The organism is Enhygromyxa salina (genome assembly GCF_002994615.1).
Lineage (GTDB): Bacteria > Myxococcota_A > Polyangia > Nannocystales > Nannocystaceae > Plesiocystis > Plesiocystis salina_A.
This window is the reverse complement of the sequence record NZ_PVNK01000119.1, coordinates 1-57,671: the sequence shown is the minus strand read 5'-3', so window position 1 is coordinate 57,671 and position 57,671 is coordinate 1. Positions and strand designations below refer to the sequence as shown.

General features: G+C 70.8%; 47 protein-coding genes (1 of these 47 running past the window's edge). 30 read left to right on the top strand and 17 right to left on the bottom strand.

The annotated features are described in order from the left end of the window. From ENSA5_RS11900 to ENSA5_RS11870, 8 genes are all read left to right on the top strand, one after another. Window positions 1–976 carry the 3' portion of an ABC transporter ATP-binding protein gene (locus tag ENSA5_RS11900; protein WP_106391767.1) on the top strand. It extends 98 nt beyond the left edge of the window, so 976 of the gene's 1,074 nt are visible here — the last part of the coding sequence; its start codon lies beyond the left edge, outside the window; it ends in the stop codon at window positions 974–976. A gap of 274 nt (window positions 977–1,250) precedes the next feature. Continuing rightward, window positions 1,251–3,452, top strand: a complete 2,202-nt coding sequence (locus ENSA5_RS11895) for an extracellular solute-binding protein (protein ID WP_258182825.1) — start codon at window positions 1,251–1,253, stop codon at window positions 3,450–3,452. After that, a complete protein-coding gene (locus ENSA5_RS11890) occupies window positions 3,449–4,312 on the top strand; it encodes a sugar ABC transporter permease (protein ID WP_106391765.1) in 864 nt (287 codons plus the stop codon). Before ENSA5_RS11895 ends, ENSA5_RS11890 begins: the two co-directional genes overlap by 4 nt. Window positions 4,313–4,935: 623 nt before the next feature. Then, a complete protein-coding gene (locus ENSA5_RS11885; RefSeq protein ID WP_181197666.1) occupies window positions 4,936–5,769 on the top strand; it encodes a poly-gamma-glutamate hydrolase family protein in 834 nt (277 codons plus the stop codon). A gap of 101 nt (window positions 5,770–5,870) precedes the next feature. After that, entirely contained in the window at window positions 5,871–6,428 is a 558-nt protein-coding gene (locus tag ENSA5_RS11880; RefSeq protein WP_106391763.1) for a lipocalin family protein, read from the top strand. A gap of 57 nt (window positions 6,429–6,485) precedes the next feature. Beyond that, the gene (locus ENSA5_RS11875) at window positions 6,486–8,801 is read left to right on the top strand and encodes an aminotransferase class III-fold pyridoxal phosphate-dependent enzyme (RefSeq protein WP_106391762.1); all 2,316 of its coding nucleotides are present in this window, start codon (window positions 6,486–6,488) and stop codon (window positions 8,799–8,801) included. 123 nt (window positions 8,802–8,924) lie between these two features. Further along, a complete protein-coding gene (locus ENSA5_RS37515) occupies window positions 8,925–9,080 on the top strand; it encodes a hypothetical protein (RefSeq protein WP_181197665.1) in 156 nt (51 codons plus the stop codon). Between the two features lie 42 nt (window positions 9,081–9,122). After that, on the top strand, window positions 9,123–10,142 hold the full coding sequence (locus ENSA5_RS11870) for a glycosyltransferase (protein ID WP_181197664.1): 1,020 nt from the start codon (window positions 9,123–9,125) through the stop codon (window positions 10,140–10,142). On the opposite strand, the gene ENSA5_RS11865 is transcribed toward ENSA5_RS11870, so the two are convergent. Next, the gene (locus tag ENSA5_RS11865; protein WP_181197663.1) at window positions 10,106–11,059 is read right to left on the bottom strand and encodes a phosphotransferase; all 954 of its coding nucleotides are present in this window, start codon (window positions 11,057–11,059) and stop codon (window positions 10,106–10,108) included. The genes ENSA5_RS11870 and ENSA5_RS11865 overlap by 37 nt on opposite strands. On the opposite strand from ENSA5_RS11865, the gene ENSA5_RS35845 reads away from it, so the two are divergent. The 4 genes from ENSA5_RS35845 to ENSA5_RS11850 are packed head-to-tail and all read left to right on the top strand — an operon-like array spanning window position 11,021 to window position 15,414. Next, window positions 11,021–11,683 (top strand): PIG-L deacetylase family protein, encoded by a 663-nt coding sequence (locus tag ENSA5_RS35845; protein WP_181197662.1) that lies wholly within the window; start codon window positions 11,021–11,023, stop codon window positions 11,681–11,683. The genes ENSA5_RS11865 and ENSA5_RS35845 overlap by 39 nt on opposite strands. A 4-nt stretch (window positions 11,684–11,687) precedes the next feature. Further along, window positions 11,688–12,671 carry a UDP-glucose 4-epimerase GalE gene (galE, locus tag ENSA5_RS11860; RefSeq protein WP_106391759.1) on the top strand — a complete coding sequence of 328 codons (984 nt, stop codon included), beginning with the start codon at window positions 11,688–11,690 and terminating at the stop codon, window positions 12,669–12,671. After that, a complete protein-coding gene (locus ENSA5_RS11855) occupies window positions 12,668–14,464 on the top strand; it encodes an ABC transporter ATP-binding protein (RefSeq protein WP_146155598.1) in 1,797 nt (598 codons plus the stop codon). Before galE ends, ENSA5_RS11855 begins: the two co-directional genes overlap by 4 nt. Then, window positions 14,464–15,414 carry a hypothetical protein gene (locus tag ENSA5_RS11850; RefSeq protein ID WP_146155597.1) on the top strand — a complete coding sequence of 317 codons (951 nt, stop codon included), beginning with the start codon at window positions 14,464–14,466 and terminating at the stop codon, window positions 15,412–15,414. The genes ENSA5_RS11855 and ENSA5_RS11850 overlap by 1 nt, the downstream gene beginning before the upstream one ends. Before the next feature lie 10 nt (window positions 15,415–15,424). Here ENSA5_RS11850 and ENSA5_RS11845 read toward each other — a convergent pair whose 3' ends face one another. The 5 genes from ENSA5_RS11845 to ENSA5_RS11825 are packed head-to-tail and all read right to left on the bottom strand — an operon-like array spanning window position 15,425 to window position 19,948. Beyond that, window positions 15,425–16,456: a hypothetical protein gene (locus tag ENSA5_RS11845; RefSeq protein WP_106391756.1), complete on the bottom strand. Its 1,032-nt coding sequence runs from the start codon at window positions 16,454–16,456 to the stop codon at window positions 15,425–15,427. Then, window positions 16,456–17,214, bottom strand: a complete 759-nt coding sequence (locus tag ENSA5_RS11840) for a glycosyltransferase family protein (protein ID WP_106391755.1) — start codon at window positions 17,212–17,214, stop codon at window positions 16,456–16,458. The genes ENSA5_RS11845 and ENSA5_RS11840 overlap by 1 nt, the downstream gene beginning before the upstream one ends. Before the next feature lie 12 nt (window positions 17,215–17,226). After that, complete coding sequence (locus tag ENSA5_RS11835; RefSeq protein ID WP_146155596.1) at window positions 17,227–18,264, bottom strand: GNAT family protein; 1,038 nt, start codon at window positions 18,262–18,264, stop codon at window positions 17,227–17,229. 11 nt (window positions 18,265–18,275) lie between these two features. Beyond that, window positions 18,276–18,938: a glycosyltransferase family protein gene (locus tag ENSA5_RS11830; RefSeq protein ID WP_106391753.1), complete on the bottom strand. Its 663-nt coding sequence runs from the start codon at window positions 18,936–18,938 to the stop codon at window positions 18,276–18,278. Then, window positions 18,938–19,948 carry a glycosyltransferase family protein gene (locus tag ENSA5_RS11825; protein WP_181197661.1) on the bottom strand — a complete coding sequence of 337 codons (1,011 nt, stop codon included), beginning with the start codon at window positions 19,946–19,948 and terminating at the stop codon, window positions 18,938–18,940. Before ENSA5_RS11825 ends, ENSA5_RS11830 begins: the two co-directional genes overlap by 1 nt. A 183-nt stretch (window positions 19,949–20,131) precedes the next feature. On the opposite strand from ENSA5_RS11825, the gene ENSA5_RS11820 reads away from it, so the two are divergent. The 4 genes from ENSA5_RS11820 to ENSA5_RS11805 all read left to right on the top strand — a co-directional run bounded on the left by ENSA5_RS11820 (window position 20,132) and on the right by ENSA5_RS11805 (window position 24,195). After that, window positions 20,132–20,452 carry a hypothetical protein gene (locus tag ENSA5_RS11820; protein ID WP_106391751.1) on the top strand — a complete coding sequence of 107 codons (321 nt, stop codon included), beginning with the start codon at window positions 20,132–20,134 and terminating at the stop codon, window positions 20,450–20,452. An 84-nt stretch (window positions 20,453–20,536) separates the two neighbouring features. Continuing rightward, window positions 20,537–21,478: an NAD-dependent epimerase/dehydratase family protein gene (locus tag ENSA5_RS11815; RefSeq protein ID WP_106391750.1), complete on the top strand. Its 942-nt coding sequence runs from the start codon at window positions 20,537–20,539 to the stop codon at window positions 21,476–21,478. Then, window positions 21,475–22,236, top strand: coding sequence for a sulfotransferase family protein (locus ENSA5_RS37510; RefSeq protein WP_106391749.1), 762 nt, complete (start codon window positions 21,475–21,477; stop codon window positions 22,234–22,236). Before ENSA5_RS11815 ends, ENSA5_RS37510 begins: the two co-directional genes overlap by 4 nt. 9 nt (window positions 22,237–22,245) lie before the next feature. Continuing rightward, complete coding sequence (locus ENSA5_RS11805) at window positions 22,246–24,195, top strand: carbamoyltransferase family protein (protein WP_106391748.1); 1,950 nt, start codon at window positions 22,246–22,248, stop codon at window positions 24,193–24,195. A 188-nt stretch (window positions 24,196–24,383) separates the two neighbouring features. Here ENSA5_RS11805 and ENSA5_RS11800 read toward each other — a convergent pair whose 3' ends face one another. Beyond that, window positions 24,384–25,379, bottom strand: coding sequence for a radical SAM/SPASM domain-containing protein (locus ENSA5_RS11800; protein ID WP_106391747.1), 996 nt, complete (start codon window positions 25,377–25,379; stop codon window positions 24,384–24,386). A gap of 108 nt (window positions 25,380–25,487) precedes the next feature. On the opposite strand from ENSA5_RS11800, the gene ENSA5_RS11795 reads away from it, so the two are divergent. From ENSA5_RS11795 to ENSA5_RS11765, 7 genes are all read left to right on the top strand, one after another. Further along, window positions 25,488–26,258, top strand: a complete 771-nt coding sequence (locus tag ENSA5_RS11795; RefSeq protein ID WP_308726544.1) for a Stf0 family sulfotransferase — start codon at window positions 25,488–25,490, stop codon at window positions 26,256–26,258. Between the two features lie 94 nt (window positions 26,259–26,352). Next, window positions 26,353–26,919, top strand: a complete 567-nt coding sequence (locus ENSA5_RS11790) for a YdeI/OmpD-associated family protein (RefSeq protein ID WP_219906774.1) — start codon at window positions 26,353–26,355, stop codon at window positions 26,917–26,919. A gap of 333 nt (window positions 26,920–27,252) precedes the next feature. Beyond that, on the top strand, window positions 27,253–27,867 hold the full coding sequence (locus ENSA5_RS11785) for a DUF4331 family protein (RefSeq protein ID WP_106391744.1): 615 nt from the start codon (window positions 27,253–27,255) through the stop codon (window positions 27,865–27,867). Window positions 27,868–27,869: 2 nt separating this feature from the next. Continuing rightward, window positions 27,870–28,442, top strand: a complete 573-nt coding sequence (locus ENSA5_RS11780) for a DUF4331 family protein (RefSeq protein WP_106391784.1) — start codon at window positions 27,870–27,872, stop codon at window positions 28,440–28,442. Then, window positions 28,442–29,476 (top strand): tetratricopeptide repeat protein, encoded by a 1,035-nt coding sequence (locus ENSA5_RS11775; RefSeq protein ID WP_106391743.1) that lies wholly within the window; start codon window positions 28,442–28,444, stop codon window positions 29,474–29,476. Before ENSA5_RS11780 ends, ENSA5_RS11775 begins: the two co-directional genes overlap by 1 nt. A gap of 16 nt (window positions 29,477–29,492) precedes the next feature. Further along, window positions 29,493–30,338, top strand: coding sequence for a tetratricopeptide repeat protein (locus tag ENSA5_RS11770; RefSeq protein ID WP_181197660.1), 846 nt, complete (start codon window positions 29,493–29,495; stop codon window positions 30,336–30,338). Next, the gene (locus ENSA5_RS11765; protein ID WP_146155594.1) at window positions 30,338–31,234 is read left to right on the top strand and encodes a hypothetical protein; all 897 of its coding nucleotides are present in this window, start codon (window positions 30,338–30,340) and stop codon (window positions 31,232–31,234) included. The genes ENSA5_RS11770 and ENSA5_RS11765 overlap by 1 nt, the downstream gene beginning before the upstream one ends. 61 nt (window positions 31,235–31,295) lie before the next feature. Here the strand turns inward: ENSA5_RS11765 and ENSA5_RS11760 are convergent, their stop codons facing one another. The 4 genes from ENSA5_RS11760 to ENSA5_RS11745 form a co-directional block, all read right to left on the bottom strand. Then, window positions 31,296–36,305 (bottom strand): translocation/assembly module TamB domain-containing protein, encoded by a 5,010-nt coding sequence (locus tag ENSA5_RS11760; RefSeq protein ID WP_181197659.1) that lies wholly within the window; start codon window positions 36,303–36,305, stop codon window positions 31,296–31,298. A 77-nt stretch (window positions 36,306–36,382) separates the two neighbouring features. Beyond that, a complete protein-coding gene (locus ENSA5_RS11755; RefSeq protein ID WP_146155593.1) occupies window positions 36,383–38,431 on the bottom strand; it encodes a BamA/OMP85 family outer membrane protein in 2,049 nt (682 codons plus the stop codon). A gap of 7 nt (window positions 38,432–38,438) precedes the next feature. Next, window positions 38,439–39,113: a redoxin family protein gene (locus ENSA5_RS11750; protein WP_146155592.1), complete on the bottom strand. Its 675-nt coding sequence runs from the start codon at window positions 39,111–39,113 to the stop codon at window positions 38,439–38,441. Window positions 39,114–39,292: 179 nt separating this feature from the next. Beyond that, window positions 39,293–41,353 (bottom strand): alpha-amylase family glycosyl hydrolase, encoded by a 2,061-nt coding sequence (locus tag ENSA5_RS11745; protein ID WP_146155591.1) that lies wholly within the window; start codon window positions 41,351–41,353, stop codon window positions 39,293–39,295. 249 nt (window positions 41,354–41,602) lie between these two features. On the opposite strand from ENSA5_RS11745, the gene ENSA5_RS11740 reads away from it, so the two are divergent. After that, window positions 41,603–42,505, top strand: a complete 903-nt coding sequence (locus tag ENSA5_RS11740) for a cation diffusion facilitator family transporter (RefSeq protein WP_181197658.1) — start codon at window positions 41,603–41,605, stop codon at window positions 42,503–42,505. Window positions 42,506–42,536: 31 nt separating this feature from the next. Further along, entirely contained in the window at window positions 42,537–42,986 is a 450-nt protein-coding gene (locus ENSA5_RS11735) for a CBS domain-containing protein (RefSeq protein WP_106391735.1), read from the top strand. On the opposite strand, the gene glgP is transcribed toward ENSA5_RS11735, so the two are convergent. Together glgP and ENSA5_RS11725 are read right to left on the bottom strand one after the other, a co-directional pair. Next, window positions 42,976–44,370, bottom strand: a complete 1,395-nt coding sequence (gene glgP, locus ENSA5_RS11730) for an alpha-glucan family phosphorylase (RefSeq protein WP_181197657.1) — start codon at window positions 44,368–44,370, stop codon at window positions 42,976–42,978. The genes ENSA5_RS11735 and glgP overlap by 11 nt on opposite strands. A gap of 40 nt (window positions 44,371–44,410) precedes the next feature. Next, complete coding sequence (locus ENSA5_RS11725) at window positions 44,411–45,268, bottom strand: fibro-slime domain-containing protein (protein ID WP_106391733.1); 858 nt, start codon at window positions 45,266–45,268, stop codon at window positions 44,411–44,413. Window positions 45,269–45,341: 73 nt separating this feature from the next. Between ENSA5_RS11725 and ENSA5_RS11720 the strand changes: the two genes are divergently transcribed. Together ENSA5_RS11720 and ENSA5_RS11715 are read left to right on the top strand one after the other, a co-directional pair. Next, window positions 45,342–46,955, top strand: coding sequence for a phytoene desaturase family protein (locus ENSA5_RS11720; protein WP_106391732.1), 1,614 nt, complete (start codon window positions 45,342–45,344; stop codon window positions 46,953–46,955). Window positions 46,956–47,004: 49 nt separating this feature from the next. Then, the gene (locus tag ENSA5_RS11715; RefSeq protein WP_106391731.1) at window positions 47,005–47,229 is read left to right on the top strand and encodes a hypothetical protein; all 225 of its coding nucleotides are present in this window, start codon (window positions 47,005–47,007) and stop codon (window positions 47,227–47,229) included. 23 nt (window positions 47,230–47,252) lie between these two features. Here the strand turns inward: ENSA5_RS11715 and ENSA5_RS11710 are convergent, their stop codons facing one another. The 3 genes from ENSA5_RS11710 to ENSA5_RS11700 all read right to left on the bottom strand — a co-directional run bounded on the left by ENSA5_RS11710 (window position 47,253) and on the right by ENSA5_RS11700 (window position 51,594). Continuing rightward, window positions 47,253–48,503, bottom strand: coding sequence for a cation:proton antiporter (locus tag ENSA5_RS11710; protein WP_106391730.1), 1,251 nt, complete (start codon window positions 48,501–48,503; stop codon window positions 47,253–47,255). A 271-nt stretch (window positions 48,504–48,774) separates the two neighbouring features. Beyond that, window positions 48,775–50,337 carry a right-handed parallel beta-helix repeat-containing protein gene (locus ENSA5_RS11705; RefSeq protein ID WP_106391729.1) on the bottom strand — a complete coding sequence of 521 codons (1,563 nt, stop codon included), beginning with the start codon at window positions 50,335–50,337 and terminating at the stop codon, window positions 48,775–48,777. Window positions 50,338–50,379: 42 nt separating this feature from the next. Then, the gene (locus ENSA5_RS11700) at window positions 50,380–51,594 is read right to left on the bottom strand and encodes a molybdopterin-dependent oxidoreductase (RefSeq protein WP_146155590.1); all 1,215 of its coding nucleotides are present in this window, start codon (window positions 51,592–51,594) and stop codon (window positions 50,380–50,382) included. Window positions 51,595–52,004: 410 nt separating this feature from the next. On the opposite strand from ENSA5_RS11700, the gene ENSA5_RS11695 reads away from it, so the two are divergent. Genes ENSA5_RS11695 through ENSA5_RS11680 form a run of 3 tightly spaced genes read left to right on the top strand, consistent with a single transcriptional unit; the run spans window position 52,005 to window position 56,220 of the window. After that, window positions 52,005–53,126, top strand: coding sequence for an AAA family ATPase (locus tag ENSA5_RS11695; protein WP_106391727.1), 1,122 nt, complete (start codon window positions 52,005–52,007; stop codon window positions 53,124–53,126). A gap of 23 nt (window positions 53,127–53,149) precedes the next feature. Next, a complete protein-coding gene (locus ENSA5_RS11685) occupies window positions 53,150–54,085 on the top strand; it encodes a hypothetical protein (protein ID WP_181197656.1) in 936 nt (311 codons plus the stop codon). 20 nt (window positions 54,086–54,105) lie between these two features. Continuing rightward, window positions 54,106–56,220 (top strand): GmrSD restriction endonuclease domain-containing protein, encoded by a 2,115-nt coding sequence (locus ENSA5_RS11680; RefSeq protein WP_181197655.1) that lies wholly within the window; start codon window positions 54,106–54,108, stop codon window positions 56,218–56,220. A 1,315-nt stretch (window positions 56,221–57,535) separates the two neighbouring features. On the opposite strand, the gene ENSA5_RS39740 is transcribed toward ENSA5_RS11680, so the two are convergent. After that, window positions 57,536–57,671, bottom strand: a 136-nt coding sequence (locus ENSA5_RS39740; RefSeq protein ID WP_373422437.1) for an MYXO-CTERM sorting domain-containing protein, incomplete at its 5' end; no start/stop codon positions are given.

The window sequence follows — 57,671 nt, the reverse complement described above, 5'->3', positions numbered from 1 at the left end:
CCTGGTCGGGCCCAGCGGCTGCGGGAAGTCGACGCTCCTGCGTCTGCTCGCCGGGCTCGAGCGCGTGAGCTCCGGCTCGATCTGGTTCGGCGAGCGCGAGGTCACGACCCTCGAGCCGCGCGAACGCGACATCGCGATGGTGTTCCAGTCCTACGCCCTGTACCCGCACATGACGGTGCGCAAGAACCTCGAGTTCGGCCTCCGGCTGCGCAAGACCGACGCGGCGACGATGACCGCCCGGGTCGAGGAGGTCGCCGGGATGCTGGATATCGCGCATCTGCTCGATCGCCTGCCGCGGGCGCTCTCGGGCGGCCAGCGCCAGCGGGTCGCCATGGGTCGGGCGATCGTCCGGCGCCCTGCCCTGTTTTTGTTCGACGAGCCCCTGTCCAACCTCGATCCCGCTTTGCGCGCGCAGGTCCGGGTCGAGATCCGCAAGCTCCACGATGAGCTCGGCGTGACCAGCGTGTACGTGACCCACGACCAGGTCGAGGCCATGACCCTCGCCGACGTGCTCTACGTGCTCGAGGGCGGCGAGGTCCAGCAGCGCGGCCGACCGATCGACATCTACCGCGAGCCGGACAACGTCTTCGTCGCTCAATTCCTCGGTAGCCCGGCGATGAATGTCAGGTCCGTCGAGCTCGCGCGCGGCCCCGCGGGCGAGTGGCGCGCGGGGTCTGTTCCGATCGCGCAGCCGAGCGCCTTCGCCGGCCTCGAGGTCGGACGCGGCGTGATCGTCGGTGTCCGACCTCACGACCTCGCCCTGGTCGGCGAGGCCGAGGCCGATCTGCGCCTGCGCGCCGAGGTCGTCGAGACCCTCGGACCCGAGCTCACGGTTCACGGCACCCTCGAGTCCGACGAGCCCTTCGTCGCGGTGCTCCCGGCCGAGCACGCGGTCGAGCGCGGCGACACGCTGGCGCTGCGGATCGAGCGGCTCCACCTGTTCGACGCCCAGACAAGGCAGAGCCTGCGGTGCTGAGAAGGCGGTTTTCCATGACCCCCGCAGCCGTCCTGCACTCTGCCACGCACGGCCGCAAGCGGCCGGTCGCTCGTTCCTCGCTCGGTGGGCTCTCAGGTGCTTCGCAGCGGCCTCCGTGGCCCCCTAAAAGGGGGCTGGCTGGTTCCATGACCCCCGCAGCCGTCCTGCACTCTGCCACGCACGGCCGCAAGCGGCCGGTCGCTCGTTCCTCGCTCGGTGGGCTCTCAGGTGCTTCGCAACGCCCTCCGTGGCCCCCTAAAAGGGGGCTGGTTCCGTGACCCCCGCAGACGTCCTGCGCTCTGCCACGGTGAGATTCTGGCCGGCGCTGGTCGCGTTGGCGCTGTGGCTGGCGGCCTCGGTCGCCCACGCCGGGGAGCCGATCCGGCTGTGGCACGCCTACCGCGGGGCCGAGGAGCAGGCCCTCGACGAGATCCTCGCCAGCTTCGAGGGCGAGGTCGATCTGCTCGCGGTGCCCTACGACGCCTTCGCCTCGAAGCTCGAGTCCACGGTCCCCCTCGGCGAGGGGCCCGACGTGTACATCGACGCCCACGAGCGGCTCGGTGACTTCGTCGAGCGAGGCATCGTCGCGCCCCTGCCCTTCGCGCTCTCGCCCGAGGCCTACCCCGACAAGGTCATCGCAGCGGTCACGATCGACGGTCGCCCCTACGCGGCCCCGACCTCGCAAAAGTGCCTCGCGCTCTACGTCAACACCGCGCTGGTCGCCGAGCCCCCGGCGAGCGTCGAGCGGATCGCGGCGCTGGCCGACGCGCTCCCCGACGGGACCTTCGCGCTGGCCTACGAGGCCCGGGGCGCCTACGCCCACGCCGCCGTGCTCGCGGCCTTCGGCGGCGCGCTGCTCGACACCGCGGCCGACGACTACGCCTTCGAGGGCCCCGAGGCCGCGCGCTCGCTCGAGTTCGTCGCCGCGCTGATCGAGGCCGGGGTCGTCCCCGAGGACGCCGACGGAGCCCTGGTCACCAACTTGTTCGGCGCCGGGCAGGCGGCCACGGCGATCAGCGGCCCGTGGCTCGCGGCCGACCTCGACCGCGATCAGATCGCCTACGTCGTCGTCCCGCTGCCGACGATCGAAGCGACCGGCGAGCGCATGCGGCCGCTGCTGACCGTCGAGGCCGTGATGCTCTCGCCGCGCGGGGCCCAAAACCCCGCGGCCGTGGACCTCGTCGAGCACCTCAGCGGGGCCGAGGCCGCGGCGATCCGGGCCCGGGTCGCCCGCAGCGTGCCCGCGCGCGCCGACCTCGAGCTCCCGCCCGACCCGCTGCGCGAGGCCTTCGCGGCCCAGGCCGAGCTGGCCGAGCCGACGCCCTCGACCGCGGCCATGCGCGCGGTCTGGGAGCCCGCCAACCGGGCGATCCGCAAGTACCTGCGCGGCGAGGTCGAGGCCGAGGTCGCCCTCGCCGAGGCCCGCCGCCGCTACGACGACCTCCGGCGACCGCCGCCCCCACCGGCATCCCCAACCCCCGCGCTGGTCGTCCTCGGGCTCCTGTGCCTGTTCGGCGCCGGGCTCCTGGTCCACCGCGCCCGCAAGCTCGGGCCCGGCGCCGGGCTCGCGGCCCTGAGGCAGTCCTTGCCCGCCTACCGCTACGTCGCGCTCGGGGTCGTCGCCGTCGGCGTGCTCGTGGTCCTGCCGATCTTGTTCGGCGCCGGGGCGGCGCTCTTCGCTGGCAAGCCCCACGCGATGTACTACGTCGGGCTCGCCAACTTCACGCAGATCCTGACCGCGCGCGGCGGCTCGCTGCTCGCGACCGGCTCGTTTTACGTCGTGCTGGCCGTGACCGTGCTGTGGACGGTCGTCAACGTCGCCTTTCACCTCGGCATCGGCGTGGCCCTGGGCCTGGTCCTCTCGCGCCCGGCCATGCGCCTGCGCGGGCTCTACCGGGTCCTGCTGATCGTCCCCTGGGCGGTCCCGAGCTACGTGACCGCGCTGGCCTGGCGGGGCATGTTTCACCGTCAATTCGGCGCCGTCACCGGCCTGATCCACGCGATCAACGACCTGCTCGGGACCTCGCTCGAGCCGATCGCGTGGTTCTCGAACTTCTCGACCGCGTTCGCGGCCAACGTCGCAACCAACGTGTGGCTGGGCTTCCCCTTCATGATGGTCGTGACCCTCGGCGCGCTCGCGGCCGTGCCCAGCGACGTGCTCGAGGCCGCCGAGGTCGACGGCGCCTCGCGCTGGCAGCGGCTAACCCGGATCACCTTGCCGATCGTCGCCCCAACCATGATCCCGGCCGTGACCCTGGGCGCGATCTGGACCTTCAACATGTTCAACGTGGTGTTCTTGGTCTCTGGCGGCGATCCCGACGGGACCACCGACATCCTCGTGTCCGAGGCCTATCGCTGGGCCTTCACCCGCGAGGCCCAATACGGCTACGCGGCCGCCTACGCCGTGCTGATCTTCCTGCTCTTGCTGATCACCAGCCGCGTCGCCGACCGGCTCCTGAATCGAGGCCCGAAGTGACCCGACGCGCCGACCTGCTCGAGTCCCTCGCAGCCCACACCGTGATCCTGCTCGCGGTCTGCTTCTCGCTCTACCCGATCTTGTGGGTCGTGAGCCTGGCCTTCTCGGGCGCGACCAGCCTCGAGCCCCAGGTCCTCCCGATCCCGGTCGAGCCCACCCTCGAGCCCATGCGCGAGGTCGTCGGCGCGACCCGGGTCGAGCCCGACGGCGGCGAGATCTGGCTGTTCGGCCGGCAGCTGGCCAATTCGCTCGTCGTGTCGACCGCGACCGCGCTGATCGGGGTCTCAATCGCGATCCCCACCGCCTACGCGTTCGCGCGCTTCGAGTTCGTCGGCCGCCGCGAGGGCATGCGCCTGCTCCTCGCGACCCAGATGTTCCCCGCGGTCGCCAGCGCCGTGCCGCTGTTCATGATCCTCGAGGCCCTCGAGCTGCTCAACACCCGCACTGGCCTGGTCCTGTGCTACGCGAGCACCTCGGTGCCCTTCGCCGTGTTTCAGCTGCGCAGCGCCTTCGAGGCGATCCCCGAGGATCTGGAGGAGGCCGCGATGGTCGACGGCGCGACCCGCTTCGAGGCCTTCGTGCGCGTGGTCCTGCCGATCGCGCGGCCGGCGATCGCCGTGACCTTCCTGTTCGCGTTCATGACCGCCTACAACGAGTTCATCCTCGCGGCCACGCTGCTCGACGACGAGAGGGCCTTCACCCTGCCCGTGGTCTTGCAGCGCTTCATCGGCGAGTACGACGCTCGCTGGGACCTGTTCGCGGCCGGGGCGATCGTGGTCTCGCTGCCCGTCATGTTGCTCTTTTATCAGGTCCAGCGTCACATGGTCGCCGGCCTCGGGGCGGGCGGCGTCAAGGGCTGAGCCCCGCGCGGGGGTTTCGCGGAGCTCGCCGCGATGACCCAACGCTGAAGTCTGCGCCCCGGCCCCCGATGCCACAAAGCACGAGCGGCGCCCGCCGCCGGGTGACATCTGCACCCGGCGCCACCCTCATCTGCCGCGTTGTCACTGATGCGAATTGACACACCGCGAACATTGGCAGCACATCGCATTGATGACACTCGCTGCATTCGCCTGAATGCCCAGCTCAGACCTAAGGCGCTGAAATCACGGCGATCTCCATTGCCTCTAACCCGTTGAAAGTAATCGATTGCGCCTCGGCAATTGCGCATATTTAAAAGCGCGTTTTTGAGCTTGCCATCAATGCTCCAATGCATGACTATGTACACCCCAACCACGATTCCCCTCGTTCGATTGTAGCAACCTGCCACCCATTGCGCAGATTGCGGGGAACCGTTGCATTCTGGAGCGCAGCTATGAAAAACAAGCACCACATCACTCGTCGCAGTTTTGGAACCGGATTGGCCGGCCTCGCGGGTGTCGCAACATTCGCGGGCGTCAACGCCGTGTCCAACATGGCATTGGCTGGCAATGAGCTGCAAATACTCGCCCCGTCCCTGATGGTCCCGATTGAGGTAACATCGACATTGAAGTCGCAGGGACTGAACAGCGACAAGTGGATGTGCTCCGTATCGGGCGAATTCGCCAAAAAATTCAAGCTCGGGACCCAGATCCGCGTGCGTCGCAACGGCAGTGAATATGCGGTCTACACCGTCGGCGACGTCCGCGAAGACGATCCGGCCAACCTGATCCGGATGGGCAAGATCGCCCGCGAACGCCTCGGCACCAGCGACAGCTTCGAGGGCAGGCTGATGCCGACCCTGGCGCTCAAGCCCATGACCGACGACGAGGCCGAGACCTACGGTGAGTTCGTCGAGCGGGTCTACGACACCAAGGAGCATCAGGGCCTCGTGATCCTCGCGCCCCACGGCGGCGGCATCGAGTTCAACACGGACCTGCAGGCGCGCTGGGTCGCAGACGCCCTGCCCGACGCCGACCTCAGCACCTGGTGCTGCTCGGGCTGGCACAACAACGGCAGCGACTACACCCGCTGGCACGTGACCTCGACCAAGATCCACCCGGCGAGCTTCCCGGGCCTCGCGAGCATCGCCGAGCGCGGCTTCGCCTACGCCGTCTCCTTTCACGGCCAAAAGGCCGACGGCGTGCTGATCGGCGGCGGCGGCCCGATCGAGCTCAAGGAGACGCTCCGCGACGAGATCAAGGCCGTCGTCGGCAACCACCCGGTGACGATCGCCGAGCCGGGTGACCACAACTCGGGCATGTCGGCCGAGAACGTGGTCAATTGGATGACCGCGGGGGGCTCGGGCGGCATCCAGCTCGAGCAGAGCCCCGAGATCCGCGACGGATACTGGATCGACGTGGCCGAAGCGGTCGCCAAGGTGTACGAGTCGCTGATTTAATCGGCTCGGGAGGGCGTTTGCGCCCGGTTTGGCAACAAATGCCGACGAAATCGCCGCGCGGCGGTTGAAAGGCCAACGAACCCGGTACATGCCCTACGGGCATGGTTCGGATCATCACTTTGCTCGTTGGCCTCTCGACCGCCGCGTGCGCCGGAAACAACAACGGCGGCCAGGAGCCTGCCCCGCCCCTCGAGACCGTGGACTACGTCGACCTCGAGCGCTACGCGGGGACCTGGTACGAGATCGCCAATTTCCCCCAGAGGTTTCAGCGCGGCTGCACGGCCACGACCGCGACCTACGAGCTGCGCGCCGACGGGCAAGTCAAGGTCATCAACCGCTGCCGCAAGGACTCGCTCGACGGCCGCGAGGTCACGGCCAAGGGCCGCGCCCGGGTCGTCGACCCCTCGACCAACGCCAAGCTCGAGGTCAGCTTCTTCCGGCCCTTTTGGGGTGACTACTGGATCATCGATCTCGGGCCCGACTACGAGTACGCGGTCGTCGGCCACCCCAAGCGCGAGTACCTGTGGATCCTCGCCCGCGAGCCCACGATGGAGCCCGAGGTCTACGAGGGGATCGTCGAGCGTCTCGCGGCCCAGGGCTACGACACCGCTCGGATCGTGCGGACGCTGCAACCCGAGGTCGTCGAGCTCGGCTCGTAGCGGGGTCTTTGGCGGGGTTCTCGCGCGCGCCGAGTTCGGCCATACTCGGGCCAGCCAATGCCGCCCGCGCCCCAGCGACCCGAGATCTCCGCCGCCACCGCGGCCGCCCTCGCGCGCGAGCACTGGGGTCTGTCCGGTCAGCTGCGCGAGCTCGGCAGCTACGCAGATCGCAACTTCTTGATCGAGGGAGAGGCCGGCGAGCGCCACGTCCTCAAGATCACCGCCGAGGCCAGCGAGCCGCGCGAGGTCGTCGAGCTTCAAGCCGCCGCGCTCGGCCACCTCAGCGAGCGCGCGTCGGCGGCCCTGGTCCCGCGGGTGATCCCGAGCCGCGCGGGTCCGCTCTTGGTCGCGAGCGCCGACGCGCGCGACCAGGCCTGCGTGCTGCGCGTGCTCAGCTGGCTCCCGGGCCAGCTGTGGTCCGAGCGAAGCGCGCCCTCGGCCGCCCTGCGCCGCTCCTTGGGTCTGGCCCTCGCGCAGCTCGATCTCGATCTCCAGGACTTCGAGCACCCGGCGATGCAGCGCTCGTTTCGCTGGAACCTGACCACGCCCGAGTGGATCGCCGACGAGCTGTCCGCGCTCGAGCCCGGCCGCCAGCGCGAACGGGTCGTCGACGCGCTCGCCCAGTTCCGCGCGCGGGTGGCCCCGCGCCTGAGCGAGCTCCCGCACCAGCTGATCCACGGCGACGCCAACGAGCACAACCTGGTCGTCGAGGGTGACGCGCTGTGCGGGATCTTCGACTTTGGCGACACGCTCGCGGCCCCGGTGATCTGCGAGCTGGCGATCGCCCTGGCCTACGCCGCGATGGTCCCGGATCCCGTCCAGGCCTGCGCCGAGATCTGCGCCGCGTACCACAGCCGCCGAGCGCTCTCGACCTTCGAGCTCGACCTGCTCTTCGATCTGATCCGCGCGCGCCTGGCCGTGAGCGTGGTCAGCTCGGCCCTCGCCCACGCCCACGAGCCCGACAACCGCCACGTCGTCGCCTCCGAAGCCAAATCCTGGGCGCTGCTCGGCACCTTGACCGACTTCGGCCGCCGCGCGGTCACCAAGTACATCGCGGGCGCCTGCGGCCAGTCTGCGCCCGTGCCCGTGCCCGGGGCCCGTTCGCGCACGCGCCTGCTCGCCCAGCGCCGCGTCCGGCTCAGCGCCGCCTCGAGCCTCGCCTACGACAGCCCGCTCTACATCCGCCGCGGCGAGGGCACCTGGCTGTTCGACGAGCACGACGCCGCCTACCTCGACTGCGTCAACAACGTGGCCCACGTCGGCCACTGCCACCCGCGCGTGGTCGAGGCCGCGAGCGCCCAGCTGGCCACGCTCAACACCAACACCCGCTACCTCCACGAGGGCATCCTCGCCTACGCCGAGCGCCTGTGCGCGACCCTGCCCGAGCCGCTGAGCGTGGTGTTCTTGGTCTGCTCGGGCAGCGAGGCCAACGAGCTCGCGCTGCGCATCGCCCGGGCCCACACGGGCGGCCGCGAGGTCGTGGTCGTCGACGGGGCCTACCACGGCAACACATCGACCCTGATCGACATCAGCCCCTACAAGCTCCGCGGCCCCGGTGGCCACGCGCCCCCGCCCTGGGTCCACGTGCTCGACACCCCCGATCCCTACAGCGGCCGCCACGGTGACGACGGGCCGGCCTACGCCGCGCCGATCATCGCGGCCGCCCACGCCGCCCGCGTCCGCGGCGAGCAGCTCGCCGCGTTCATCTGTGAGCCGGTCATGGCCTGCGCGGGCCAGGTCGTGCCCGCGCCCGGGTTCCTCGAGGCCGCCTACGGCCACGCCCGCGCGGCCGGGGCCGTGTGCATCGCCGACGAGGTTCAGGTTGGCTTCGGCCGGGTCGGCGACGCGATGTGGGCCTTCGAGGCCGAGGGCGTGGTCCCCGACATCCTGACCCTCGGCAAGCCGATCGCCAACGGCCACCCGGTCGGGGCCGTGGTCACCACGCCCGCGCTCGCGGCCAGCTTCGCCAACGGGATGGAGTACTTCAACACCTTCGGCGGCAACCCGGTCTCGTGCGCGGTCGCCTCGGCCGTGCTCGAGGTCATCGCCGACGAGGGCCTGGTCGCCAACGCGCGCGAGACCGGCGCGTGGCTGCGCGCGGCCCTGCGCGAGCTCGACGATCCGGGCGTCGGCGAGGTCCGCGGGCGCGGCTTGTTTCTTGGCGTCGAGCTCGTGGCGGATCCTGAGACCAAGGCCCCCGACGCCCGGCGGGCCCGGGCGATCGTCGAGTACGCCCGCGGGCGCCACGTGCTCCTGAGCACCGACGGCCCGGCGCGCAACGTGGTCAAGATCAAGCCGCCGATGTGCTTTGGACCGGTCGAGGCCCGGATCCTCGTGACCACCCTGGCGGCGGCCCTGCGCGCGACCAGCTGAGCGGCTCGCCCCGCATCAAGGCGCCCGCATGGCGTCGCGGAGCCGGCGACATTCGCTGTCTTCATAGGGGCTGCTCGCTCGCTTGAAAGGTCTCGCGGGCCCGCGTATGTAGCTAGCGATCCGATGAACAAGCGCATCGTTCATGTCGCCAGCGAGGCCAACTCGGCGACGGTCGAGCCCATCGACGCGTGTGAGGCCAGCTGCGGGTCGGCGCCCTGCGGGGAGATCCTGTGGACGACCTGGTGCGGCTGCTGGTGGGGCGAGGGGCAGCAGCGCTGAGCCGTGGTCGCTGAGGGGCCCCAGGGGCGCGCTCGCGTCAGCTTGTTCACGAGCACGGAGGGAGGCGCCTGGCGCCACAGCTTCGAGCTCGCGCGGGCCCTCGATCCCGCCCGCTTCGAGGTCGAGCTCCTCACCCGGCCCCTGCGCGCGGGCGCGCCCGCTCGCCGTGAGCTGCGCGCGGCCGAAGTCGCCCACGTCGAGGTCGAAGACCACGAAGCCCTCGCGCGGCACCTGTTGCGTCGGCGCTCGGACATCGTCCAGCACTACGACTCGCTGCTGCCGATCTTGGCCCTCGACCTCGTCGAGCAGGAGCTCGGCGAGGATCGACCCCGCTCGATCCAGCTGCTCCACGCCAACGGTCGGCCTCGCGTGCCCCTCGATCTCGCCGACGTCGTCGTCGGCGTGAGCGCCTCGACGCTGCGCTGGCCGGGCGCCGCCGAGGCCCTCGCTGGCCGGGCCCGGGTCATCCCCAACGGGGTCCACCTCGGGCCGGCGCCGCGCCGGGTCGCGGGCGAGGGCGAGGCCCCGGTCATCCTCGCGCTCACGCGCCTCGTCGAAGGCAAGGCCGTCGACGCTGGCCTGCGCGCGCTCGGGCAGCTCGAGCGAGGGGCCTGGACCCACCGCATCGTCGGGGACGGGCCCGCTCGCGCGCAGCTCGAGGCCCTCGTCGACGAGCTCGGTCTGAGCGCCCGCGTCCGCTTCGTGGGCGCCGTCGACGACCCCCGGCCGGAGCTCGAGGCCGCCGACTTGTTGTTGTCGACCTCTCCGAGCGAGGGCTTCGGCCTCGCCCTGGCCGAGGCTGCCGAGGCCGGCCTCGCCCTCGTGACCCGCCGCGCGGGTGGGCTGAGCGAAGCCCTCGTCCACGGCGAACACGCGCTGGTCTACGACGAGCCCGAGCAGCTGCCGGCGCTCCTCGCCCGCGCCCTCGGCGACGCGCGCGAGCGCGGTCGCCTCGGCGCCGCCGCCCGCCGCCTGATCCATGCTCGCTTCGATCACGCCGGGATGGTCCGGGGCTACGAGGCCCTCTACGCCGAGCTCGCCCCGCGGACCCGCGCGAGGTAGGTGTCGACGCCGTAGCCCTCGAACAAGAACAAGAGCTCATCCTCCCAGTCCTCGCTGTAGTGCTGGCGGTGGAAGGCGCGCTTGACGAGCATGCGAAACAGCTCGACGAGCACGAGGTAGTCGAAGGCCGCGGCGTCGGCCGGCGCGAGCCGGGCGAGCACCCGGGCGCGAAAGCCCGGCAGCTCCGCGTGGCGCCCCGCGCCGGCGACGTACTCGTCGATGCACAGGTGCGCGAGGTTGAGGGCGGCGTAAGAGTGGAAGATGGGGTCGAGGTCGATGAGCACCGCCGGCCCGTCGCCGGCGCGCGGGACCATGAGGTTGTGACGGTGGAGGTCGCCGTGGACGAGGCCCCGACGCAGGCCCGCGTCGGTCGCCGGACGCAGCGGCCCGAGCGTCGGCTCGATCGCGGCGAGGACCCCGTCGAGGCTCGCGCTCGGCCCCTCGGGGTGGCCGTCGCCGCGATCGATGTCCTTGTTGATGTGTGGCCCTCGCAGGAGCGCGTCGAGCTCGACGAAGGGCGCGAGCATGCAGATGCGCTCGGCCTGCTCGTAGAGCATGAACAGCGGGTCGAGCTCGCTCGCCGTGGCCGGGCGCAGGCGTGGGTCGAGGCGAACGAGCTCGTAGAGCTGGCCCGCGTGGGCGAAGATCTGCGTGCGGAGGCGGAGGCGGAGCCCGTCGAGGGGCCGGCTGAGGACGAAGGCGCGGTCGTGGAGCTGGTCGCGATCGATGGCCTTGATCAGCGCGCGCTCGTGGCCGAGCTCGACGATCAGCCGCGGGCGCTCGGCCTCGCCTCCGCGGCGGGTCAGGTCACGGAGCGCGGCCCGCAAGGCCGCGGCGTCGATCTGGTCGGAGGTCGAGGAATCGGGCAGACTCCCCCCGTGCTCGAGGCTCCCGATCTGCTCGTCGTCACGGCTCACCCCGACGATGAGATCATATATTTCGGCGGCTTGCTGCTCACGCGGACCGAGCACGCGCGCGCGGTGGTGTGCGTGACCGACGGGGACTTCGAGGGCGAGGGCGCGCAGCGCGTTGCGGCATGTGAGCAGGCCTGCGCCGAGCTCGGGGTCAGCTCCTTTTCCTGTCTCGGCTTCCCCGACGACCCCGCTGGCTGCCTCGATCTCGACGCCCTCGTCGCGGCCCTGCGCGCGCGCTTCCCCGAGCCGCCCGAGCTGATCTTCACCCACAGCCCCCACGGCGAGTACGGGCACTTCAACCACATCGACGTCAGCCTCGCGGTCCACCGGGCCTTCCCCGGGCACCCGCGACTCTACGTCGTCGCTGCGCACATGTTCCCCGAGCTGCGCGTTCAGCTCGACGAGTCGACCTTCTCGCGCAAGCTCGAGATCGCCACGCGCCACTACACCAAGCAGCTGCGCCAGGCCTGGCGGATGATGACCAACCTCGCCGACGAGGGCTTCGTCCGCCTGCCCGCGAGCGAGGTCGAGGCGATGCACGAGCTGCTGATGGAGGGCGAGGCGGTCGCGAGCGAGCGCGCGCCTCACTACCGCCACGTGCTGCCCCTGATCCGCCCCCGTCGCTGAGCTCATGGCTGCACGCGTGCTCGTCACCGGCGGGGCCGGCTACATCGGCAGCTTCTGCGCCCGCGCGCTCACGGCCGCGGGCTACGAGGTCGTGGTCGCGGATGACCTGTCGAGCGGTCACCCCGAGGCCGTCGACTGTCGCCTCGTCGAGCTCGACCTGCGTGATCGCGCGGGGCTCGGGCGGCTGCTCGGCGAGGGCTTCGACGGGGTCGTCCACCTCGCCGGGCTGATCAGCGTCGGCGAGTCTTTCGAGGCGCCCGGGCGCTACGTCGACGTCAACGTCCGCGGCAGCCTCAGCCTGCTCGACGCGATGCGCGAGCACGGCGTCGACTGCCTCGTGTTCTCCTCGACCTGCGCCCTCTATGCTCCGAGCGACGAAGCCCTCGACGAGGACGTCGCGCTCGCGCCCCTGAGCCCCTACGCCGAGACCAAGCTGCTGATCGAGCGCGCGATCGAGCTCGTGCGCAGGCAGGGCCTGCGCGCCTACTGCCTGCGCTACTTCAACGCCGCCGGCGCAGCCGCGGACGCCAGCCTCGGCGAGGCCCACGCGCCCGAGACTCACCTGATCCCCATTGCGATCGAGCGGGCCTCGCGTGGCCAGCCCTTGGTCGTGTTCGGCGACGACTACCCGACCCCCGACGGGACCTGCGTGCGCGACTACGTCCACGTCCTCGATCTCGCCGAGGCCCACGTTCGCGCGATGGAGCGGCTGCTCGCCGGGGCCCCGGGCGAGGCCCTCAACCTCGGGACGGGCCGGGGCGCGAGCGTACGCGAGATCGCCGCGCTGGTCTCGCGCTGCCTCGGGCGCGAGCTCGCGGTCGAGCTCGGGCCGCGTCGTCTCGGTGATCAGCCGAGCCTCGTCGCGCGCGCGACGAGGGCGAGCCGGAGCCTCGACTGGACGCCGCGCTGGGGCCTCGAAGACATCGTCGCGAGCGCTTGCGCCTGGCATCGAGCCCCGCGCTACGGACCGGGACGGGGGGCCGCGTGAGCCAGGCCGCGGACCAGCGCGAGCCCTCCGTCGAGCGCGCGACCTTGCGGCGGATCTTGGCCCGCGCGCGCCCGCACTGGCTGTCCTTGAGCGTGGCCGTGGTCTTGCTGTTGACCGGTAGCGGGATCACGCTCGCGCTCCCCCAACTCGCCGGCAACTTCGGCGGCGCTCTGCTCTCGGCCGAGGAGCCCGAGCGTGCGCTCGCGTCCCTGCGCGAGGGCCTGGTCTTGTTCGGAGCGCTGCTCTTGGTTCAGGGCCTGCTGCAGGTCGTCCGCCGCCTGCTGCTCGTCCGCGTCGGCGAGCGCGTGGTCGCCGAGCTGCGCGTCGAGGTCTACGCTCACCTCCTCGACCAGGCCCAGGCCTTCCACGCCCAGCAGCGCACGGGCGAGCTGCTCTCGCGCCTCGGCGCGGACATCGTCCGGGTCCAGCAGACGGTCAGCAGCGACCTCGCCTCGTTCTTGCGCAACAGCGTGATCCTCGTCGGCGGCTTCGCCTTGTTGCTGCAGACCGACCCGTGGCTGACCCTCGTGATGCTCGGGGTCATCCCGCCCCTGGTCCTGGTCTTGTCCTTCGTCGGTCGCCGCATCCGTCGCCTCAGTCGCCGGACCCAGGCCGGCCTCGCCGAAGTCAGCGCCACGGCCCAGGAGGTCCTGGCCGCGATCGACGTGGTTCAGGCCTTCACCCGCGAGGACCACGAGGTCGAGCGCTTCACCCGGGGCGTCGAGGACGTCTACCGCGACGTCCTGCGCCGGGCGGTCCTCCAAGACGCGCTGTCGAGCGCGACCCGCCTGCTCGGGTTCACCGCCTTGGGCCTGGTCTTGGTCATCGGCGGCACGATGATCAGCGCGGGCGGGCTCGAGCCCGGCGAGCTGCTGAGCTTCATGTTCTACACGGTCCTCGTCGCCTCGTCCGTGGGCTCGTTCTCGGATCTCTACTCGCGCATGCAGGTCAGCCTCGGGGCCGGAGCCCGGGTCCTCGCGCTCCTCGATCTCCCCCTCGCCTTCGCCGGCGAGCGCGAGCGCGCGCCGGTCGAGCTCGACGGCGGCGGGCTGCGCTTCCGCGCGATCGGGTTTCGCTACGCCGAAGACGGCCCGTGGGTCCTCGACGGGGTCGACATCGAGATCCCGCCCGACAGCGTGTGCGCCCTCGTCGGGCCGAGCGGCAGCGGCAAGACGACCCTCGGACGTCTGCTGCTGCGGTTTTGGGATCCGCAGCGCGGCGCGGTCGAGATCGACGGTCACGATCTGCGCGAGCTCAGGCTCGAGGACCTCCGCCGCAAGCTCGCCGTCGTCGCGCAAGAGCCGACCCTGTTCAGCGGGACCGTGCGCGAGAACATCCGCTACGGGCGCCTCGACGCGACGGACGAGGAGGTCGAGGAGGCGGCCACGGCTGCCTACGCGCACGAGTTCATCGTCGAGCTCGAGGCCGGCTACGAGACCCGGGTCGGCGAGCGCGGCGTGCTGCTCAGCGGCGGCCAGCGCCAGCGCATCGCCATCGCCCGCGCGCTGCTACGCGATCCGCTGATCTTGCTCCTCGACGAGGCGACCTCGGCCCTCGACAGCGAGAGCGAGGCCCGCGTCCAGGCCGCGCTCGAGGTCCTCCAGCGCGGGCGCACGACCCTCGTGATCGCTCACCGCCTGAGCACGGTTCGCCGCGCCGACCAGATCATCGTGCTCGATCACGGTCGGGTGGTCGAGCGAGGCACGCACGCCGCGCTCATGGCCCGCGCGGGTGCCTACGCGGCGATGGTAGAACGACAGGCCCTGCTCGACGATCTCGGCGAGACCAGCTGATGTCCACGTCTTCACCCATGCTCACGCCCGACCACGTCGAGGACGCCATGTCCCGCGGCCTCGCCTGGCTCGCGGATGTCCAGGAAGGGGACGGAGACATCCCCGTGTTCGCCTGCCGCCGCCGCGACCTGAGCGGGCGCCGGCACCTCGACAGCAGCCCCTTCAACGCGGCGCACATCCTCGAGGGCGTGCGCGCCTGCGGCGGGCCCGAGGCCGGAGCCATCGCCGCCGGGCTCGAGGCCTACCTGTGGCGCGAGGCCAGCCCGGGCGGGACCTGGTCCTACTTCGCGCGCAAGACCGGGCGCAAGATCGACGACGACCTCGACGACACGAGCTGCTGCGCGGCGCTGCTGCGCGGCGGCGAGCGCGACCGGGACCTCGCGTCCAACCGCGAGCTGATCCTCGCCAACCGCGATGAGCACGGGCGCTTCAAGACCTGGCTGCGCCCGCCCGAGGCCCGCAACGACGTCGACTCCGTCGTCAACGCCAACGTGCTGTGGTACCTCGGCGATCACGAGGGCACGCGCGCGGCCGCGGCGTGGCTGTGTGAGCTCGTGCGCAGCGGGGCCGAGGCGCCCACGGTCCTCTACTACGAGAACCGTCTGACCTTGTACTTCGCCCTCGCCCGCGCCCTCGCTGGCGGCGCGAGCGGCCTCGCGCCCGTCCGCGCGCCGATCCTCGACCGCCTCGAGCGCGTCGAGCTCGGGGCCCTCGACGCCGTCGAGCTCGCGTTTTGCTGCCGGGCAGCCCAGGACCTCGATGGTCCGGCCGAGCTCCGCGCCCGGCTGCTCGAGGCCCTGCTCGGCCGGCAGGCCGCCGACGGTAGCTTCCCCGCCGCGCCGGTCTGGAACGGCCCCGAGCACCCCGCGCCCCGCTCCGTGTGGTGGGCCGGCGAGCCCCTGACGATCGGCCTCGCCCTCGGCTGCCTCGCGGCTGCGCGCGGCCGCTGAGCGCGGGCGCTCAGCCAGCCTGGCGCGCGACGAAGTAGGCCTTCCACTGCGGGCGATCCCCGGCGCGGAGGCTGAGCTTGAGGTGAGACAGCCGGGTCGCGACCGGGGCCCAGCCCGGCTCCTCGACTCGCTGGACGCCGGCTCCTGCGAGGCGCTCGAGCTCGGTGGCGCGCCCGTCGTCGACCCCGTGCTCGCGCACGGCGAACGCGAGCGCCCGCCCGAACCCAGGCCCCGGCGAGACCTCGATGTCGACGCGATCGAGGACCGGGCCCGAGCCGAGCAGCACGGTGCAAGCGGGCGCGGGCCCAGATCGAGCGAGGTCCGCGAGCAGCTCGAGGGGCGCGTCGAGGCCGGGCGCGCGCGGCAGCGCCGGGCTGGTCAGCAGCGCCCGCAGCTCGGGGATCGAGCCGTGAAGGTAGGGCTTGAGCGAGCCGCCGGCCTCGACCCGGGCGACGCCGAGGTGGGCGAGGCGCAGCGAGGGCCACGCCCGCGCCGCGTCCGCGAGGCGCTCGAGCAGCTCGACGCCGGGGGCCGGGCGCGGCCCGAACAAGGCGGCGACGAGGCGCGCGATCGCGGGCGACCAGATCAGCTGGCTCGGGTCTCGGAGCCGGTGGAGGTTGCGGAGGCTGAGGTACACGAGGTCGGGGCCGCGCCGGCGTCGGAGGCTCTCGCCGTCCATGCACAGGCAAAAGGCCTGGACCATGCGGGCGTCGCGGGGGCCGAGGGCCGCGACCCGCCGGGCCGGGTCGAGCGCTCGCTGTGGCCACAGCGAAGCGTCGGGCCCCGCGAGGCGCTCGCGCAGCTCGAGCAAGTTGGGCTCGATCAGCTCGCTGCGCCCGCGCGAGAGCGGCAGCGCGACGCCGGCGTCGATGCGATCGCTGTCGAGGTGATACTCGAGGCCGAAGCCGAACACGCTGAAGTCGACGGGGACGGCGTCGAGGTAGGCGTGGACGGTGGCCAGCGAGTCCTGGCCTCGGGCCCAGCTCGGGAGCTGGTCCGAGAGCACGCGCAAGGCTGCGCCCGGGCTCGCGTAGTAGCGCATCAGTTGGGCGCGCGGTCGTCGAACCAGCAGTCGACCTCGGACAGATCGATGGTCTCGTCGTCGACGACGTGGTTGGCGAGGAACCAGCGGCACTCCTCGAGGTACTTGTTGCCCCCGTAGCCCCGCTCGAGGCGCGCGCGGATCCGCGGGATGATCTGTCCGTGCCACTTGAGGTGGTGAACCGGGACCTCCCAGCGAGGTCGCGAGTAGCGCTGAGGATCCTCGATCTTGTGGAGCCCGACGCGGTGGCGGATCCCCGGCCGCGAGATCGGGACCTTGGTGATGGTCGCGCCCATGGCCTCGTAGCTGAAGTAGGAGCACAGCGGGTAGCGCTGGAACACGGGCTCGTCGTCGACCGCCGGGGTCCGGCCGGCGAGGGCGAAGCGATCGACGAGGCGGCCGACGACATAGTCGTGTCCGCCAGCGGCGAGCAGCTCGAGCACGCGGCGCGGACGGGCGATGAACTCGTCGCAGTCGGCGTTGAGCACGTAGGCCTGATCGCCGAGCTCGTCGCGGCGAAAGTCGGAGATGCGGTCGACGCGAAGCTGCATGTCCTCGACGCCGAGGTAGGTCATGACCACGTGGATGTCTGGCGCCGCGAACAGCTCCTCGAAGGCGGGCAAGCGCGCGGCCTCGTCCTCGTAGTGGTTGAAGAACACGTGAAAGGTCTCGACCCCAGCTTGGCGGTAGTAGGCCAGCCACTGGCGGATCAGCGCCAGCGAGTCGCCCTTGGTCGTCATGTTGGTGACCAGATGCACGGCTCGCCCCGCTCAGATGTCGTCGTTGTCACCGAGGGTGACGGTCCAGTTGGCCGGGTTCTCGTAGATCCGCGCGAGCTCGCGCTCGTGGGCTGCGAGGGTGAAAAAGGGGTGGCGGTGGTCGGTCACGCGCGCGCAGTCGGCGAAGCAGCGCTCGAAGTACCACTGATCCTTGCCGACGAACTTGAGCCCCGCCGCGCCCTGCTCGCGGGCGAGATCGGCGACCCGCAGCAGGAGCTCGTGGGCGAAGTGGACGTTCTTGCCGAGGCTCATGAACTCGACGAGGAGCAGGCGGTCGTCGAGGGCCTGGGCCACGGTCAGGGCGACGACCTGGTCGTAGAGCCGCAGCGCGAAGATCTGATAGTCGCGGTCGGGCCGCTTGCGATACTTCCAGTCGAGGTAGGTGGCGCTCTTGGCCACGGACAGGGCTTCGGTCCGCGCGACGGACTTCCACAGCTCGTCCATGTCGCCGTCGGGGTCGTAGTCGCGGGCGAGCTCGAGGCCGAAGCGCTTGTCCTCGGGGATCGCCTCGACCGTGGCCCGGAGCCGGTCGTGGTCGGGGCTCCCGCAGGCGAGGTACCACTGCTCCATCATGAAGGTGCGCACGAGGTTGTGCTGGACGGGGTAGACCATCTGCTCGTTGGGCATCCCCGTCGTGACCATGATCTCGGGGTAGTCGCCGAGCAGCTCGTTGGACAGGCGCCAGGCCGTGGTCAGGAGCGAGGCCTTGCGATGCTCGCGCAGGACCATGCCGTCGCCGCCCTGGACGAGGATTCGCTCGTGGGCCTGGCCGAGGTAGTTGAGCGGCGCCGGGATCGCGCCGTGGTGGCCGACGACCTCGCCCTCGTGCTCGACGAGGACCGAGACGCCGACGCGGCTCGCCGGGTTGTCGACGTACTTCCAGCGCCACTCGCTGAGGTCGAAGGGCCGCCGGAACACGGCCTCGAACAGGGCGGCGATCTTGGGGCCGTCGTCGAGGGTGACGGGACGGGCGCGATAGCGGGCGCCGCTTGGCTCGTGGACGAACTCGATATGCTTGGGCTCACTCATCTCGTCGATGCTCACTCGAAGCGGGGCGACACCCGCCCTCGCCAATTGGTGCCGATCGCGTCGAGGCCGAGGTGGACGACGGGGTCGGAGAGGACGCGGACCCCCTGCTCGGGGAAGGCCGCGCGAAACAGGCGGTCGTTGGTCTGGCTCGGCCCGACGTAGCGCTGCTCCTCGTAGTAGGTCGGCCGGCCCGCGAGGTGCGGGGTCTCGGCGTGGAAGCCCTGAAAAAAGCCCAGCGCGGCGTCGAGGGACTCGTAGGGCGGCTCGAGCAGGTCCCAGTCGCCCTGCTCGCAAAAGCGGGTGAAGCTCGCGCGGTCCTCGGCGAAGAAGCGCTGGGCGCCATAGAGCTTGTCGGGGTCGGTCATGGTCTCGCGCATGCTCCGCTCGAACCCCGGCGGCAGGTAGATGTCGGCGTCGAGCTTGACGAGCCAGCCCGACTTGCGCAGGGCCGCGAAGCCGTCGTTGAGCAGGGCCGGGAGGTTGAAGGCCAGGCCCTTGAAATTGCGCCGCGGTGAGACCACGAGGCGCGCGCCGTGGCTGCGGGCGAGGGCTTGGGTCTGCTCGTCTTCGCCGACCGTGACCACGGCGAGCTCGTCGAAGCAGGCGAGCATGCGCGGCAGGGTCAGGCCGAGGAAGTCGGCGTAATCCACACACACGACCACGGCTTCGAACATCACTCGGCTCCCGCGCTCGGCAGGGGTGGGGCCGGCCGCGGCCAGCGCTCGGGCTCGAGCTCGTGGAGGGCCCCCCAGCGCCGGAGCTGGTCGAGCTCGGCCTCGTCGGCGTAGAGGACCCACTGGCGGTAGAACCTGCGCAGCTCGGACAGGCCGTACTCGGTCAGGGCCCGCCGCGCCTGGCGAAACAGGTTGTTGGGGTTGTCGCTCAGGACCTCGTACTGATTGACACGATCGAGGTTGAAGCCGCTGACCCGGCGCACGAAGCTCATGAAGCCAACCATCGGATAGTGGAGGACCGTCGGCCCGTCGAGCTGATCTTGGATGAGCACGCGCTCGGCGTAGAGATCGGGGCCGAAGTGGTGGACCGAGCGGGGCACGGCGCCGGGCTCGATCGTGGCCGGGCGGAACATCGACTTGCCGCTGGCGTAGGCGACATAAAATTGCTGGCGCTCGTGCTTGTAGCGCAGCCGGTCGAGCTGGGCCTTGCGCAGGTGGTAGGGGCTGCGCTTGAAGGTGCGAACCTCGACGAAGGGGTCGTCGTACTCCTCGCGCTGGGGGACGGCCTCGAGGTTGGGAAAGAACAGCTCGTCGTAGCCCGGCCCCCGCTCGGCGAGCCACTCGGGCAGCTCTCGGCCGAGGGGTGGGGCGAGGAGCTCGTCGGCGTCGATGTGCAAGAGCCAGTCGACGCCGTCGCGCCGGGCGAGCTCGACGACCATGGCGAGGTTGATGCGCTGACGGGTGACCACGCAGCGCGCGTAGGGCAGCTGGGGGTCGCCGTAGAGCGGGGAGGAGGCAGCCTTGGCGTCGTGGGCCGCGTCGCGGGGGATCAGCTCGAGGCCCGCGCCGCCGAGATCCCCGAGCATGCGCGCGAGATCCTCGCGTTCGCTGGGGTCGTCGACGAACAGGTAAAAGCGCGAGAAGCCGAGGGCGCGGTGATGGGCGAGCGCGCTGCGATAGCTGAGATCGAGCCCGCGGACGGTCGATGCGATGGCGAGAACCGGCGTCACGCGAGACGATCTTCGACGAGGAGCGCGGCTTCGTCCAGTCGATCGATCGATCGGGTGCGCGCGAGCGAGAACGGGCCCCCGCCCGATGGACTTGTATCAATGAGTACTTGCCAAACAGTTCACAATCGGTTCTACTGCCGTCAAATTCTCAGCCACGCTTTGCGTGTAGGAGCAGACTTCCAAATGAGCAACCGCGTCCCCAAGATCATCCTCAAGTCCCTCTACGAGTCCTTCCGCACCGCCGACGAGGCTGGCGCGCGTGAGAAGCTCGCCCTCGTCGAGGGTCTCGACATCGAAGAGGGCCTCGCCCTCGCTGCCCTCGCCCGCAAGGCGCGCGACTTCAAGGAGTTCACCAGCCTCGTGGAGGCCGCTGGCAGCGAAGAGCGCCAGGGCCCCCTCGCCGCCGCCAAGCGCCTCGCGCTCTACGCGGCCGCCGAGTCCAAGTTCCCCTGGCAGTCCACCGAGCCGGTCGAGCCCGGGCCCGTGCCCGTGCCCACCAGCTGATCGCCAGCGAGCACCCACACCACGAGTTCGCCAAGAGCCCGAACTCGTGGTGTGTCTTTTTTGGGCTCGATAATTTTCCCCGTCATGCGCAACGTAATCGTAACTGGATCCGAGGGCCTGGTCGGTTCTCTCCTCACTCGAACCCTCGAGGCGCAGGGAGTCGAGGTCGTCCGTTACGACCTCGAGCTCGGCCAAGACGTCCGCGTCCAGAAGGACTTCGCGGAGGCGCTGTCGGGCTGCGAAGGCATCGTGCACCTCGCCGCCGTGTCGCGTGTGATCTGGGGCGAGCAAGATCCCGAGCTGTGCTGGGCGACCAACGTCGGCGGCACGCAAAAAGTGATCGAGGCCGCCGTCGAGGCCCGCGAGCGCCCGTGGCTGGTGTTTGCGAGCAGCCGCGAGGTCTACGGTGACGCCGCGGAGCTGCCGGTCGGCGAAGACGCTGCCAAGCAGGCCGTCAACGTCTACGGCCGGGCCAAAATTCGCGGCGAGGAGCTGGTCCACGCCGCACGCGCGGACGGGCTGCGGACCAGCGTCGTGCGCCTGTCCAACGTCTACGGCAGCACCGGCGACCACGCCGATCGCGTGGTCCCCGCGTTCACGCGCGCAGCTGCGCTCGGCGGCGTCCTGCGCGTCGACGGCCTTGGTCACACCTTTGACTTCACCCACGTGTCCGACACGGTCGCCGGCCTGGTCGCGATCTGCGAGCAGCTCCACGCTGGCGAGGCTCGGCTCCCCGATCTCCACCTCCTGACGGGGCAGCCGACAACCCTCGAGCAGCTCGCTCGCCTCGCGCTCGCCCACGCCCACGGCCAGGCGAAGCTCGTCGAGGCGCCGCCGCGCAGCTTCGACGTCGCCAACTTCTACGGCGATCCCAGCCGCGCGCGCGAGCTGTTGGGCTGGCGCGCGCAGGTCGACATCCGCTCGGGCGTCCGCCAGATGGTCGAAGACTTCGCCCGCGAGCTCGGCGCGAGCGAGGGGGCCGCGGCCTCCGATCCAAACCTCGAGCGAGTCGCCGCCGCGCTGTGAGCCGCCTCGAGCAGTTCGACGATCCTCCCATCATCGTCGGCGGCTGCGGGCGCTCGGGCACGACCTTGCTGCTCGCGCTGCTCGGCGCCCACCCCGAGATCCACGCGATCCCCCACGAGACCCGGTTGTTTTGTCTGTTCGCCGAGCAGTCACAAGATCCAGCCGAGCGCCGCGAGCTCCTCGAGGACCCGAGCTTTGGCGCCGCGGCTCGCCTCGCGCGGCTCGAAACCGTGCTCGCTCGGGATCCCCTTCGGCCGTCCGCGCGGCGATGGTGCGAGAAGACGCCGCGCAACGTGCTGTGCTTCGAGGAGATCTCCGAGTTGTTCACCGGTCGCGTGAAGCTGGTCGAGATCGTGCGTGACGGGCGCGACGTCGTGCTCTCGCGCCACCCCTTGCAGCCCGACCACAGCTGGGTCTCGCCCGCCCGCTGGGTCCGCGACGTCGCGGCGGGTCGGCGCGCGGCCGAGCGAGTCGAGGTCCACACCCTCCGCTACGAGGATCTCACGCGCGAGCCCGAGGCGACCCTGGCCAAGCTCGGAGCCGAGCTCGGGCTCGCGGGTCTCGACGAGCTCGACGGCTGGCGCGAGCGGACCAACATCCAGCGCTCGGGTGCCTGGCGCGAGGGCGGCGTCCAGCCCGTGTCGACCGCGGCGACCGAGCGCTGGCGGGCGCAGCCGGATCACCCCAAGGTCCGCGCGCTCCTCGCTGAGCCGGGCGCGCGCGAGCTGCTCGACTACCATGGCTACCTCGACCCCTAGCGAGCTCCCATGCGCGTGATCGGCATTTGTGGCGGCCTCAACACGGACACGCGGCGCAGCCTGCCCGAGGGCCGGGCTTACGCCCATGACGCGGCGGCGAGCTTGCTCGTCGACGGCGAGCTCGTCGCGGCGTCGGAGCAAGAGCGCCACACTCGCTGGAAGCACACGACCCGCCACCCCGTCGACGCGGTCGCGACCTGCCTCGAGCTCGGCGGCCTCGGGCCCGAAGACATCGACCGCTGGGCCTACTACGTCGCCGAAGACAAGCTCGACGAGATCATCGCCTACGCCGCGCTCCACGACAGCTCGCTCGTCGACGTCGGCGGTCGCGAGCTGCTCGCGCGGACCCTCGGCGAGGCCCTCGGGGCGACCATCGATCCGGCCAAGCTGTGCTTCGTGTCCCACCACGTCGCCCATGCCGTGAGCGCCTACGCGGGCTCGGGCTTCACCGACAGCCTCGTCGTCAGCTACGACGGCGGCGGCGACGACGGTCACGGCAAGATCTTCGACGTCCGCGGGGGCCGCTACAGGCTCCTCGCCCGCCTGGCCAAGGACGGCTCGCTGGGCCAGTTTTACGCCAAGAGCATCGCCCACCTCGGCTACGCGCGCTTCGACGAGTACAAGGTCATGGGCCTGGCGCCCTACGGCGACCCCGCGCGCTACCTCCCGACGCTGCGCCAGGCCTACACCCTCGAGCCGCGCGGGCACGTGCGGGTGGAGCTCGCCGCCCTCGAGGGGCTCGACCTCGGCCCCCGGCGGGCGCGGGGCGGCCCCTTCGAGCCCCACCACCACGACGTCGCCGCGGCGATCCAAGCCGCGCTCGAGGAGATGGCCTTTCACCTGATCGGGGCCTGGCAGCGCGCCACGGGCCAGCGCAAGCTCTGCCTCGTCGGCGGGGTCGCGCTCAACTGCAGCTTCAACGGCAAGCTGCTCGCGCGGGGCTGGTTCGACGAGCTCTTCGTTCAGCCCGCGGCCCACGACGCGGGCTGCTCGCTCGGCGCGGCGATCCACGCCTACCAGGAGGCCGAGGCCCGCCCGCCAGTCTCGCCGCTGCGCCACGTGTTCGTCGGCAGCCCCTGCCCCGAGGCCAAAGACCTCGAGGCCGAGCTGCAGCGCTGGTCCGCGCTCCTCAGCTACGAGCGCTGCGCCGACGCGCCGGCGGCTGCGGCCGCTCGCCTCGCCGCCGGCGAGGTCATCGGCTGGTTTCAGGGTCGCTCGGAGTTCGGCCCGCGCGCGCTCGGCAACCGCAGCATCCTCGCCGACCCGCGCCCCGCGTCCAACAAGGACCGGGTCAACGCGATGATCAAAAAGCGCGAGGCCTACCGCCCCTTCGCGCCCTCCGTGCTCGAGGACCGGGCCGCCGAGCTGTTCGAGCTCGACGGGCCCGCGCGCTGCTATCGCTACATGAACGTCGTCGCCGAGGTCCGGCCCGAGCAGCGCGAGCGCCTCGGCGCCGTGACCCACGTCGACGGCAGCGCGCGGGTCCAGACGGTGTCTCGCGCGACCAACCCGCGCTACTCGGCGCTGATCGAGGCCTTCGCAGACCTGACCGGCCTGCCCGTCGTGCTCAACACCTCGTTCAACAATTTCGCCGAGCCGATCGTCGACGCGCCGCGGGACGCGATCGTCTGCTTCTTGACCACGGGCCTCGACCGCCTGGTCATCGGCGACTTCGTCGTCAGCAAGGGCGAGGTCGCGGCCGAGCGCCCGGCCGCGCTCGCTCAGCTGGTGCCCAGCTTGCCGAGCTACGCCCGCCTCGACGGCGAGGCCATCGAGCTCGCTCCGCCACGCGAGCGTCGCCTCGCCCTCGCGCCCGAGCTCGCCCGCGCCCTGGCCGAGGCCGACGGCGTCCGGACCCTGGCCGAGCTGCTCGGCGCCGCGCCGAGCTCCACGCTCGCCGCCAGCGTGTTCGAGCTGTGGCAGGAGCGCGCCGTGTGCTTGGCCCCGCGAGGCGCCTGAGCGCGCTCGAGCCCCGTCGCCGGCGCTCGCCGAAGCGCTCGAACCACCACGGGGCCGAACCAGCGTCTTCGAGCTGTGGCAGGAGCGCGCCGGGTGCTTGGGCTCGAGCCCCGTCGCCGGCGCTCGCCGAAGCGCTCGAGCCACCACGGGGCCGGACCAGCGCGTTCGAGCGCGCCGGGTGCTTGGGCTCAAGCCCCGTCGCCGGCGCTCGCCACGACGCGCTCGCCGAAGTGCTCGAGCCACCACTGGGCGGTGTAGCGCCACGGCAGCTGCTCTGCCCCGAACCAGGTCTGCTTCGACTCGGGCGTGCGCTCCGCTCGCTCCTGCCACGGATACTTGACGCAGCTGCGACAGATCGCGTCCTCGGGCAGCTCGTCGTCCTCGAACTGGCGGCGATACGCTTGGTAGGCCTCGCCCTGCCAGACCGCTTCGAGCCCGTCGCGGACGTGGCCGAACACCTGCCGCCCGTCGTGGTCGCGGTTGCACAGCGCGACCCGGCCGTCCCACAGGACCACGCAGGTCGTGAAGGGGATGCTGCAGATGCCGCCGATGTGGACGATGCCCTTGCCCGCGTGGTCCGACAGCTGCGGGAGCGTCCAGCTCGAGAAGCGCTTGAGCGCCGTCAGCACGCCCTCGTCCTCGCGCTGCCACTCGGTCAAGAAGCGCTCCCACTGGTGCTCGTTGCTCGCGTAGGAGATCATCTGGAGCACGATCCGTGTCGGGGCTTTGAGCTCGCGCCGCGCCGCGAGCATGGCCTCGACGTTGGCCTTCGCGCCCTCGTAGTTGGCGACCTTGCCGCTGATCTGCCGCAAGGTCGGGGTGTCGAGGGCGTCGATGCTGACGATCAGCGCGGTCAGGCCGGCCTCGAGCAGCGCCCGAGACCTGCTCGGGGACAGGTGGTTGGGCCGACACGCGAGCGAGGTCGGGACCCCCTGCGAGGTCGCGTAGGCCACGAACTCGTCGAGCTCGGGGTGAAGGGTCGACTCGCCCATGTGGTGCAAGCTCAGCGGGCCCCAGTCGCGCTGGACCGGCTTGATGGCCTCGATGATCGCCTCGAAGGTCTCCCGGCTCATGAACCCCAGAGGCCGGCTCATGTCGTGGGTCCGCGGGCAGCCGATGCACGTGTACGGACAGTGGTTCGTCAGCTCGATCTGGGTGATGACGGGGGTCTGACGAACGCGCATGGCGACGGATGAGAGCACGCGTGCGCAGCCCGGCGCAAGCGAGGCGCGCTCGCTCCTCGGCGGGAATTGTGCGAGCTTGGACGCGAGCGCGAAGCCCTCGAGCTGGGTGTGGGTCGGTCGCCGTCACGAACCCGAGGTCCGGTGAACGCCGCAGCCTTTTGCCTACTGCTCACGACCCCCCGAACCGGCTCGCACCTGCTCATGAGTGCGCTCGCGGTCCAGGGCGCGGTCTTGCTCGCCGAGTACACCAACCCCTACCGCGATCGGATCCGCGCCGCCGGGCGGATCGACCCCGAGGTCCGCGCAGCCTTGCTCGCGGACATCGCGGCCGCTGACGCGTCGCGGGCGAAGTCGCGGATCGCCGAGCTCGGCGCCCGCAGCTTCGCCGCCACCGGCACCAAGCTGTTCCCGGCCGAGCTCGAGCTCATCGCGCGGGACTGGGGCACGCTCGAGCGCTTTTTTGCCCAGCCGCGGGTCCGCCTGCTTCGCCTCCGCCGCCGAGACCTCGCCGCGCAGGCCGTGTCGACCCACGTCGCTCGTCAGACCCGCCGATGGTTCGCCTACCGCGACGACGCGCCCGCGCTCGACGAGCGCCTCGCCTACGACGAGGCCGCGCTCTTGGCGATCGTCGCGGACATCGAGCGCGGCGAGGCGATCCTCGATCGCCATGTCGGTGCCCCGTCCGAGGCGGTCCTCGACATCGACTACGAGACCCTCGTGCGCAGGCCGGGCCCGACGATTCGCGCGGTCCAGGCCCACTGCGGCCTCCCGGTCACGGACGAGGGCGAGCTCGAGCTGCCGCAGCTGTTTCGCAAGCAGGCGGACGCGCGCAGCGAGGCCCTCGCCCAGCGCCTGCGTCGGGCCCTCGAGGCCCGGTGACGCGCGGTCGATCGTCCCTGCGAGTTGGCGGTCGCGTGATGCTACGATTCGTCGGACCCGTGGCGTCCGGGCGCTACACAATCAAGCCGGTCACATGACCGCAGAGCGTGAACAGAACATGGCGAAGAGCAAGCTGTCGGTCCGTTTTGAAGCTGCGCTGCAGGCAAGTGGAGCTCGGACAGTCCTCCGGCTCCCCGACGCGGCGAGCAAGAAACTCCCATCACGAGGGCAGGTGGCTGTGCACGCGACCATCAACGGCCATACCTTCGACACAGTCATCGAGCCCGACGGGGAGTTCGGTCACTGGATGAGCCTCGACGAGGGGCTGCAGAAGGCGGCGGGGACCGGCCCGGGCAAGAAGGCCACGGTGAAGGTCGAGCCGCGTGAGGAGTGGCCGGAGCCTCGCGTCCCGCCAGATCTGCGAGCAACCTTGTCGAGTGCCCCGCGCGAGGTCCAGGAGCTCTGGCACGCGATCACGCCGAGGGCCCGGTGGGAATGGGTGCGGTGGGTCAACGCGACCAAGAACCCCGATACACGCAAGCGCCGCGTCGAGGTCACCATCTCCAAGATGAGCAGCGGGAAGCGCCGGCCTTGCTGCTTCAACCTCGCATCGTGCACCGACCCTGAGCTCTCCAAGAGCGGCAAGCTCGCCCTGGACTGAGCTCCGGCCGCCGAGGCCTCCGCACCACCTGACCCGAGCGCGGGTCCACCTCGGGGGTCCTCGGGCTCGCTGGAGCCCCTGCTTCACCGACGAGGGCGGCCTCCGGGCTCAGGTACAGGTCGGCCTGCGCGTTCGCCGAGGGCACCGCTGATCGTTTGGCCAAAAGCCCCTCATGAGCCCTCCGCCGGCGAATTCGGCGTGGCGCCAGGCGCACCACGTGTCTTTATCGTCGCCGAGGCGCGGGGCTTCGCCCCGACAGCCTCGCTGCGCTCGGCCCCCAGCAGACTGTGCAACGATCCAAACACCCTCGCCCCGCGTACACCCCCGACGACCATGCGACCCACAGCCAAGCACCTTGCCCTCGCAGCCGTGCTCGCCGGCGCCGGGCTCGTGTCGACCTTCGTGATCGCCGCCGATCACGACGAGGCCGACACCAGCTCCTTCACCGACGACGCCGCCGACATCGGCGACCTCTACGCCTTTCATGAAGGTGGGAGGGTCACGCTGATCCTGACCGTCGACGGCTACAAGCTCCGCGGCGACGAGCCCAACTACGACGCGGATCTGATCTACGGGTTCCACATCGACACCAACGGCGACAACGTCGCCGACAACGACATCTGGGCCCGCTTCGGCCAAAACGCCGCCGGCGACTGGGGCGTCGAGTTCGAGGGCATCCCGGGCCACGAGGGCAGCCTGATCGCCCCGGTCGACGAGGCCACGAGCGACCCCGACTCGGGCGCCTCGGTGTTCGCGGGCCTCCGCGATGACCCCTTCTTCTTCGACCTCCAGGGCTTCCAAGACACCCTGATGACCGGCACCGTGGCCTTCAACCCGAACCGAGACTTCGTCGCGCTCAAGAACACCGTCGCGCTCGCGGTCGAGTTCGACCACGCGGCCCTCGCCAGCGATGGCGTCGCCGTGTGGGCGACCACGGGGAGGCTCTGATCATGGTCCGCAACGCACCGACAACCCTGGCTCTGGGCGCCTGCGTGCTGCTGGCCTCTGCCTGCAAGACCGACGATCCGCCCGACGAAGACACCTACACCTTCGCCGAGGACGACCCCGCGAGCTACACCCGCGTCGACCGGATCGGCATGCCCGCGATCGGGACCGCGGTGATTATCAATAAAGAGGATTACAACCAGGCCGACCCCGCCGCCGACGCGGCCGGGCAGTTCGTCGATCAGATCACGATGTCCGTCGAGGGCCTCCACGCCGCGCTCGACGACGACCTGAGCGGCCTCGGGCTGACCCCCTGCGTCGCGGCGGACTGCGTCAATCAGGCCGCGCCGCTCGTGGTCCCCGACACGATCAAGCTCGATCTGAACAGCCCCACGGGCTTCCCGAACGGGCGCGCGCTGACCGATCCCGTCATCGACGTCACCCTCGCCGTGGTCCTGCTCGACCTCACGATCGACGGCCAAGATGCGACCTCGCTGGTCGGCGCGCTCAACCCGACCGCCAACGACCTGCCCTTCGAGACCGCGTTCCCCTACCTCGCCCCCGCCCACACCCTGTGATGCTTCTCCGCGCCGAGCCCCACCTCGGTCTCGCGGTCGCCCTGCTCTGCGTCGGCGCGGCCCTCGCTAGCGGATGCCGGGGCACGCAGACCGAAGCCCACAGCGAGGCCCAAGCCGGGCCCGGAGACGCGCGCCTCGACTATCGCGCCTCGCTCGCGGCGGTCGATCGCCAGCTCCGAGACGCGCGGGATCTGGCCGCGCAGCGCCAGGGCTGGGCCGACCACGAGTTGGTCGCTCAGCTCCACCTCCGCCGGGCGCGGCTCAGCGGAGCGATCGAGGACTGGAAGGCCGCCGATCAGGCGCTCGACGCCGCGTTCGAGCGTGCGCCCGCGGGCGGAGGTCCGCTCCTGACCCGCCTCGAGCTCGACCTCTCGCTCCACCGCCTCGACCGCGCGGCCGCAGGCATCGCCCAGGTCGAGGCGGCGCCGCTGCGGACCTCGGCCATGAGCATCCGCCTCGCGACCGCGCGTGGCGAGCTCGCGGCCCAGCGAGGCGAGCTCGACGCCGCCCGCCGGGCCTACGAGCGCGCGCGAGAGCTCGGCGCCGACCCGGCCGCGACCGCGGGCCGCCTCGCGCTGCTCGCCCGGCGTCAGGGCCAACACGAGGCCGCGCTCGCGTCATTCGCAGAAGCTCGATCCGGGGCGAGCACCGCCCGAGGCACGGCCTGGCTGCTGCTGCAAGCGGGTCTGGTCGAGTGGGAGCGCGGACAACCCACAGCCGCCCTGGCCAGCTACGAGGCCGCCGAAGCCAGCTTCCCGGGCTGGTGGCTCGTGACCGAGCACCGCGCCGAGGCCCTCGCAGCCCTCGGCCGCGACGCCGAGGCCGAGGCCCTCTACCGCCAAGTCATCGAGGAGACGGGACACCCCGAGTTCATGAGCGCCCTCGGCGAGCTCCTCGCGAGCCAGGGCCGCGAGGCCGAGGCGAAAACTTTAATCGACGCGGCAGGAGCCGAGCACGACCGGCGCCTGGCCATCTTGCCCGAGGCCGCCCGCGGCCACGCACCCGACGGCCTCCCCCCTGTGATCCCACGCTGATATGCTCCGCCCCCGCGTGCAGACCCTGACCAAGATCTCCGCCCTGCTGCTGTCCGGCGGCCTCGCGTTCAACCCCGCGCTCACCCTCGCGGCGCCGCCCGACGAGCACGCCGAGCACGCCGAGCCCGCCGACAACGCCGACGACGAGGCCCCGCCCGACGACGACTACGAGCGCGCCGTCGAGGCCTACCGCCGCGGCACCGAGTTCTACGCCGCCGCCGACTTCGAGGCCGCGCTCGAGGCCTTTCAGGAGGCCGCGACCCTCTACGCCTCGCCCGACTTCCAGTTCAACATCGCCAAGTGCTACGAGCGCCTCGGCAACTTCGAAGAGGCGATCCGGCACTACGAGATCTTCTTGCGGACCGGCGAGGACATCACCGATCGGCGGGTCATCGAGTCCACGATCGAGGATCTGCGCCAGCGCATCCAAGAGCGCGACGCCGCCCCCGAGCCCGAGCCCGAGCCCGAGCCCGAGCCCGAGCCCAAGCCCGGTCTCCCCCTGGCGATCACCGGTGGCGTGCTGCTCGGGGTCGGCGCCGCCGTCGGTCTCGGCGGCGGCCTGGGCTTTGGCATCTCGGTCGCCAACGACAACGCGACCCTCGGCGATGTCCTCGCCACCAACCCCGACCGGCTGACCTTCGCCGAGGCCGACGAGCTCGCAACCCGAGCCCGGCGCAACCAGACCCTGGAGCTGGTCATGATCGGAGTCGGCGGCGCCCTCGCGATCACGGGCGCCGCGCTGTTGGCCGTGGGCCTGAGCAAGCGCAAGAACAACGAGGCCGCGGGCAGGGCCGCGCGGATCCACATCGCGCCGACCTGGGGCCAACATGGCGGCGGCCTGACCGTCCGAGGGAGCTTTTGATGTTGATGGATCGAAGCTGGCAATTCTCTTCGTCGTTGTTGGTACCCGCGCTGTTCATCGCCGGGTGCCTGACCAATGTGCCCGACCCCGCGCTCGGGAGCACCTACGCCTGCGTCGACGACAGCGACTGCCCCGGCACCCAGACCTGCCTCCAGCAGGTCTGCGAGGCCGTCGAGCTCCCGGTCGTCAAGATCGTCAACCCCGAGGACGAGAAGCCCTACACCTACACCGACGGCGCCGCGCCCCACGCCGAGGTTCTAAACCTGGCCGCGACGAACCTGGTCTTGCGCGAGCTCTCCGAGTCCAGCGAGGCCGTCGCCGGCGAGGGTCACCTGGTCGTGTTCGTCGACGAGATCGAGGTCGCGCTGATCGACAGCGGGGATCTGAGCGGCGGCGTCCAGGTCCCGATCGAGATCCCCGACGTCCCGGGTGTCCACCGGATCCGCGTCCAGGCCCGGCTCAACGACGGGACCGACTACGACAACGAGACCGCCCGGGCCCGGAACCTGGTCTGGGTCGACGACAAACGGATCCACGTCGCGCTGCGCAGCCCCTGGCCAGGTGAGTCGTTCTCGCTCGAGTCCCAGCCGGTCCAGGCCACGGTCGCGGTCCTCGGCGACGTCAGCATTGGCCCGCCGAGCACCGGGCTCGAGCACGTCCACGTCCACTACGGCGACTCGTTCCCGGCCTGCCTCGACGACCCGCTGTGCGTCGTCGGCTACGTCGGCATCGTGCCGTCCAACGACGACGAGTTTGGGCCGGTGTTCTTGCCAAAGTCGGCGGCGGGCATGGTCACGCTGACGGCGCTGATCAAAAACTCGGACCACACCACCTACCTCGACGATATGGAGGAACCGGTGTGGTCGGAGATCCAGATCCTGCGCACGAACGACTGAGCGAGGGCTCGCCTTCGCGGGGCCTTTCAAACAGGCCCCGGTGACCCCGTGGCCTCGTCCATCAGTCGGGCGACGAGGGCGGATCCGCCGGCCGCGAGCGCCACTCAATCGGCCCAAAGCTGTGGGTCCAGTACACGCCCACGCCGCCGACCGCCGCGTCGCCAAAGAAGGTCTCGAGCGTCCAGCTCGGCGCGAAGTTGTACTCGATCCCGACCTCCGCGGTGTTCTCGTCCTCGGGCGCGTTGTGATGGTAGCTCGTCTCGACCCAGACCTTCGAGCTGACCCGCTTGCCGACGGTCAGGATCGGCTGATCGAGGCTGTCGCCGAACCCGAGCTTGGCCCGATCGATCCCGAGGTAGCGGTCGAGCTGCTGCTGAAGCTGCGGGCTGCTGACCGCGGCGAGCAGCGAGGCCGCCTGGGTCTGGACCTCGCCCTCGCCCTCACCGAGCTCGGTCGAGCCGGTCACCAGCAAGGTCAGGATCTGGTACTCGCGCAGAGGCGGTGACGAGCTGAAGTGGAGCTCGGGCCGGCTCGCGCGCCCGCGGATCGTCACGCTGACCGCGGCCTCGGGGGTGCTGGTCTCGGCGATGATGTCGAGGAAGGGATCGACCGAGCCGTCGTCGGCCAGGTTCACGATCCCGCGGCGGAGCTCGAAGCGATGACCGAGGAGCTCGAGGTGACCGCGGTCGGCCTCGAGCTCGCCGCCGACCTCGATCCCGGCGCCTCGGCGGGTCGCGCGGAGGGCTCCGGACCAGGTCATGTCGATCGACTGACCGGTGATCAGCAGGGGGTCGACGAACGCGAGGCGCAGATCCAGCTCGGGACCGACAGGCGCGACGCTGGCCACGGCCGGCTCGACCGAAGGCTCGGGCTCTGGGGCCCCGACGAAGGTGACGCTGGCGTCGCTCGGGATCGACTTGGGCGCGCTGCTCCCGATCCCAGCGACCGCGACCTCGCTCTCGGCCAAGGCCACGCGCACGCGGGTCGCGGCCTCGGCGAGCTCGACCTCGATCGCGGCCTTGGTGTCGATCGTCATGGCCGGCAGCCCCGGGCGCACGATCGGGAAGTCGGCCAGCGCGATCCCGATCTTCGCCTCGCCGCGGCCAGTCCCAGGATCGAAGCTCGCCCGCCCCTCGCCGCTGATCTGGCCCCGGCCCGCGCCGAGCGAGAGCGTGCGCAGCTCGACGACCTGACCGTCGAGACCGAGCTCGAGCTCGATGTCGGTCAGGCGCTGGCGCAGCGCGAGGACCGTGAGCGCGCCGTCGTGAAGCGCGAGGCTGCCCGCGAGCTGCGGCGCGGCCAGGACACCGCTGCCGCTCAGCTCGGCCCGCAGGGTCCCGCGGGGGTCGTGCAGCGCCGGGGCGACGAGCGGGTCGAGCCAGTCGAGCTCGAGCTCCGGCGCGTCGACCTCGAGGGTGAAGGGGACCTCGCCGAGGGTCAGCTCTCCGGCCAGGAGCCGCGGGACCTCGGCGTCGAGGCTGGCCGCGACGTAGACCCCGCCCTCGCCCAGGGTCGGCGTCTGCTCGACGGGGTCGACGGCCACGACCAGCTCCTGGTGGGCCTGGTCGAGCGCGAGCGCGGCGTGGATGTCGAGCTCGAGCTCGTCTTCGGCCGCCACCTGACCGTCGAGTTCGGCCGAGAGCTCGAAGTCCGAGGCCGTCCCGGCCCCGCGAAGATCGAAGCGCAGGTCCGCGTCGAGCTCGCGCTCGGCGATCGGCTGACCGAGCAGCGCCCCGAGCAGCTCGGGATCGAGGCCGCGACCCCGCGCGCTGACCCGATGCACCCCGCCGCGATCCCAGCCCAGCTGCGCGCGCTCGAGCTCGCCGAGCTCGACGATCAGCGGGACCTCGACCTCGGCCCCGAGCAGCTGGACCCCGCGGCGAACCAGATCGCTCTCGACCCGCGCGCGGCGCCGATCCACCCGGGCGTAGACCGTCAGATCCCCCGCGCTGTCGTCCTCGACCTGGAGGTCGGCGAGCCGGGCCGCGAGCTCGACCTTGGGATCGGCGAGGCTGCCCCGGACCCGGAGGTCGAGGTCGCCGAGCCCGTCGACCGGGAGCCCGCCGACGATCTGCTCGAGGGTCGCGAGCTCGACCGCGTGGACATGGGCCTCGGCGCTCAGCTGCGCGCGGGTGTCGAACTCGATCGTTGGCGTCGACGCGAGGGCGAGCTCGACCGGGAGCTCGACGCGCGCGTCGAGGCGCCGAGCCAGCGGGCCGTCGAGGGCCACGGTCCCCGTCGCCGCGCCGCCGCCGAGCCCGAGCTCGACGCGCGCGTCGCCGAGCCGCGCGCCGCGGTAGACGAGCCCCTCGCCGCGCACGCTGGCGCTCAGCGTGGGGTCGCTCCCCGGCCCGTGAGCGCGGACCGTGGCCGAGACCCGCCCGCCGAGCGCGGCTTCGGCCAGGGCCTCGGCCAGCGCGGGGATCTTGGGCCCGAGGCTCCGCTGGAGCTCGTCGAGCTCGAGCCCGACGAGCGCGAGCTCGACCGCGTGCTCGGACCCGCGATCCCAGGCGAAGGCCGGCCGCGCGAGGTCGAGGCGGACCGGGAGCGCGGCGTCGAGCTTGATCTGCGCCTGCGTCAGCGCGGCGTCGAGGTCGAGCTCCAGCCCCGCGTCGCCGAGCAGCGCGTGGACCGTCAGCGCGCCGAGCTCGGTCCGGTCGACGACCAACTCGCTCGCCCTCGCGCGCAGCTCGATCTCGGGCGCCGAGCTCGAGCCCGAGACGCTGAGCTCGAGGTTGACGCGGCCCTCGGGGATCAGCCGCGGGTCGCCCGAAGGTGCGTGGGCGTCGAGCGGGACCTGGCGCCACCAGCTCGGGGTTGAAGGCATCAGGCCGCCGAGCTCGACGAGGGCCAGATCGCGGACGAGAACCCGAGCCTCGAGCTCGCTGCGCGCCCGCAGACCGGGACGATCACCGAAGCGCAGGGGAACACGAGCGTCGAGCTCCACGGCGTCGGCGATCGGTCCGGCGTTGCGCAGCCACAGCTGAAGCTCGCCTTGGGATCCCCGCCCACATCGGCCCCAAGTCGGCGGCGGCGAGGCGTCCGTGAACCCCTGGCCGCGGCGCCCTCCCCCATCGCTCGCCGCTCCGCACAGGTTGGCGGCGAGCTGGAGCTCACCGATCCGGTGACCGCCGAGGGTCAGCCCCTCGGCCCCAACCCTCGCCCACGCGCTGGGTTGATCGAGGCTGCCTTGAAGCGCGCCCTCGAGGTCGATCCGCCCGCTCGAGTGGAGGCCAGGGATCACCGCGTCGACCCGCCCGAGCTCGATCCCGCGCAGCGCCACGCTCAGATCGCTGGCGTGGCCCGCGAGCCCGACATGACCATCAACGGCGACCGCCCCCCCGAACGCAGCAGCGCGCAGCCCAGCGACGGCGATCCGCTCGGAGCCGATCGTGATCCGCGCCGGGTCGAGCAGCGCGACGCCAACCGGCGCCGCGCCGCGCGAGCTGACGAGGGCCAGCTCGTCGAGCTCGACCCGCGTGTCCGTCCCCGCGAGCTCGACCCCCGCGGCGATCTCGAAGCGCTCATGCCTCCCCTGTCCGCGACCCTCGACGGCGATCTTCGCCGGGGTGCCCGCGACCCTGAGCGCCGCCTCGTCGAGCTCGACCTGGGGGTGGCGCAGCCCCTCGAGCGCGAGCTCGGCCTCAAACTCGAGGGGCTCGGCGAGCGGGGTCAGCTCGGCGGTCAGCGAGGCGTGCGAGAGGCTCAGGTCGAACCCGGCCACGCGATCGAGCTCGAGCGCGATCGGACAGCGCGCGCGCTCGAGCTCTCCGCCCACCTCGCTCGCGCAGCCGCCCGTGAGCGCGAGCGCGCCGCGAACCTCAGCGAGGCGCGGCTCGTCGAGGTAGGGCGCGGCGAGCCCGAGCGGCCGACCGAGCTCGCTCACCGCGACCGACCAGCTCGCGTCGAGCGGGCGCGCGTCGGTGCTCGCCGCCGCCGCCGAGACCTCGAGCGCGGGCCCGCGCAGCTCGAGCCACGCCGAGCCACGCGGCGTGGACAGGCTCGTCGCCCTGCCCCCAGCTTCGAGGGTCAGCGAGGCGTCGGCCCTGCGATCGTCGACCTGCAGCTCGACCGTCGCCTCGACCTCGCCCGCTGGCATCTGGACGAGCCCGGCGTCGAGCGTGACCGTCAGCGGGCCCTGCTCGGGGTGGAGCAGCCCGGCGGCGAGCTGGCCCTCGAGGCTCAGGCCCGCGCGTCGCTGGCCGGCCTCGTCCACGGGCGCGAGCTCGGCGGCGAGCTCGAGCGTGGTCTCGGGCCCCGCGCTGCCGACGACCGAGAGCTCGACCCGCTCGGCCTCGACCTCGCCTTCGACCCGCACCCGCACGAGCGCGGCGTCGAGCCCCGCGAGCTCGGCGATCTCCAGGCGCTCCGCCAGGGCCTCGACCTCGCCCTCGAGCTCCAGCTCGAGCTCGCCCCGGGTCGTCTCGGCGTCGAAGTGCGCAGGCCCGAGCGTGCGCACCCGACCCAGCGAGGTCTCGAGCTCGAGCCGCTCGAGCTCCGCGGCCGGCTCGTCCCAGCTCAGCGCGAGCCCGAGCGTGTCGACGCGCAGCTGCTGCTGGGGGAGCTCCGTGCCGACGAGCTCGAGCTCGACCCGGGCGCTGCGCCCGTAGCCCGCGAGCGAGACCGCCAGCTCCTCGTTGCTGACCAGCAGCTCCTCGTCGAGGTAGATCGCCGCGTCAGCAATTCGAAGGCTCGCGGCGATCCGAACCGGGAGCTCGGGCCCGATCCCCTCGCTCGGCTCGGCCGGCTCCTCGCTCGGGGCCGCGAGCGCGCTCCAATCGTGGTCGACCCAGACCTCGAGCCCCTCGGCCTCGACGCGCTCGAGCTCGGCCTCGGCCCGCAGCAGCCGGGCCATGCCGAGGTCGAGCATGAGCGAGCGCGCCCGGATCAGCGGGCGGCCCTCGCCGTCGCGCAGCTCGAAGCCCTCGAGCTCGAGCCCGGCCCCGAAGCTCCCGCGCATCCCCTCCCACTCGACCTCGCCCGGGATCCCCGCGCCCCAGCGCTCGAGCGCGACCCGGGTGACCCGCTGAGACGCGGCCGGGACCCACGCGACGACGAGGACCGCGATCACGAGCACCGCGACGAGACCGACGACCCCCAGGCCCAGCCGCCGGGCCCATCGGCGCCGCCTCGCCCGCGCCGCCGCGCTCAAAAGCTCTCCCCCAGTCCAAAGTGCAGGGCCCAGCTCGGCTCGCCCTCCGACAGCAGCGTGTCGTTGAGGCGGACCCCGACGTCGAGCCTGAACTTGCCGATCGGGCTGTCGTAGCGCAGCCCGCCGCCCGCGCTGTAATTCCACTGCGCGGGCACGAAGCGCAGGACCTCGGCCTGGACGTCGCCGCCGTCGACGAAGCCCGCGACCCACAGCTGCTTCCAGGCCCGGACCCGGAGCTCGATGTTGGCGAGGACCGAGGAGTTGCCGCCGACCGGGATCGATTCGCAGCTGCCGTCACGGTAGTCCTCGCCGGGCTCACAGTTGTCGACGCGCGGCGCCAGCCGGCGCAGGCCCCAGCCGCGGACCGTGTCGGTCCCGCCGAGGTAGCGGCGCAGGTCGATCGGCGCGCCAGGCTGATCGCCGAAGGGGAAGATCATCCCGACCCGGGCCCGGCCGGCCAGCTGGAGGCGCTCGATCGGTCGCCAGTAGAAGCGCACGACCGGAGACACCTCCTGAAAGTCGTAGTGGCCCCCGAAGGGCCCCCCGGCGACCCGATAGTCGACCCCGAGCACCACGCCGTGGTTGGGCGAGGTGATCCGATCGACGGCGAACACCGTGGCCCCGACGCCGACGTAGCTGATGACGTAGGGGTCGCGAAAGTCGAGGCCCAAGAAGGTCTGCTGGGTCCCGAGGGTCGGCGAGACCGAGAAGAAATTGACGTAGCGCAGCGTGTGGCTGAGCTCGAGCTGAAACCACCGAGTAAAGAAGCGCGACAGCCCGAAGCGGTGCTGGGTCGACCAGAACTGGTAGCCCTGCTCGATGCCGACCTCGGCCTTGGGCTCGAGCGTCCAGACCAGGTACTTCTCGAGCAGGCCCTTCTTCTCGGTGTAGAGCGCGAGCTCGGCGACCGGTCCGTGGGCCTGAGGCCGGATCAAGTTGGGCAGCTCGGCGTAGCCGGCCCGCGCGGTCAGGCGCAGGCGGTAGAGCGCGCGGAACAGGTTGTCGTGGCTGTAGCGGGCGCTGAGCCGCTGGTCCCAGCGGTTGGGCTCGAACCCGAGGCCAAGCCCGAGCCGGATCCGGTGCGGGTCGGCCTCCCGGACCGCGACCTCCAGCGCCATCGCCCCGGTCTGCTCGGCGTCGAGCTCGGCGTCCTCGCGGTCTTCGGGCTCCTCGGTGATCGAGACCGTCGAGAACACCCCGATCCCGTAGGTCCGCTGCTCGACGCCCTCGACCAGGCCCGGCGAGTAGGGCTTGCCGATCGTCCGCTCGAGCTCGACCTTGATCGGACGCTCGGGCACGGTCTCGAGCCCGGTGATCTCGATCGCGCCGATCCGCATGAAGGGGCCCGGTCGGACGACAAATTCCACGCGGCTGGTCCGGGCCTCACGATCGACCCGGGCCCGCTCCTCGACCCGGGCGTAGGGGTGCCCGGCCCGGAGCAGGTGGTCGCGCAGCGCCGCCGCTGAGGCCTTCATCGCCGGGATCTCGAAGGGATCGCCGACCGCGAGCGAGACCTGCTCCTCGATGTCTGCGATCTCGATCGAGGGCGCGGGCGCGAACACCTGGCTCCGCTGCGCCCGCGAGGGACCCGGCGGGGGCCCCTCGGGCCAGCGGACCTCGACCGCCTCGACCCGGGTGACCGGACCCTCGTCGATCACGAAGGTCAGCTCGACCTTGTCGCGGCGCTTGCGGTCGATGTACTCGACCCGAACATCGACGACCTCGGCCTCGTAGTAGCCGTGGGCGTGGTACAGCTCGACGAGGCGCTCGGCGTCGACCGGGATCAGGCCCTCGTAAAACCAGTGGCGCTGGGGCGGCAGCCACTCGCGCGGCCGCAGCTCCATGTACTCGTGGAGCTCGCCCTCGTCGAAGCGCTCGACGCCCTCGAACTCGACCTTGCGGATGACGTACTGGGCACCGCGAAGCTCGGCCGGGGTCGGCCCGTGCTTGCACGCGCCGAGCCCGAGGGCGACCGCGACCACGAGGCCCACGGCGCGGACCCGGGCCCACGGCGAAGCACCTGCGGGGTCCAGTCCGGGGCTCACTGCGGACTCATAGCGCACCACGGCGCCCACGCCACACCCCCGCCTGATCCGGCGAGGCCACCGCGCCCGGCAGCGGCGGGATCGGGCAGCCGACGGCCTCGGTCTGGGCGCGCGCGGGCGCCCGCCCGGCGAGCACCGCGTCGAGGGCGTCGACGAGCTCGTCGGTGCTCGGCTTGGCTCGGGCCTTGCCGTAGTCGACGTACCAGTCGTCGATCCGGCCCCGGTAGCGGCGCACGCCCTCGGCGTCGAACACCGCGGCGCTCGGCGTGACCTCGACGCCCGCGCGCGCGACCAAGGACTGGGCGGGATCCCGCAGCGCGGTGCCCGGCAGCGCGTAGTCGCTCAGGTGGGCTCGGATCATCGCCGGCGTCTCGTCGGGATCGACGTAGACCAGCCACAGATCGACGGGCGCGGCGGCGAAGCGGGCGGCCACGCGCCCGAGCTTGGGCGCGTAGCGGTTGGAGATCGGGCAGTCGGTGCGCACGAAGATCAGCACGTCCGCGCGACCGTCTGGGGCCAGAGGATCGCGCGCGCCACCGTCGAGGTCGACGACGCCCTTGGGACCGGCCCGGGGCGCTGGCGCTCGCTCGGACGCCGGGGGCCCCTCGCACGCGCCAACCTGAGCGCCGCCGAGCACGGTCAGCAGCGCGAAGGATATGGACCTGAGGCTCGGGGCTCGCACGGATCGATCGGCCCCACGATATCGCAACGCCCGGCCTGGCTGCGGCGTCGAAGTCCGGGCATCCATCCACGACGCGCGGATCGCCCTGTCGTCGCCGGAGCTGCGGCTGTCACGGGCGGCCCTCGGCGCCCCGACGCCCCTGCCCGCCGAGCGCGACCCGCGAGCACGGCCAGCGGCGCTCACTCGATCACGAACACCTGCGCCGCCTGATCCTCGACCTCGGCCATGAAGCCCTCGCTGGCCAGCTGGGCCGCGTCGACGCTCGTGACCATCACGTCGACGGCCCCGCTCCGATCCAAGACCTTGCGCGCGACCACCTCGCCCGCGAGCCCGGCCGCGTCGAGCAGCTCCTGCGGCAGCCGCACGGGCCCGGCCGCGCTCGCACCGGGCGTGAAGTTGGCGACCACGACCATCACCCGCCCGGTCCCCGGCTCGAAGCGCGCGAAGCTGTAGAAGCCGTCGGGGCAGTCCATGAACATGCCCGGGTTGTTGAAGTACTCGAGCCCCCAATAGGCCGCTCCGAGCGCCGAAGGATCCTGGGTCAGGGCGAGCAGATCGGCGTAAAAGCCCCGCAGCGCGACCTGATCGGGCGCGAGCCCGCCGCCGTCGTAGGCCCCGCCGTTGCGCCACTTCGAGAGCTCCTCGAGCGACCAGTAGTCGAAGATCGAGGTCCGCCCGTCGTCCTGGCCGAAGCCCTCGACCCCGGCCCCGGTCTCGCCGACCTCCTGGCCGTTGTAGACCAACACCGGCCCGTTGCCGTAGAGGTAGGCCAGCGGCGCGAGCTGGTAGCCGGCCTCCTTGGATCCGAAGCCCGAGTCGTCGGGGTTGGGGCCCCCGACGATCGGCGAGGCGATGCGGCGCTCGTCGTGGTTCTCGAGATACTGCGCGTAGCGGGGCCGCGCGTCGTCGTCGAGGCCGAACATCACGCTCGCGTAGGAGTCCTGGCTCGCGTTGCCCTGGTAGAGGCGCTTGAGCTCGTCGTAGGACGCGTCGTGATAGACGGCGTCGAAGCCCGCGGCCAACAGGCCGTCGAGATCCTCGTAGGCCTCGGCGATGAAGTAGACCTCGGGGTCGCGCATCCGCGCCTGGTCGATCAGCCAGGTCCAGGCCTCGTTGGGCACGAAGTGGGCGAAGTCGCAGCGGAAGCCGTCGACGCCGTGGTCCTGCCAGTAGGCCAAGATCGCGTCCATCTTGGCCCAGGTGTCCGGCATCGGATCGTAGTCGCCGACCGCGTTGGTGAAGTCGAAGCCCCAGTTGAGCTTGACCGTCTCGTACCAGTCGGTATCGGCCGGCGAGGCCGAGCTCTGGTTGTTGCCCGTGACCTTGGGCGTGTTGCCCGGCGCCCCGTCCTCGGGCTCGAACACCCCGTCGAAGCTGAAGCCCGGCGGGTTCCACCCTGGCGGCTTGGACAGGCTCAGGCTCTCGCCCGGCAGATAGAAGAAGTTGTTGCCCGGATCGAAGAACGCGCTCTGATCGTCGCTCAGGCCGAAGTCCGTGTCGGGCTCGACGACCGACGCGTAGCTGCGCGCGACATGGTTGGGCACGAAGTCGATCAGCACCCGGACCTGCGCGGCGTGGAGGCGATCGACGAGCGCGTCGAACTCCTGCATCCGCATGGTCGGGTCCATCGCGTAGTCGGGGCTCACGTCGTAGTAGTCGCGGACCGCGTAGAACGAGCCCGCGCGGCCCTTGACGATGTCGGGGTCGTCGGCGGGCATGCCGTAGCCGTCGTAGTCGGTCAGCGTGGCCTGGCGCAGGACCCCCGTCAGCCACACGTGGGTCGCGCCGAGGCCGACGAGCTCCTCGATCGCTAGATCGTCGATGTGGTTGAATTTGCCGACGCCGTTCTCGGCCAGCGATCCGTCGACCGCCCGGGTCTGGTTGCCGTTGCCGAAGTGACGCACGACGAGCTGGTAGATGACCGGGCGCTCGCCGAGCGGGTCGCCGTCGCCGTCGCCGTCCCCATCTCCGTCGCCGTCACCGTCGCCGTCCCCGTCGCCGTCCCCGTCGCCGTCCCCATCCCCGGGGTCGCCATCCCCGTCTCCGGGGTCCCCGTCGCCGTCTCCGGGGTCACCGTCCCCGTCCCCATCGCCGTCGCCGTCGCCGTCGCCCTCGAAGCCGCTCGTCGGAACCTCACCGGTCGCCGTCTCGTAGCCATGGCTGTCCTCGCTGACGTCGTCCCCCCCGCAGGCGCTCGAGACCAACAAGACCCACACACAAAGCGAGAGCGAGCGACGCACGCGGCGATCCTAGCCCCGGCCCGCGCGTGCGCGCAAATGCTGCCGACCGGTCCCGCCCCCCCCGATGACCTAGCAGCCCTTGGTGCAATGCATCGTGTCGCCTCGCGCCGGAATTTTCGCCGAGGGCGCGAAGCCAAAACGCCGCCGTACCGGGCGTACTGCAGGTCTTGGCGACAAAGCCCTCGGCGAAGAGGCCAAGCGAGGCGGCGCGAGGCGTTGCACCCCGGGCTGCTAGACTCGAGCTCTCCGATGCAACCCGAGCGCCAGGAGATCATCGCCCGGACCCACTGGCTCGGGATCCTCAGCAACGCCGGGCTCGCCGCGGTCAAGCTCGGCGTCGGCGCGCTCGCGGGCTCGCGGGCCTTGCTCGCCGACGGGGTCCACGGCCTCAGCGACGTGGCCATGAACCTCGGCGCCTGGGTCGGCTGGCGCCTCGCCTCGCGGCCGCGCGACAGCGATCACCACTACGGCCACGGCAACATCGAGGCGCTGACGACCGTGGGCGTCGGGCTCGTGGTCGTGACGGCAGGGATCGGGCTCGGGTGGACGGCGCTCCACGGTCAGAGCACCGTCGGCCCCGACGCGCTCGGGCTCGCCGCGGTCGCGGTCGAGCTCGTGAGCGTGGCGATCAAGGTCGGCCTCGCGCGCGTCACCGGGCGCCGCGGCCGGGAGCTCGACAGCCCGATCCTCGTCGCGATCTCCCGCGACAACGCCGCAGACGTGCTGACCAGCGCGCTGGTCATGATCGCGATCATCGCGGCGATCCTCGGCCTGCGCTGGCTCGAGCCGGCCGCGGCCGTGATCATCGGCGTGATCATCGCGTGGCACGGCCTCCGCAGCGCCCGCGAGGGCCTCGACGTGCTCATGGATCGCGTGTCGGACCCGGGGCTCGCGGCCGAGATCGTCGGGATCGCCGCGCGCGTCCCGGGGGTCCGCAGCGTCGACGACGTCCGCGTCCACCCCCTCGGCACCCACCTCCGGGCCGACCTCGAGATCAGCGTCGACGGCACGATCGAGGTCCACGAGGGCCACGCGATCGCCCACGAGGTCGAGCGCGCCGTGACCGAGGCCTCCGCCCGCGTCCACGAGGTCTCGGTCCACGTCAACCCCGTGTCCGAGCCCGCCCAGGATTTGCCGGCAGCAGACCATTGAGTTGGACGGCGCCCGTCGCCATGCTCGGGTCATGCAAGCCCGAGACATCATGGTCGAGGCCCTGAGCGTGACCCCCGAGCTGTCGGTCCGCGAGCTCGTGGGGCTGCTGTTGCGTGAGCACCGCGACGGCGCCTGCGTGATCCATGACGGCGAGCTCGTCGGCGTGGTCACGACCATGGACCTGGTGTTTCAGGAAAAGCGCGTCCACCTCCCCGCGATCCTCAGCTTCATGGACTTCGCAATCCCGCTCGAGTCCCCCGCAAAGCTCCGCGACGAGCTCGACAAGATCTCGGGCACCCAGGTCTCGGAGATCATGAGCGACGAGCCGGTCGTCGTCGAGCCGTCGACGCCGATGTCCGAGCTCGCGACGATGATGGTCGAGCAACACCTGACGATCCTCCCGGTCGTCGAGCGCGGCCGCGTGCACGGGGTCGTGACCAAAGAGGCGCTGCTCCGGGCGACCTTCGCCGCTAAAGACTGAAGCCAGCCCGGACCGCCCGCTCGGCGTCGAACTCGGCGGGGATCGTGCGCATCGAGGCCCGAACCCGCTCGACCCAAGCCAGCGGGATCGCCTCGCTGTTCCAGTCATAGAACATCGGCACGATCTCGCGCTCGAGCAGCTCGAAGAGCATGCGCGCGTCGAAGCTGTCTTGGGCGGCCTGCTCGTCGAACTCGCGCGGGCCCCCGATCGTCCAGCCCCTCGCGCAGCTGCCCTCGTCGGCCTGGTCTTTGGCCGCGACCGCCGCCCACCACCCATCCGCGACCGAGACGTTGAGCGCCCCGTTGGCCGCCGCCCGGACGCCAAAGGTCCCGCCCGCGTTGGCCCCGCGAGTCGGCGTGCTGAGCCACAGATCGACGCCCTCGACCAGGGTGTGCCACAGCTCGAGCCCCGGGTCGGGCGCGAACACGATCCGGCCCTCGAAGCGAGCGTCGCGGGACAGCTCCGCGAGCTTCGCCAGCTGCGCCTGCCCGCGCTCGTCGTCGGCCGCGGCGTCGCCCGTGAAGACCAAACGCACGGGGTTGAGGGGATCATCGAGGAGGCGCTCGAGCCGGGCCAGATCCCCGAACAGTAGGTCCGCCCGGGTGCCGACGCCGAAGCGCCCGGCGCAGCCGATCCACAGCGCGTCGGAGTCGGCCGCCGACAGCCCCCGGGCGTAGAGCCGCTCGACCATCCCCTCGCGGGCCCGGGCGCGGAGATTCCACAGCGCCCGGATCTTGACCTGCTCGACGCGCTCGGCGAAGTCGCGCCCACGGATCCGCGCGCCCTCCCCCGCCGCGACCCCGAGGACCTCGACGACGTCGGCCGAGGTCCACGAGGGCAGGTGAACCCCCGCGCCGATCCCCGGGTCATCCGCGAGGTGGACGGCGCTCGGCGTGATCCCCATCGCCGCCAGCGTGGCCTCGCCGCCCCGGCGCAGGAGCTCGTCCTGCTCGGCTCGCGCGGGCGTGCCCGAGGGCTGCAAGCGACCGGTGAGCTCGCGCTCGGCCTCGCCTTGGTGGTCGAAGTTGGTGTCGAGCAAGATCAGCCGGCTCCGCCCGACCCCGAGCTCCCACGCGCCGAGCTCGAGCTCGCGCTCGCCGAGCGTGATCGTGACTGAGAGCGGCGCGCCGTCGGGCCCGGTCACCCGCTCGAGCCCCGAGGCCTCGGGATCGTTGCGATGCTCGACGACCTCTCGGTGTCCGTCCTCGCCGATCTCGGTGAGCACGGGCGCGCTCGCATGCAAGATCCCGACACCCACGAGCGGGACCTCGAGCTCGCTGGCCGCCGCGAGCAGATCGGCCGCGCGCACGCCAAGCTCCCCGACGTAGGTCCGCAGCGAGGGCAGGACCGCGAACTCGGGACTGAAAAGGGCGACCGCCTTCACCCGCCCAGCATCACGCGCCCACGCCGACGCCGCAAGGGCGTCACTCGACCGGCGTGAAGCAGGCGATCGTCGTCTCGATCCGGAAGGTCGAGTCCGTCGAGCGACGCTCGGCGTGGAAGATGTCCATCGGCACCATCGCGCCAGGCCTGAGCCCGAGCTCATCGAGGTTGACGGTGCCCGCCTGCGCCGGGTGGAGCCCGCCGAGATCGATCGCCAGCTGCCCGTCGACGAAGAGCCACAGATCGTCGTCGCCGATGAAGGTGAAGCTCTGGCCGGGCTCGTACACGAAGGTGGTGTGGATCTCGGTCGTGAACAAAAAATTGTGCGGCGCGCCCCGTCCGTCGGTCAGGCCCTCGTCGCCCCAGCCCATCCCGTCGATCGGGAAGAAGGTCTGATCGTCGAACACCCGCAGCTCCTCGCCCTCGGGCGTCAGCGGGAGCTCGACCGTAAAGAGCTGATTCACACCATCAACGTCGTTGTACCACTGATTGAAATTATCAGCGCTCGTCATCTGAGGCGGGTCCACGACCAGCCCGCTGAACACCGGCTTTTGATCGGGCCCGAGCTCAGGCTCGACCAGACCGGGCGTGGCCACGTCGGCGCTGAAGGCCTGGAAGTCCGGGTGGTCCTGACGAAAGTCGCGGATCGTCGCGACGATGTCGCCACACTCGCCGCCCGGCTCCCCGGTCGTGCCCTCGGTCTCGTCGCCCGGCATGTCGAGCTTGGGCCCGACGGTCTCGCCGCTGCCCGAGTCCGAGCCCGAGTCCGAGCCCGAAGCGGTGGTGTCGGCCTTGGTCGTGGCCGTCGTGTTGCCCAGGGTCACGCTGGTCGCGCCACCCTCGCCCTGCCCGGCGCTGCAGGCCGCGAGCGCGAGCGTGAAGACGGACCAGCGGCGCACGGCTCATGGTCGGCCAAGCAGGCAGCCGCGCGCAAGCCCTGGCCGCGCGGGGCTCCCGGCGGTATAGCGCCCCGTGACCAAGGTCGGACGATCCTATAAACAGAGCGACGTCGACGAGTCCTGGGACGCGATCGTGATCGGCTCGGGCCTCGGCGGCCTTGCGAGCGCCGCGCTCCTGGCCAACATGGGCAAGCGCGTGCTCGTGCTCGAGCGCCACTACGTGATCGGTGGCTTCACCCACACCTTCAAGCGCAAGGGCTACGAGTGGGACGTCGGCGTCCACTACGTCGGCGAGGTCCACCGCGAGCGCAGCGTGCTCGGCCAGCTCTTCAACCACATCACCGACAGCGAGCTGAAGTGGGAGGGCATGGGCGAGGTCTACGACCGGATCATCTTCGGCGAGCACGAGTACCCGTTTCGAACCGGCGTCAAGCAGTTCAAGGCCGGCCTCCGCGAGCACTTCCCCGACGCCGCCGACGGCCGGGCGATCGACGAGTACGTCGACGCGGTGTTCGCCGCGTCCAAGGCCGCGCGCAGCTTCTACGCCGAGAAGGCCCTCTCGGGCGTCACCGGGTTCCTGGCCGCGCCCTTCATGCGTCGGGCCTACCTGGCCCACACGCGCAAGACGACCTGGGAGGTCCTGCGCGGCATCACCGACAACACCAAGCTGATCGGCGTGCTGACCGGGCAATACGGCGACTACGGGCTCCCGCCCAAGCGCAGCGCCTTCGCGATGCACGCCTCGGTCGCCAAGCACTACTTCTTTGGGGGCAACTATCCGATCGGCGGCTCGGCCCGCTTCGCCGAGACGATCGCGCCCAAGATCGAAGCTGGCGGCGGCATGTTGCTGACCAACGCGCCCGTCGACGAGATCGTCGTCGAAGCTGGCGAGGCCGTCGGCGTCAAGCTCGACGACGGCCGAGTCCTGCGCGCAGGCCTGGTCATCAGCAACGCGGGCGCGCTCAACACCTACGGCCGGCTGCTCCCGGCCGAGGCCCGCGCGCGCGTCGGCTTCAGCGCTGCGCTCGATCGCATCGAGCCCTCGGCCTCGCACCTGAGCCTCTACATCGGCCTGAACAAGACCGCCGCCGAGCTCGAGCTGCCCAAGGCCAACTACTGGATCTACCCCGACGAGTACGACCACGACCTCAACGTCGAGCGCTTCACCAAGGACGAGTCCGCGCCGCTCCCGGTCACCTACATCTCGTTCCCGGCCGCCAAGGATCCCGACTTCGAGCGCCGCCACCCGGGCAAGAGCACGATCGAGATCATCACCCTCGCGCCGTGGGAGCGCTTCGCCAGGTGGGAGCAACAGCCGTGGAAGAAGCGCGGCGAGGACTACGAGGCCCGCAAGGCCGCGCTGTCCGAGCGCCTGCTCGACCAGCTCTATCGCTTCGAGCCTCAGACCCGCGAGGCCGTCGCCTACCACGAGCTCTCGACCCCGCTGAGCACCAAGCACTTCACCGCCTACCAGCACGGGGAGATCTACGGCCTCAGCCACGATCCTGGCCGCTTCGAGGCCAAGTTTCTGCGCCCGCGCTCGCCCGTGGACAAGCTCTACCTGACCGGGCAAGACGTCGTCACCGCCGGGATCGGTGCCGCGCTGTTCTCCGGCTACCTGACGGTCTCGGCGATCACCGGGCGCAACATCGTGATGGAGGCCCTGGCCGAGACCGGCATGGCCTGAGTGGCCTGAATGGCCAGACCGGGCGCCAAAGTCCGGCATACTGGCGAGTATGCTCGCCGCGATCCACCGGATCTCCACCAGCCCCTACATGAACCTGTTCGCCGGGTTGGCGCTGTTGGTGACCTCGGGAGCGGAGACCGTTACGTCCTTCGAGGAGGGGATCGGCGTCCACCATGGAGTCCTCGTGTACGCGCTCGTTCAGGTCGTCAAGGTGTTCCCCGAGCTCTTCGAGGGGCTCGAGGGCATCCACGAGGGGCTCGAGGAGCACGAGTGAGCCCAGCTCGAGCTCGCTACCCCTCAGCCACGCTCGGCCTCGGCCTCGGCCTCGGCCTCAGCCCGGGCCGCGTCGGGCCAGGCGAGGAACATCCGCTGCAACACGACCGGAGCGAAGATCGCCGTGGCCGCGCAGACCACCACCAGCGCCCCGTAGAGCCGATCGGACACCGCCCACTCGCCGAGGCGGTTGCCGAGGCGGGCGACGACCAGGGCGATCTCGGCCCGGGGAACCATGCTCACGCCCATCAACACGCCGACGCGCCAGCCCTCGCGGGGGACGAAGGGCAGCATCACGCCCCCAACCTTCCCGAGCACCGCGGGCACCAACAAGACGGCGCCCAGCCCCAGGGCGCTGCCGATGTGCTCGAGATCGACCCCAAAGCCAATGTCGAGGAAGAAGAAGGGCACAAACAGGGCGTGGATCGGCTCGAAGCTGTGCTCGGCGCGGATCGCCTCGGGGTCGCGCGAGAACATCAAGCCAGCGAACAGCGCCCCGATCGCCACGGACAGGCCGAGGGCGCCAGCGATCGCGGCGACCGCCAGGCCGGTCCCGACCAAGAAGAGCACCACGGACGCGCTGCGATCGCCCTCGTCGTGGGCGAAGAGCCGGGTCAGGCGCTCCTCGAGGTAGCGCGAAAACAGGTAGCAGGCGGCCCCGAAGCCGACCAGCTGCAGCACGATCCAGCCGATCGCCTCAGCGAGCGCGGCCGGCTCGACGGTGCCCGCATGGATCGCGGGCGCGGCCAGGACCAGCATCGAGGTCAGGACGATCGCCGAGAGGTCGTCGAGCTCGGCCACGTCGACCAGCAGCGCGCCCAGGGGGGTGTCGAGCTTGCCGAGCTCCTGCCAGACCGCGACCGAGAGCCCGATGCTGGTCGCAGAGAAGGCCACGGCCACGAAGGTGCTCGGCAGCGCCCCGAGCCCGCACGACCACGCGGCGGCGAAGCCCAGGGCCCCCGAGACGCTGACATTGGCCGCCCACACGAGCGACGCGCGTGGCAGCTGCTCGAGCAGCTTGTCGAGCTTGCTCTCGAGCCCGACACGAAACAGCAAGGCCGCGACTCCGAGCTCGCCGAGCAGCGCGAGCAGGGACGCCGAGTCGTCCGAGACCCAGTCGAGCTGCGAGTCGAGCGCGCGCAGGGCCAGTCCGACCAGCAAGAAGCCGACCGCCCCCGGCACGCGCAAGCGGCGAGCGACCTTGGAGATCAAGGTCGCCGCGAGGATCGCCCCGGAGACCAGCAGCAGGGGTTCGATGATCTCGCCGTCGCCCACGCCGAGCCAGGATTACCCAAGCGAGGATCGGGCGCGAGCGCTTTTTACTCTGGCCGCGCCCGTCCTCGACAGCTGGAATTCAACCGAGGCCGGGACCTTGGCGCACAGGGCGGATGGCGCCCAGCGCTTCGAAGTGGGGTTACCCGGTTCGGGGTTACCCACCGCAAAGAGCAGCGCGCAAAAAGGGTCTCCTGTGGCCACGCGCGGACCCCAGCGGCCACGACACAGCCTCATCAACGAGTCCGAGCCGCCGGCCGCGGGGTCTACAAACCTACCGCTGGCTGCTAGCAGCCCGTCGGCGCCTGCCGAGGAGGACCAGCAGCCCGAGCCCGAGCGCTCCGAGACCGCCGCCGCCCCCAGTCGAGCTGCACGAGCAGCCCTCGCCCGCGCTGCCCTCGTCGGCCGCGGCCCCGGTCTCGCCCGCATCCAGACCGTCACCGCCGGTCCCGTCCCCGGACTCACCGTCGCCATCCCCATCGCCCGCGTCGCCGTCTCCGTCGCCAGGATCCCCGTCCCCGTCACCGGGCTCGCCGTCCCCGTCCCCGTCGCCGTCGCCGTCGCCGTCTCCGTCTCCGTCTCCGTCACCGCCCGCGCAGTCGAGCTCCTTGAAGCCCTCGACCGGGATCCACCCGCCGTTCCCCGGCGAGATGAACTCGTACGCACCGACATCCGGCTGCCCGTCGCGCGGCTCGCAGTTGAAGTCGACCTCGGCCCAGGCCTCGCTGCCCGCGTCGATCATCGCCGAGCCTGGCAGCGGGTACGCGTTGTACCCATCCGGATCCTCGAGCTCGGCCGCGGGGTCACCGAGATCGAAGGTCCCCTCGCCGAGACCGTCGAGGACCCCGTTGACGCCGTTGTCGATCCACGTCGCGTCGGGGGTGTTGACCAGCTTGACCGCGGTCCCGCCCGGGCAATACAGCGCGTTGCCGGCCACGAGGTTGCCGTTGCCCGCGGGCCAGTCGTTCCCGCGCAGGCAGGCCGCCCCGGCTCCGACCACGGTGTTGTGGACCACCGTCAAACCGCTCGGGACCTCGTCCTGGCTGGGCTTGGCGTGAATCCCGTTGCCGCCGACCGAGAACACCACGTTGTTGCGGACCTCGACGTCGCCGACGGTCTGGATGCCGTTGTCGACCACGTTCCAGATCAGGTTGCCCTCGACGAGGTTCGGCGCCTCGCCCTGGGTCCCGTACATCGTGATGCCCGGGTACTTGACGTCGTGGATCACGTTGTGGCGGATGACGTTGCCGTAGGATCCGGTCTTGAGCTCGATCCCGTCGCCCTGGCTCGAGTTGGTCGTGTCGTGACACCAATTGAGCTCGATGACCGAATTCGACACCGTGCACGCGCCGTTGTTGCAGCCGAGGTACATGCACTCGCCCGTGCCGCTGGTGTTGTGAATGTGGGTCCGGCGGATCAACAGGTTGTCGTAGCTGTTGTCCGGTCGATTGCACGATATCCCTACGTCAGCGGTGCCGTGAATGTGCAGATCCTCGAAGGTCGCGTGGCTCGAGGTCCCAACCCGCACGCCGTGCGACCCGTCGATGATCTCGAAGCCTGCGAAGGTGTAGTAGCTGCCCGAGATGTCGATCGTGTTTTGGTTGGGGACCCCGATGATGGTCACCACCTCGCCCTCGGCCGCGCGGATCACAATCGGCGCGTCGGCGGTGCCCTGGAGCTCGACGCCCCAATAGCCCTCGGTCTCGTAGTCGCCGGCCGAGAAGATGATCTCGTCGCCGGGCGCCGCGTTGGCGACGATGGACTTGAAGTCGTCGCTGGGGTTGACGGGGATCTCGGCGGCGAGCGTGGCGAGGGTCAGCAGGGTAAGGGCGGACATCCGCGGACTGTAGCACCCCGGGCTGCTAGCAGGCGGTCGCCCTCAGATCTCCTCGATCCGCACCCGCCGGGCATAGAAGCCCGAGTCGAGCCGATTGGTGGGGATCGCGGGATCGTCGATCGCCATGGTGATCTCGTACTCGCCGGGCGCCTCGGGCTGCCACGCGTAGGACCACAGCGTCCAGGTGTCGTTGGTCACGTGCGGCGCGCAGACCTCGACGGGGATCGGCTCGTCGCCGTCAAAGCGGATCGCCAGCGCGTCGGTCAGCTCGGTCCCGCCCCACATGATGCCGACGATCTTGTAGAGGATCTGGCCCCCGACCTCCCACTGCTCCACGCGCACGGGCATCGCCGCCTGCTGCATGATCGCGGCGCTGTAGTCGGCCGCGAGGGCGTGGGCCGCGGTCTGGTGGGTCCGGGTTGCGAACTCCAGCATCTGCGAGGTCGCCGGCTCGCTGTCGTCGACCAGGCGGATCGAGTCGACCCACTTGACGTTGCAGCAGCCGTACCAGCCCGGGATGATCAGGCGCAGGGGCTGGCCGTGATCCGGCGGCAGCGGCTCGCCGTTCATGTGAGTCACGAGCATCGCCCCAGCCGCGGCGAGCTCGTCGAAGCGAAACACCCAGCTGCACCCCGGCGTCGACTGGCTCGAGGGCTGCGAGTGCTCGTCGAAGCCCGCGATCAGCACCGCGGTCGCCTCGGCCTGGATCGAGACCAATTCGAGGATGTCGGCCACCAGCACCCCCGACCACTCGGCCGCCGAGATCAGCCCGAACGCGCGGTTGCTGCCGTTGCCCGAGCACTCGAGCAGCACGACCCGCGAGGTCTGGACCATGGCCGCGAGCTCGGCGAGGCTCAGCTCGAGCGGCGCGTCGACGAGGCCCGAGATGTTGATCGTCCACGGCTGCTCGAGGTCGAGCTGATCGGGCAGCGCCGTGCGGATGAAGAAGTCGGCGTTGTCGATGATCAGGCCGTCGGCCTCGAGGGTCCCGAGATCGAGGGCGAGGCGGCCGTCGAGGCCCTGGCCCTGAAACTCCCCGACCGCGGCCTGGGCCTCGCCGACGAAGCCGTCGAGGACTCCGAGCATCACGCCGTCGGCGAAGGGATCGGGGCACTCGTCGCCGCCGCCGGTCGTGGGAGCTCCGTCGCCCGTGCCCTCGCCCTCGTCGGCTCCCGGCGCGTCGGCGCACCCGAACAGCAAGGTCGTCGTGCCGCCGACGCACATGGACAAGAACCGCCGCCGGGGATGCTGAGCCATTGCCGACACCATACAGGCTCGGACCATCGGACCTGTGCAGGTCGTGGACTTGCGTGAGCGCGAACAATTGTGCCGTTGTGGACTGACAACAGCACGGCTGTCCTGCTCGAGGAGAGCTGGCCACCAACCAGACCGTCCCCGGGCTGACCGAGAACGGGTACACCCTGTGCGATCCGACGGCGCCCCGCGAGCAGATCACGATCCGCCAACTGGAGCAGGGCTCGCTCTCCCCCACGCTCGACACGCTGCGCAAACTCTGCATGGGGCGGGGTGTGCTGCGGGAGGCTCAGCGAGATCTCCGGTGGTGGCTGACCACGCCAGGCAGGTCAACTCCAGCGCGCTCTCAGCAACCTTCCCGCTGACAACCCGACCAGTCGTGTTCCTGACGCTCCCGATCTAGACTGGGCGCCGTGCCCGGGTCGATCACGCAGTTCAGCCTCGAGAGCTACAAGGCCTTCGACGCACCAGTGGAGCTGGATCTCGCTCCACTCACAATCGTCCTCGGCCGCAACAACGCGGGGAAGAGTGCCCTGGTGCGCGCCCCCGTGTTTGCGACGAGCGGCTTTTCGACCCGAGCGCGCCGCCCTTTCGACCTCAGCCCGCGCGGGCGGCCCTTCGGTCGCTCGCTCCGGGACTGCGCCTTCGACCAGCGCCTCACAGGGCTGGTGGTCGGTGTGCGCGTCGGGGAGTGCTCGGTGCGGCTTGCGGCCTTCGAGGCCGAGGACGGCGCCCAGCAGATCGTGGAAGCCAGCGTTGGCGATGAGGCCTTCGACGGTCCCGCATGGGCCGAGGTCCGCGACGCGATTTGCCGCCACGAGGCGCTGTGTGAGCTCGGGGAGCGCATCGCCTGGCTCTCAGACGAGCGCACGATCCACGCGGGCCAGGCTGACGACGCGCCGCCCGATCGTCTCGAGCCTGAGGGCTCGGGCTCGCTGGCTTGGCTGCACCACGCCCAACGCACCCCGCGGGGGCGCGAGGGCCTCGACGCCCTCACGACTTGGCTCGGGCGGCACATGGGACTCGACCTGGAGGTGCGCCTCGCCAACGGCCAGCTCGAGTGCTTCGTCCGCCCGCGCAACACCACGGCAGAGCTGCACCCATCTCAGGTCGGCTCCGGGTTCCGGCAGCTGCTGCCGGTGCTCGCAGCGCTCTTCGTCGATCCTGGTGAACAGCCGGCTCCGCTGCTGATCATCGAGCACCCCGAGTTGCACCTGCACCCGGGCTTGCACGGCGACATCGGCGAGCTCTTGCTGAGCCGAGCGCTCCTCGCTGAGAGTCCCCCCCTGCTGGTCGAGTCGCACTCCGACGCCCTGCTGCTGCGCGCGCGCGCGCTGGTCGCGGAGGGCCAGGCTTCGAAAGATGACGTGGCAGTGTACTTCGTCGAGCCCGGGCAAAGGGGCAGCACGCTGCGACGCATCTGGCTTGACGAGGCTGGCACCCCCGACTGGTGGCCCCGAGGTGTGTTCGCCGAGCCCACCGCGGAGTTCCGGCGAATCCGCCGCGCGCTCAACAAAGGGGAAGGCGTCGCTTGAGGGTCCACCTCGACGATCCGGGCGTGCTCGCGCGAGAGGATGCCAGCGAGCTTGTCGTCGCGCTGCTCCAGGCCACCGGGAATGGACGCCATGTGCTAGCGATCGCGGACGCCCTCGTTGAACGCGTACGAGCGCTGCTCATCGAGGGAACTCGAGGGGGCTTCCGGCGACGGCTCGAAGAGGCGCTGGATCGCGCGCTCGCCGAGCGCGACTCCCACGATCGGACTGTTCCGCCCGGAGCGCGACCGCTCTTCCCCCACGCAGAGGTCGCGCTCGCCCCCGGTCCGAGCGAGCACTGCGTGTTCACTGTGCCGCCAGAGCGCGCGCAAGACTGGCTCCACGAGCCGCTGCTCCTGATCACCGAGAACGACATCGACGGGGAGCTGGTGGTCGCCGGGGCCCGGGGCCTGGACCGAGAGGTCGTGCTCGCAGCGATGAGTCGAGCAAAGGAGTGGCTCCGGGTGAACGGACGAGGCGGAACCGGCGAGATCCCCCCGCGGCTGTGCCGCTCGCACCCCCTGGAGAGGCTCTTCGTCTTGATCGATTCGGATCGAGACACCTGGGAGGGACCCATCTCCAAGAAGGCCGAGGAAATCCGGGTTCTGTGCAAAAATGAGGGGATCCCCTGCCACGTGCTCCGGCGCCGCGAGGCCGAGAACCATCTCCCGCTCTCCTCCATCCACGAGTCCGCGACGCTCCAGGGGCGCGCCTCGAGGCAGCTCATACGCGGCGCGCGGGCGCTTGAACGTCAACCCGCCGAAGCACGCTGGGTCACTCCTTTGGACACCTTCTTCGCCGAGCAAGAGCCCGAGTCGACCATCCACCGCTGGGGCTCCACACGGTGCAAGCGGTGGCTGCGTGGGCTACTGTCTGAACTAAGCGACGGTAAGGCCGAGCTCGACGTCGAAGCCCTCGACCACCTCACAGACCTTCTCGACGAGCTGGAACGATGGCTCTGAGCTCTCGCCTGCCCCCCGAAGTGCGCACGGTGCTGGTCGAGGACCTGCTCCACGAACTGCGCACGGGTCGTCTGCGTACGCCCTCCTTCCAGCGCATGTTCGTCTGGCAACGAGAGGACGTGATCGCCTTGCTCGACAGCATGTTCAAGGGCTACCCGATCGGCAGCCTGATCTTCTGGGAGCGATCCACGGAGCGCGCAATGGAGCGGCTCGACGCGGCGCGCTCCGAGCAGCCTGCGCGCTCCGATGCCTGGTACGTGGTCGACGGGCAGCAGCGCCTGCGCTCAATTACGGGCGCGCTCACAGCCAATCCCCGGCCCCCCTTCGACGTCGCCTTCGACCTGGATGCCGAGCACTTCGTCAAGGCGAGGCCGAGGGACCAGTCGCTGCTCCCGCTGCACCTCATCCTCGACACGGCGGAGCTACTCGAGCACCTACGCCGGCTCCCGGAGCCGCGCCGACGCGCACGCATCGATGCCGCCAACCGAGTCGCCAGGGGGCTGCGAGACTACAGGCTGCCGCTCACCATCGTCCGTGGCGACAAGGCCCAGGTCGAGGAGGTGTTCCGCCGGCTCAACGAACGCGGCATCCCATTGACCTGGATTGACGTCCAGCATGCGATGCGCTGGCGAGCGGAGGACGCCGAGGCGGTGTCGAAGACACAGGTCGATCAATCGCTCCGCCACCTGCGACACGACGCCCGCCGAGACCCCCTCCCCGACCCCTGGTCCTGGAAAGAGCTCGCGGTACTCGAGTCCGATCCCGCACTACTCGACCAGCACCTACGTGACAGCCGGGTTGCCCCTGCGATCCCCCTCAATGTCCCCAAGGGGCTCGTCGGGCGCCGCCCTGCGGTGGTCCTGCATCCCCTGGATCGCCTCACCTACCAGGTGCTCGTGGACGCGCGTGCGAAGACCCTGCACGCGCGGCTGTCCACACATGTCTTTGGCTACCACATGGACTCGCGCCTACGTGGGCCTCGGCAGTACGTCGACAAGGTGAGCGCATCGCGCGCCTGGCGAACCCGACAAGAGGGCTGGGGCACGGAGGGCTACTCCTGCCGCACCGACATCGCCTCGTTCTTCGCCTCCGTGAGCCTCGAGCAGATCGACGAACTGCTCGCCAGCACAGACGGCTACGCGGGTAACTCTCGGCTGCTCTCGCTGCTGCGTGGGTGGCGTGGCCGCAGCAGTCGAGGCGCGCTCCCGCAGCGGTGCCTGCCCTCCTTCGTGTTGGCCAACGCTTTACTAATCACAGCGGACAAGACGCTTGACGCAATTCCCAACCTCCAGTGGGCGCGCTGGGTGGACGACTACGCCCTGTACGGGCCGGAGCTCGAGACGATCCTCGAGGGCCTGCGCGCGCTCGAAGACGCCCTTGGCGAACTCGGCTTGCGGCTCTCAGCGGCGAAGACCCACATCGGCGGCCCAGGGACTCCTGTATTCACAGACCTGCGCCTCGGGGCTGCATCGGACGAGCTGAAAGAACTGCGGGAGCTCACCGAAAGTGAAGCCGCCACCTTCACCCAGCTCTGCACAGAGGTCCTCGCGGCTCCCTGGGCGGCGAGGGTGCGAGACGTGAATTTCCTCGTGACCCGGCTCAAGCGTCACCCCGAACTGCTGGACCGGCCCGGATGGGTGAAGGCCGCGCGGTGGATGCCGCACGCCGCCGAACACATCGCCAGGCTCGCGCGATACGACGAGCGCTTTCGCGAAAACCTCGAGAGCGAGCTGTCGGAGGTACTAGAGGGCCCGTGGGTCGGTCAGACCTGGGCGCAAGCTAAGCTCCTCGGGGCCTGGCCAGCCGCGCCAATGCAAACGGTCCCGCGCCTACGCGAGCTGCTCGCCAGGGCATTGAGCGAGCAGCCCGCCATGACCCCGACACTCGCCCACATGCTCGCGGCAGAGCTTCCGCTCTCCGAATTTCAGGAGCTAGCTGCCCGCTCGAGCGACTGGCTTTCCCACCGCGCGCTGTGGCTCTGTGCCGGTCGGGCTGGAGCGACCCGCGCGTGGCTGGACGAACAACTGACGCGCTTCGAGGCCCATGCCCTCCTCCGAGCAGCGTGGGAGACACGGGGCCCTGCACTCTTCGAGGACCGAACGGTCTCTGAACGCGGCCCCACCGATCAGGGCTAGCAGCCCGGGGTGCAACGCATCGTGTCGTCTCACGCCGGAATTTCCGTCGAGGGCAACTGATCGGGCGCTCGATCAAACGCGCGCAGCTCAGATCGAGCACGTGAACTCCGTGGCCGGGACCGCGCCTACGCGCTCCGGCGTCGCGGGCGAACCCGCGACCGAGGTCGCCCCCGGCTGATGTCGCCGCCGGACACGCGGTCCCCGTCGACTGCCGAGCACCCGCGCTCCAGAGCCAAACAGCGTTCTACGGCCGTTCAGGCCAACTCGAATGCTGGTCGAGCAGCGCTCGAGTTGGTGCCAGCCAACTCGAGCGCTCGACGAGCAACGCCCTGGTTGCCTCGGACCTGCGCGCCACATGCGTTTCAGGCCCTCAACCTCGGCCAAACCAAGCCAGGGGCTCGACGACCAGCCCTTCGGCCCGCGCGAGGCGGCGCTCTGCACGCGTTTCAAGCCTCGCGGTTCGCTCGGAGTAACCCGAGGGCTCGACGAGCAGCGGCTCGGCTTGCCCTGGGGTTGCGCCCTGCACGCGTTCGCAGCGTCCAATTTCCGCCAGACCAACCCGAGCGCTGCTCGACCAGCGATCGAGTTACCCTGGGGCTGCGCAATATGCGCGATTTCAGCGTCCAAGTTCCGTCCGACCCAACTCGAGCGCTGCTCGGCCAGCGATCAGGTTCCCTCGCCCTCGCGCAGCTGGCTGCTCGTCGAGGCTCCAAGTTCCGTCCGACCCAACTCGAGCGCTGCTCGACCAGCGCTCGACTTCCCTCGCCCTTACGAAGGGGTCTGCGCCTCGAGCCTCCAACTTCCCCTCGACCCAACTCGAGCGCTGCTCGACCAGCGCTCGAGTTCCCTCGTGCTTACGAAGGGGTCTGCTCGTCGAGGCTCCAAGTTCCGTCCGACCCAACTCGAGCGCTGCTCGACCAGCGCTCGAGTTCCCTCGCCCCCGCGAAGGGGCCTGCGCGTCCACGATCCAGACTGCCCTCGACCCAACTCGCAAGCTCGACGACCAGCGCTCATGATGGTTTGCCCGAAATTTTGCCATGGAGCTCCAGTGGTCGAAGTCGGGCGGAGCGAAACAGAGCGCTCGACGAGCAGCACCCATGATGGTTTGAGAATGTTTCGGGCCTGCGTGGCGACGATCCGAACCTACTCCGCGCCAAGATCGGAGAACGAGCGCGAGCCCTCGGGTCGCCCGGCCGAAAATTTGTGCCTCGCCGAGCACGTCGAAGCTTCGCTCGCGCCAACGGCAGCGCTGCGATTCCAGCGTCGATCTTGGTCGCCGCCACCTTCGATGCTGGCCGGGCTCGCGGAGCTGCGCCTAAAACCGGCGACGCCGAAGCCCGAGCAAGCCAAACAGCAACAACCCGACCAGCCCACCGTGACCGGGCGCCTCGATCGCGCACCCCTTCGCGCCGTCGTCATCGGCGGGGCTCGTGTCGCCGCCGGTCTCCCCG

Bases quoted from the DNA above. Each gene is read 5' to 3' on its own strand.
- ENSA5_RS11880 (WP_106391763.1), top strand. From the start codon at position 5,871: ATGGTTCGGATCATCACTTTGCTCGTTGGCCTCTCGACCGCCGCGTGC.
- ENSA5_RS11875 (WP_106391762.1), top strand. From the start codon at position 6,486: ATGCCGCCCGCGCCCCAGCGACCCGAGATCTCCGCCGCCACCGCGGCC.
- ENSA5_RS37515 (WP_181197665.1), top strand. From the start codon at position 8,925: ATGAACAAGCGCATCGTTCATGTCGCCAGCGAGGCCAACTCGGCGACG.
- galE (WP_106391759.1), top strand. From the start codon at position 11,688: ATGGCTGCACGCGTGCTCGTCACCGGCGGGGCCGGCTACATCGGCAGC.
- ENSA5_RS11850 (WP_146155597.1), top strand. From the start codon at position 14,464: ATGTCCACGTCTTCACCCATGCTCACGCCCGACCACGTCGAGGACGCC.
- ENSA5_RS11845 (WP_106391756.1), bottom strand. From the start codon at position 16,456: ATGCGCTACTACGCGAGCCCGGGCGCAGCCTTGCGCGTGCTCTCGGAC.
- ENSA5_RS11835 (WP_146155596.1), bottom strand. From the start codon at position 18,264: ATGAGTGAGCCCAAGCATATCGAGTTCGTCCACGAGCCAAGCGGCGCC.
- ENSA5_RS11830 (WP_106391753.1), bottom strand. From the start codon at position 18,938: ATGTTCGAAGCCGTGGTCGTGTGTGTGGATTACGCCGACTTCCTCGGC.
- ENSA5_RS11820 (WP_106391751.1), top strand. From the start codon at position 20,132: ATGAGCAACCGCGTCCCCAAGATCATCCTCAAGTCCCTCTACGAGTCC.
- ENSA5_RS11815 (WP_106391750.1), top strand. From the start codon at position 20,537: ATGCGCAACGTAATCGTAACTGGATCCGAGGGCCTGGTCGGTTCTCTC.
- ENSA5_RS11805 (WP_106391748.1), top strand. From the start codon at position 22,246: ATGCGCGTGATCGGCATTTGTGGCGGCCTCAACACGGACACGCGGCGC.
- ENSA5_RS11800 (WP_106391747.1), bottom strand. From the start codon at position 25,379: ATGCGCGTTCGTCAGACCCCCGTCATCACCCAGATCGAGCTGACGAAC.
- ENSA5_RS11790 (WP_219906774.1), top strand. From the start codon at position 26,353: ATGACCGCAGAGCGTGAACAGAACATGGCGAAGAGCAAGCTGTCGGTC.
- ENSA5_RS11785 (WP_106391744.1), top strand. From the start codon at position 27,253: ATGCGACCCACAGCCAAGCACCTTGCCCTCGCAGCCGTGCTCGCCGGC.
- ENSA5_RS11780 (WP_106391784.1), top strand. From the start codon at position 27,870: ATGGTCCGCAACGCACCGACAACCCTGGCTCTGGGCGCCTGCGTGCTG.
- ENSA5_RS11775 (WP_106391743.1), top strand. From the start codon at position 28,442: ATGCTTCTCCGCGCCGAGCCCCACCTCGGTCTCGCGGTCGCCCTGCTC.
- ENSA5_RS11765 (WP_146155594.1), top strand. From the start codon at position 30,338: ATGTTGATGGATCGAAGCTGGCAATTCTCTTCGTCGTTGTTGGTACCC.
- ENSA5_RS11740 (WP_181197658.1), top strand. From the start codon at position 41,603: ATGCAACCCGAGCGCCAGGAGATCATCGCCCGGACCCACTGGCTCGGG.
- ENSA5_RS11735 (WP_106391735.1), top strand. From the start codon at position 42,537: ATGCAAGCCCGAGACATCATGGTCGAGGCCCTGAGCGTGACCCCCGAG.
- ENSA5_RS11715 (WP_106391731.1), top strand. From the start codon at position 47,005: ATGCTCGCCGCGATCCACCGGATCTCCACCAGCCCCTACATGAACCTG.
- ENSA5_RS11705 (WP_106391729.1), bottom strand. From the start codon at position 50,337: ATGTCCGCCCTTACCCTGCTGACCCTCGCCACGCTCGCCGCCGAGATC.
- ENSA5_RS11700 (WP_146155590.1), bottom strand. From the start codon at position 51,594: ATGGCTCAGCATCCCCGGCGGCGGTTCTTGTCCATGTGCGTCGGCGGC.